Origin of the sequence: Streptomyces sp. NBC_00045 (assembly GCF_045041095.1) — a bacterium.
Lineage (GTDB): Bacteria > Actinomycetota > Actinomycetes > Streptomycetales > Streptomycetaceae > Streptomyces.
Map to the genome: position 1 here is coordinate 3,316,705 of NZ_CP108271.1, position 56,874 is coordinate 3,373,578.

Annotated in this window: 47 protein-coding genes and 1 tRNA gene (2 of these 48 cut by a window edge); 20 read left to right on the forward strand and 28 right to left on the reverse strand. The window is 72.4% G+C overall.

Annotation, left to right across the window (positions count from 1 at the left end):
- Nucleotides 1–2,881, reverse strand: the 5' portion of a protein-coding gene (locus tag OHA65_RS15495) for a glycosyltransferase (RefSeq protein WP_405762016.1). Its footprint begins 785 nt before the window's first position; 2,881 of the gene's 3,666 nt are visible here — the first part of the coding sequence; the start codon lies at nucleotides 2,879–2,881; its stop codon lies off the left edge, out of view.
- A 237-nt stretch (nucleotides 2,882–3,118) separates the two neighbouring features.
- Nucleotides 3,119–3,382 (reverse strand): WhiB family transcriptional regulator, encoded by a 264-nt coding sequence (locus OHA65_RS15500; RefSeq protein WP_003983763.1) that lies wholly within the window; start codon nucleotides 3,380–3,382, stop codon nucleotides 3,119–3,121.
- A 641-nt stretch (nucleotides 3,383–4,023) separates the two neighbouring features.
- Here OHA65_RS15500 and OHA65_RS15505 point away from each other — a divergent pair.
- The 3 genes from OHA65_RS15505 to OHA65_RS15515 are packed head-to-tail and all read left to right on the forward strand — an operon-like array spanning nucleotide 4,024 to nucleotide 6,822.
- Nucleotides 4,024–4,557 carry a cysteine dioxygenase family protein gene (locus OHA65_RS15505; protein ID WP_327283704.1) on the forward strand — a complete coding sequence of 178 codons (534 nt, stop codon included), beginning with the start codon at nucleotides 4,024–4,026 and terminating at the stop codon, nucleotides 4,555–4,557.
- Nucleotides 4,558–4,570: 13 nt separating this feature from the next.
- The gene (cofD, locus tag OHA65_RS15510; protein ID WP_327283705.1) at nucleotides 4,571–5,530 is read left to right on the forward strand and encodes a 2-phospho-L-lactate transferase; all 960 of its coding nucleotides are present in this window, start codon (nucleotides 4,571–4,573) and stop codon (nucleotides 5,528–5,530) included.
- Entirely contained in the window at nucleotides 5,527–6,822 is a 1,296-nt protein-coding gene (locus OHA65_RS15515; protein ID WP_327283706.1) for a coenzyme F420-0:L-glutamate ligase, read from the forward strand. Before cofD ends, OHA65_RS15515 begins: the two co-directional genes overlap by 4 nt.
- Before the next feature lie 40 nt (nucleotides 6,823–6,862).
- On the opposite strand, the gene OHA65_RS15520 is transcribed toward OHA65_RS15515, so the two are convergent.
- Nucleotides 6,863–7,894, reverse strand: a complete 1,032-nt coding sequence (locus OHA65_RS15520) for a DNA-3-methyladenine glycosylase 2 family protein (RefSeq protein ID WP_327283708.1) — start codon at nucleotides 7,892–7,894, stop codon at nucleotides 6,863–6,865.
- 190 nt (nucleotides 7,895–8,084) lie between these two features.
- Entirely contained in the window at nucleotides 8,085–9,509 is a 1,425-nt protein-coding gene (locus OHA65_RS15525) for a peptidoglycan recognition protein (protein WP_327283709.1), read from the reverse strand.
- 139 nt (nucleotides 9,510–9,648) lie between these two features.
- Between OHA65_RS15525 and OHA65_RS15530 the strand changes: the two genes are divergently transcribed.
- The 4 genes from OHA65_RS15530 (at nucleotide 9,649) to OHA65_RS15545 (ending at nucleotide 15,592) form a co-directional block, all read left to right on the forward strand.
- On the forward strand, nucleotides 9,649–10,401 hold the full coding sequence (locus tag OHA65_RS15530; protein WP_327283710.1) for a TIGR03089 family protein: 753 nt from the start codon (nucleotides 9,649–9,651) through the stop codon (nucleotides 10,399–10,401).
- A gap of 206 nt (nucleotides 10,402–10,607) precedes the next feature.
- Complete coding sequence (locus tag OHA65_RS15535) at nucleotides 10,608–11,816, forward strand: LCP family protein (RefSeq protein WP_327283711.1); 1,209 nt, start codon at nucleotides 10,608–10,610, stop codon at nucleotides 11,814–11,816.
- 224 nt (nucleotides 11,817–12,040) lie between these two features.
- Nucleotides 12,041–13,786 (forward strand): LCP family protein, encoded by a 1,746-nt coding sequence (locus OHA65_RS15540; protein WP_327283712.1) that lies wholly within the window; start codon nucleotides 12,041–12,043, stop codon nucleotides 13,784–13,786.
- Between the two features lie 150 nt (nucleotides 13,787–13,936).
- Nucleotides 13,937–15,592 (forward strand): LCP family protein, encoded by a 1,656-nt coding sequence (locus OHA65_RS15545; RefSeq protein WP_405763414.1) that lies wholly within the window; start codon nucleotides 13,937–13,939, stop codon nucleotides 15,590–15,592.
- 95 nt (nucleotides 15,593–15,687) lie between these two features.
- Here OHA65_RS15545 and OHA65_RS15550 read toward each other — a convergent pair whose 3' ends face one another.
- On the reverse strand, nucleotides 15,688–16,716 hold the full coding sequence (locus OHA65_RS15550) for a glycosyltransferase family 2 protein (RefSeq protein WP_327283714.1): 1,029 nt from the start codon (nucleotides 16,714–16,716) through the stop codon (nucleotides 15,688–15,690).
- Between the two features lie 282 nt (nucleotides 16,717–16,998).
- Here OHA65_RS15550 and OHA65_RS15555 point away from each other — a divergent pair, with 282 nt between their 5' ends.
- Complete coding sequence (locus tag OHA65_RS15555; protein WP_327285666.1) at nucleotides 16,999–18,387, forward strand: LCP family protein; 1,389 nt, start codon at nucleotides 16,999–17,001, stop codon at nucleotides 18,385–18,387.
- Nucleotides 18,388–18,417: 30 nt separating this feature from the next.
- Here OHA65_RS15555 and OHA65_RS15560 read toward each other — a convergent pair whose 3' ends face one another.
- A complete protein-coding gene (locus OHA65_RS15560) occupies nucleotides 18,418–18,969 on the reverse strand; it encodes an acyl-CoA thioesterase (RefSeq protein WP_327283715.1) in 552 nt (183 codons plus the stop codon).
- A gap of 106 nt (nucleotides 18,970–19,075) precedes the next feature.
- Here OHA65_RS15560 and OHA65_RS15565 point away from each other — a divergent pair, with 106 nt between their 5' ends.
- Entirely contained in the window at nucleotides 19,076–20,446 is a 1,371-nt protein-coding gene (locus OHA65_RS15565; protein WP_329313671.1) for an LCP family protein, read from the forward strand.
- A gap of 150 nt (nucleotides 20,447–20,596) precedes the next feature.
- On the opposite strand, the gene OHA65_RS15570 is transcribed toward OHA65_RS15565, so the two are convergent.
- Together OHA65_RS15570 and OHA65_RS15575 are read right to left on the reverse strand one after the other, a co-directional pair.
- A complete protein-coding gene (locus OHA65_RS15570; RefSeq protein WP_329316378.1) occupies nucleotides 20,597–21,679 on the reverse strand; it encodes an NDP-sugar synthase in 1,083 nt (360 codons plus the stop codon).
- A gap of 109 nt (nucleotides 21,680–21,788) precedes the next feature.
- Nucleotides 21,789–22,946, reverse strand: coding sequence for an acyl-CoA dehydrogenase family protein (locus OHA65_RS15575; RefSeq protein WP_054222331.1), 1,158 nt, complete (start codon nucleotides 22,944–22,946; stop codon nucleotides 21,789–21,791).
- Nucleotides 22,947–23,141: 195 nt separating this feature from the next.
- Between OHA65_RS15575 and OHA65_RS15580 the strand changes: the two genes are divergently transcribed.
- Nucleotides 23,142–24,485, forward strand: coding sequence for a UDP-glucose/GDP-mannose dehydrogenase family protein (locus OHA65_RS15580; RefSeq protein ID WP_327283717.1), 1,344 nt, complete (start codon nucleotides 23,142–23,144; stop codon nucleotides 24,483–24,485).
- Nucleotides 24,486–24,579: 94 nt separating this feature from the next.
- Here the strand turns inward: OHA65_RS15580 and OHA65_RS15585 are convergent, their stop codons facing one another.
- The 4 genes from OHA65_RS15585 to OHA65_RS15600 all read right to left on the reverse strand — a co-directional run bounded on the left by OHA65_RS15585 (nucleotide 24,580) and on the right by OHA65_RS15600 (nucleotide 28,693).
- Entirely contained in the window at nucleotides 24,580–25,701 is a 1,122-nt protein-coding gene (locus tag OHA65_RS15585) for a dipeptidase (RefSeq protein WP_327283718.1), read from the reverse strand.
- 144 nt (nucleotides 25,702–25,845) lie between these two features.
- A complete protein-coding gene (locus OHA65_RS15590; protein ID WP_327283719.1) occupies nucleotides 25,846–27,024 on the reverse strand; it encodes a dipeptidase in 1,179 nt (392 codons plus the stop codon).
- Complete coding sequence (gene purE, locus OHA65_RS15595) at nucleotides 27,021–27,557, reverse strand: 5-(carboxyamino)imidazole ribonucleotide mutase (protein WP_327283720.1); 537 nt, start codon at nucleotides 27,555–27,557, stop codon at nucleotides 27,021–27,023. Before purE ends, OHA65_RS15590 begins: the two co-directional genes overlap by 4 nt.
- Complete coding sequence (locus OHA65_RS15600) at nucleotides 27,554–28,693, reverse strand: 5-(carboxyamino)imidazole ribonucleotide synthase (protein ID WP_327283721.1); 1,140 nt, start codon at nucleotides 28,691–28,693, stop codon at nucleotides 27,554–27,556. Before OHA65_RS15600 ends, purE begins: the two co-directional genes overlap by 4 nt.
- Before the next feature lie 223 nt (nucleotides 28,694–28,916).
- Here OHA65_RS15600 and OHA65_RS15605 point away from each other — a divergent pair, with 223 nt between their 5' ends.
- The gene (locus OHA65_RS15605) at nucleotides 28,917–29,471 is read left to right on the forward strand and encodes a GtrA family protein (RefSeq protein ID WP_327283722.1); all 555 of its coding nucleotides are present in this window, start codon (nucleotides 28,917–28,919) and stop codon (nucleotides 29,469–29,471) included.
- 60 nt (nucleotides 29,472–29,531) lie between these two features.
- Here the strand turns inward: OHA65_RS15605 and OHA65_RS15610 are convergent, their stop codons facing one another.
- The gene (locus tag OHA65_RS15610) at nucleotides 29,532–30,797 is read right to left on the reverse strand and encodes an ATP-binding protein (protein ID WP_327283723.1); all 1,266 of its coding nucleotides are present in this window, start codon (nucleotides 30,795–30,797) and stop codon (nucleotides 29,532–29,534) included.
- A 15-nt stretch (nucleotides 30,798–30,812) separates the two neighbouring features.
- Nucleotides 30,813–31,490, reverse strand: a complete 678-nt coding sequence (locus OHA65_RS15615; protein ID WP_048479095.1) for a response regulator transcription factor — start codon at nucleotides 31,488–31,490, stop codon at nucleotides 30,813–30,815.
- 493 nt (nucleotides 31,491–31,983) lie between these two features.
- On the opposite strand from OHA65_RS15615, the gene OHA65_RS15620 reads away from it, so the two are divergent.
- Nucleotides 31,984–33,501: an oligopeptide:H+ symporter gene (locus OHA65_RS15620; RefSeq protein ID WP_327283724.1), complete on the forward strand. Its 1,518-nt coding sequence runs from the start codon at nucleotides 31,984–31,986 to the stop codon at nucleotides 33,499–33,501.
- A 66-nt stretch (nucleotides 33,502–33,567) separates the two neighbouring features.
- Here OHA65_RS15620 and OHA65_RS15625 read toward each other — a convergent pair whose 3' ends face one another.
- From OHA65_RS15625 to hutU, 8 genes are all read right to left on the reverse strand, one after another.
- Nucleotides 33,568–34,866, reverse strand: a complete 1,299-nt coding sequence (locus OHA65_RS15625) for a hypothetical protein (protein ID WP_329313673.1) — start codon at nucleotides 34,864–34,866, stop codon at nucleotides 33,568–33,570.
- On the reverse strand, nucleotides 34,863–36,008 hold the full coding sequence (locus tag OHA65_RS15630) for a hypothetical protein (RefSeq protein ID WP_371643731.1): 1,146 nt from the start codon (nucleotides 36,006–36,008) through the stop codon (nucleotides 34,863–34,865). The genes OHA65_RS15625 and OHA65_RS15630 overlap by 4 nt, the downstream gene beginning before the upstream one ends.
- Complete coding sequence (locus tag OHA65_RS15635) at nucleotides 36,005–37,024, reverse strand: hypothetical protein (RefSeq protein ID WP_329313675.1); 1,020 nt, start codon at nucleotides 37,022–37,024, stop codon at nucleotides 36,005–36,007. Before OHA65_RS15635 ends, OHA65_RS15630 begins: the two co-directional genes overlap by 4 nt.
- Nucleotides 37,025–37,041: 17 nt before the next feature.
- Nucleotides 37,042–37,704 carry an LPXTG cell wall anchor domain-containing protein gene (locus OHA65_RS15640; RefSeq protein ID WP_327283727.1) on the reverse strand — a complete coding sequence of 221 codons (663 nt, stop codon included), beginning with the start codon at nucleotides 37,702–37,704 and terminating at the stop codon, nucleotides 37,042–37,044.
- Nucleotides 37,705–37,861: 157 nt separating this feature from the next.
- Nucleotides 37,862–39,037 carry an imidazolonepropionase gene (hutI, locus tag OHA65_RS15645; RefSeq protein ID WP_328762968.1) on the reverse strand — a complete coding sequence of 392 codons (1,176 nt, stop codon included), beginning with the start codon at nucleotides 39,035–39,037 and terminating at the stop codon, nucleotides 37,862–37,864.
- 108 nt (nucleotides 39,038–39,145) lie between these two features.
- Entirely contained in the window at nucleotides 39,146–40,486 is a 1,341-nt protein-coding gene (locus tag OHA65_RS15650) for a formimidoylglutamate deiminase (protein ID WP_327283729.1), read from the reverse strand.
- Complete coding sequence (locus tag OHA65_RS15655; protein WP_327285669.1) at nucleotides 40,477–41,667, reverse strand: allantoate amidohydrolase; 1,191 nt, start codon at nucleotides 41,665–41,667, stop codon at nucleotides 40,477–40,479. The genes OHA65_RS15650 and OHA65_RS15655 overlap by 10 nt, the downstream gene beginning before the upstream one ends.
- Before the next feature lie 38 nt (nucleotides 41,668–41,705).
- Nucleotides 41,706–43,370, reverse strand: a complete 1,665-nt coding sequence (hutU, locus tag OHA65_RS15660) for a urocanate hydratase (RefSeq protein WP_327283730.1) — start codon at nucleotides 43,368–43,370, stop codon at nucleotides 41,706–41,708.
- A 104-nt stretch (nucleotides 43,371–43,474) separates the two neighbouring features.
- Between hutU and OHA65_RS15665 the strand changes: the two genes are divergently transcribed.
- Entirely contained in the window at nucleotides 43,475–44,839 is a 1,365-nt protein-coding gene (locus OHA65_RS15665; protein ID WP_328762969.1) for a diaminopimelate decarboxylase, read from the forward strand.
- 50 nt (nucleotides 44,840–44,889) lie between these two features.
- On the opposite strand, the gene OHA65_RS15670 is transcribed toward OHA65_RS15665, so the two are convergent.
- Complete coding sequence (locus OHA65_RS15670) at nucleotides 44,890–45,471, reverse strand: TetR family transcriptional regulator (protein WP_327283732.1); 582 nt, start codon at nucleotides 45,469–45,471, stop codon at nucleotides 44,890–44,892.
- Between the two features lie 106 nt (nucleotides 45,472–45,577).
- Here OHA65_RS15670 and OHA65_RS15675 point away from each other — a divergent pair, with 106 nt between their 5' ends.
- Entirely contained in the window at nucleotides 45,578–46,759 is a 1,182-nt protein-coding gene (locus OHA65_RS15675) for an FAD-dependent monooxygenase (RefSeq protein WP_327283733.1), read from the forward strand.
- 18 nt (nucleotides 46,760–46,777) lie between these two features.
- On the opposite strand, the gene OHA65_RS15680 is transcribed toward OHA65_RS15675, so the two are convergent.
- The gene (locus OHA65_RS15680; RefSeq protein WP_327283734.1) at nucleotides 46,778–47,620 is read right to left on the reverse strand and encodes a MurR/RpiR family transcriptional regulator; all 843 of its coding nucleotides are present in this window, start codon (nucleotides 47,618–47,620) and stop codon (nucleotides 46,778–46,780) included.
- Between the two features lie 224 nt (nucleotides 47,621–47,844).
- Here OHA65_RS15680 and OHA65_RS15685 point away from each other — a divergent pair, with 224 nt between their 5' ends.
- Complete coding sequence (locus OHA65_RS15685) at nucleotides 47,845–48,216, forward strand: hypothetical protein (protein WP_327283735.1); 372 nt, start codon at nucleotides 47,845–47,847, stop codon at nucleotides 48,214–48,216.
- 303 nt (nucleotides 48,217–48,519) lie between these two features.
- On the opposite strand, the gene OHA65_RS15690 is transcribed toward OHA65_RS15685, so the two are convergent.
- On the reverse strand, nucleotides 48,520–49,902 hold the full coding sequence (locus OHA65_RS15690; RefSeq protein ID WP_327285670.1) for a cystathionine beta-synthase: 1,383 nt from the start codon (nucleotides 49,900–49,902) through the stop codon (nucleotides 48,520–48,522).
- A 122-nt stretch (nucleotides 49,903–50,024) separates the two neighbouring features.
- Between OHA65_RS15690 and OHA65_RS15695 the strand changes: the two genes are divergently transcribed.
- From OHA65_RS15695 to OHA65_RS15705, 3 genes are all read left to right on the forward strand, one after another.
- Nucleotides 50,025–51,065 carry an SGNH/GDSL hydrolase family protein gene (locus OHA65_RS15695; RefSeq protein ID WP_328762970.1) on the forward strand — a complete coding sequence of 347 codons (1,041 nt, stop codon included), beginning with the start codon at nucleotides 50,025–50,027 and terminating at the stop codon, nucleotides 51,063–51,065.
- A 363-nt stretch (nucleotides 51,066–51,428) separates the two neighbouring features.
- Nucleotides 51,429–52,649, forward strand: a complete 1,221-nt coding sequence (locus OHA65_RS15700; protein ID WP_327283737.1) for an acetyl-CoA C-acetyltransferase — start codon at nucleotides 51,429–51,431, stop codon at nucleotides 52,647–52,649.
- 283 nt (nucleotides 52,650–52,932) lie between these two features.
- Nucleotides 52,933–53,742 carry a hypothetical protein gene (locus tag OHA65_RS15705; RefSeq protein ID WP_327285671.1) on the forward strand — a complete coding sequence of 270 codons (810 nt, stop codon included), beginning with the start codon at nucleotides 52,933–52,935 and terminating at the stop codon, nucleotides 53,740–53,742.
- On the opposite strand, the gene OHA65_RS15710 is transcribed toward OHA65_RS15705, so the two are convergent.
- Nucleotides 53,726–54,091, reverse strand: a complete 366-nt coding sequence (locus tag OHA65_RS15710) for a hypothetical protein (protein ID WP_327283738.1) — start codon at nucleotides 54,089–54,091, stop codon at nucleotides 53,726–53,728. The genes OHA65_RS15705 and OHA65_RS15710 overlap by 17 nt on opposite strands.
- Before the next feature lie 106 nt (nucleotides 54,092–54,197).
- Between OHA65_RS15710 and OHA65_RS15715 the strand changes: the two genes are divergently transcribed.
- Nucleotides 54,198–54,428, forward strand: a complete 231-nt coding sequence (locus tag OHA65_RS15715; protein ID WP_327283739.1) for a DUF4287 domain-containing protein — start codon at nucleotides 54,198–54,200, stop codon at nucleotides 54,426–54,428.
- A gap of 155 nt (nucleotides 54,429–54,583) precedes the next feature.
- Here the strand turns inward: OHA65_RS15715 and OHA65_RS15720 are convergent, their stop codons facing one another.
- Nucleotides 54,584–55,432: a Bax inhibitor-1/YccA family protein gene (locus OHA65_RS15720; RefSeq protein WP_327283740.1), complete on the reverse strand. Its 849-nt coding sequence runs from the start codon at nucleotides 55,430–55,432 to the stop codon at nucleotides 54,584–54,586.
- A 460-nt stretch (nucleotides 55,433–55,892) separates the two neighbouring features.
- Nucleotides 55,893–55,972 (reverse strand) — tRNA-Leu (locus tag OHA65_RS15725).
- A 462-nt stretch (nucleotides 55,973–56,434) separates the two neighbouring features.
- Here OHA65_RS15725 and OHA65_RS15730 point away from each other — a divergent pair.
- Nucleotides 56,435–56,874, forward strand: partial view of an ABC transporter ATP-binding protein gene (locus OHA65_RS15730; RefSeq protein ID WP_327285672.1) — the 5' portion only. Its footprint extends 325 nt past the window's final position; the window shows 440 of its 765 coding nt (coding positions 1–440); the start codon lies at nucleotides 56,435–56,437; its stop codon lies beyond the right edge, outside the window.

Genomic DNA, 56,874 nt, shown 5'->3' on the forward strand with positions numbered 1-56,874 from the left:
TGGGGGCCTCGCCGGGCTTGCCGGAGACGATGGTGGCGCGGGCGACCTGGCGGTCCACCCGCCACAGGGCGCTGCCGTCGAGCTGGCTGAGGCGGCTGAGGCCGGGGGTGGCGTCGAGGACCTTGCGCATCTGCTGCGGGGCCCGGTCGCGGACCAGGACGTAGCGGATGGCGAACCCGCTGAGCTGGTCGCTCTGGTCGGCGCCGGAGCCGGCGACGAGGCTGGAGACGACCTTGTCGAGCCGGGGGCTGCTGCCGGCCGCGGCTGCGGTCTCGGCGTCGCCGAGGCGTCCGCCGGAGCCGCGGACCAGGGTGTAGGAGACGGTGGCGGGCGAGGCGCCGCCGAGGACGAGGGTGCGGGCCTGGTCGCGGGTGCTGCTCTCCTCGGCGACGAAGGCGGGGACCTGGACCGGGTCGCGGCGTTCCAGGGGGCCGTCGGCGCCGCTGATCATCCAGCCGGCGGCGCCGAGCAGCGGTCCGGCGGCCGCCGCGAGCGCGATCAGCGCGGCGAGCGGCTGGCGCCAACCGAAGCTGCTGGCGGCGACGCGCTCCTTGGCGCCGTCGGCGCCGACGACTGCGGCGGCGAGCAGGGCCAGTCCGTAGACGAGGGTGGCGGGCCCGGCCCAGCCGGTGCGGTTGACGACGACGGCCAGCAGCAACGCGGCGAGGGCGGTGGCCCAGGCGGTGCGGACGGCGAACTGCCGCTCGGCGCGCAGCAGGGCGGCCACGGCGGCGAGGACGGTGCCGACGAGCAGCAGGCCACCGGCGGTGCGGGGGCCGCCAGGGCTGAAGCCGAGCAGGTCCAGGGCGGTGGCCGAGCCGGATCCGTACGGCAGTCCGGCTTCGTGCAAGAACCGGTCGGGATGCGTGAGCAGGCTCAGCGACCAGGGGGCGAGCACGACGAGCGGGACGGCGAGGGTGGCGAGCAGCCGCAAGCCGTACGTCTTCCACTCGGCGCGGTGCAGCACGAGGGCGGCGGTGCCGAGGACGGCGGCGAGCGGCCACACGACGGGGGTGAAGGCGACGGCCAGGCTCAGCAGGAGGGTGTACGTCCACACCGGGCGCCAGCCCGCCCGGTCGCCCTCGGCCACGCCGAACCCGAAGGCGGCGACGGCCGAGCGGGCGATGAGGGGGAGCAGGACGGCGAGGACGGCGGTGCCGAGGCGGCCGCCGGCGAGGGCGCCGGTGACGGCGGGCAGGAAGGCGTAGGCGACGGCGGCCCAGGCGCGCAGCAGCCGGGATTCGACCAGGGGTCGGGAGGCGAAGTAGGCGGTGAGCCCGGCGAGCGGGACCGAGCAGACCAGCAGCAGGGTCAGGGCGGCGCTGGTGGAGCCGAACAGCAGGGTGGCGAAGGCACCGAGTACGGCGAGGTAGGGGGGCGCCCCGACGGTGGAGCCGGTGGCGACGGGCTGCCAGTCGTGGGTGTAGCCGCGCCAGAGGTCGAGTCCGCTGTCGGGGGCGGGCAGCAGGGCGCCGCCCATGAGGGAGCCGCCGCCGAGCAGGGCGCGGCAGGCGATGACGGAGACGAGCAGGAGGAGGGCGAAGAGGACGGGCGCGGGGTTGCGGGCGATCCGCTTCAGGCGCGCGAACTGTTCGATCTCCAGGTAGTCGGCGTCGTCGCCGCCGGGGCCTGATTCGACGGCTCCGCCGTGTCGTCCGATGGTGGCCGTGTCGTGGTCGCGGTTTCCGCCGAAGTACCCGGCGAGCTGTTCGGCGTTGGCCCGCAGGCTCGCGCCGGGCGGCGGGAAGAGGGGGCGCAGTTCCTTGGCGGGGACGGCGGGGCGGCCGCGTCTGCGTCGGGCGCCGAGGATCCGGCCGGGGCGCAGCAGGGTGGCGAGGAGGCCGGTGATCTCGTCGACGGCCTGGCCGGGGGCCTTGCCGACGAGGTAGGCGAGGGTGCGCAGCACGGTGCCGACGAGGACGCGCAGCAGGACGTACGGCAGGGCGCGGCCGGAGCTGTTGACGAGGACGGTGTAGACGGCGCCGGCCTTGTCGACGCGGTGCGGGCTGGAGCTCGTCCGTCCGGCGCAGTCGACGGTGCGGCGCTCGCGGGCGGAGGCCTCGGCGTGGCGCAGGACGGCGTCGGGGGCGACGAGGACGGTGTGGCCGGCACTCTGGGCCCGCCAGCAGAGGTCGACGTCGTCGCGCATGAGGGGCAGACGGCGGTCGAAGCCGCCGAGGTCGTCGTACACGTCGCGGCGCACGAGCATGCCCGCGGTGGAGACGGAGAGGACGGGGCGGACCTGGTCGTGCTGGCCCTGGTCCTGTTCGCGGCGGTCGAGGCCGGTCCAGCGGCGGCCGCTGCGGGCGATGGTGACGCCGGCTTCGAGGAGCTGCTTCTTGTCGTACCAGCCGCGCAGCTTGGGGCCGATCACGGCGGCGTCGGGGTTCTCCTCGGCGACGCGCAGCAGTTCGGTGAGTGCGTCGGGCTCGGGGGCGCAGTCGTCGTGGAGAAGCCAGAGCCACTGGACGGGTTCGCCGTGGGGGAGTTCGGGCAGGTCGTAGGCGTCGTCGCGCCAGGTGCGGCTGACGGGGTCCCAGCCGCTGGGGCGCTTGAGGTACGGGAGGTCCTCGGGGCTCAGGGGTCCCACGGCGCGGGCGGCTTCGTCGACGGCGGCGCCGAAGCCGGTGCGGCGGGCGAGGTGCAGGACGCGGTCCTCGCCGAAGGCTTCGCCGAGCAGGCGTGCGGAGTCGTCGGCACTGCCGGTGTCGGCCGCGATGTGGCTCTGGGCGGGGCGTTCCTGGCCGAGGAGGCCGGCGAGCGTCTTGGGCAGCCAGCGAGCGCCGTCGTGGGCGACGAGGACCGCGGTGACGACGTGCCGGGGGAACTCGGGTGTGGCGGCAGCCTGGTAGGAGGCCGTCGACTGGCTGTGCAGGGACATCGCTCTACTGGCCCTCCGGCCTGGGGTTCCCCCCGGACGCGCGGTCCGGGGAGGGGGTCCGGGGGTGGTGTGCTCCCGGAGGCTGCTGGACAGCGCCCCACACTAACGGCTGGAAACACAGCGGTCCGCCTCCTGCGGGGAAGGTGCAGGAGGCGGACCGTTTGCTCTGCTCATTGCTCTGTCGTGCGCGTGGTGGTGCGGGTGGTGGTGCGCACCTGTGCGTGTTGCTCTGCGTACTCAGACCGCTGCTTTTTTCAGCCGTCGGCGCTCGCGCTCGGACAGGCCGCCCCAGATGCCGAATCGCTCGTCGTTGGCGAGTGCGTACTCAAGGCATTCGGAGCGGACTTCGCAGGCGAGGCAGACCTTCTTGGCCTCGCGGGTGGAGCCGCCCTTCTCGGGAAAGAAGGACTCGGGGTCGGTCTGGGCGCACAGAGCGCGCTCCTGCCATCCGAGCTCTTCGTCCGCCTCCTCGACCAGCAGTTCCTGAAACAGCTCGGTCATGTGCGCCCCTCGCTCTGTCTGTGCGTCCCCGTGGTGATGTCGTTACTCATCGCTACGTAACGACACGAGTGAAATTACAAGTGGGTGGCTCCAGCGCAGTCAAGCCGAGATCTGCTATTGGGCCCCTTATTCACTCTGCGGAACCAAGCGTATGCAGAAAGTGTTCATATCGCCAAAAATCGTGACACATGCATCTGACGCCACACTGCGCCCGTCTTCACCCGCAATCGACGCGACACCTTGGAAGGTGGTTGCAATCAAGCCAAAGAAGCGGCGCAGATCACATTTCGATCACGGGACGGCGATTCGGGTTTGGACGGAGCAAGTGCGTGTCGTGGAGCGCCACCTCCCCTACATCGGTTTGCACAAACCTTTCTCCCAGCGCAGCAACCGGATCAGATGAAACTTTTGCGGCAAACGAGGCATTGGGTTGACAGTCCGGCCTTCGACCCGGTCTCCTTGTCCCCATGTCAGTGACCTCGGCCGCCACCCGGACCCCCATTCGTGGGTTCCTGAGTGCTGCCCAGGTTCGCTGTTGCTGTTGCAGCTGTTGATGCCTTCGGAGCTTCGGCTCCCCTGAGCTCCGGCCACCCCCACAGCGACCGCCAGCACGACTGACATCCGTCGAGGACACCCCCACGATGAACAGCGCCCCCACCACCACCTCCGTCCCCACCCCCCTCGCCGTCGAGAGCGACCTCCAGATCGCCGGCGACATCCTCTCCGTCCAGCACCTCCTCCAGCCCGCCCGCGAACACCCGGTCACCGTCGCCGAGTTCGTCGGCCTGGCCCGCTCCATCGCCGCGAACCGCGCCGAATGGGAGCACCTGGTCGAGTACGACGCCACCACCCGGTGGTACCACCGGCTGCGCACCGGCCCCGGCTACGAGGTCTGGCTGCTCAGCTGGGTCCCCGGCCAGGGCAGCGGCCTGCACGACCACGGCGCCTCCTCCGGCGTCCTGACCGTCCTCGACGGCGAGCTCACCGAGCACGGCCCGCGCGGACCCCTCACCCTCGGCGCCGGCTCCCAGCGCGTCTTCGCCCCCGGCTACGCCCACGAGGTCGTCAACGACACCCTCGACGGAGCGGTCAGCCTGCACGTGTACTTCCCCGGCCTGACCGAGATGCCGATGCACAGCTGCTCCCCGGCCCAGCAGGAGCACGTACCCGCCTGACAGACTGCCGTGCATGCGCATTGTTGTTCTGGCCGGCGGCATCGGCGGCGCCCGTTTCCTCCGCGGACTCAAGTCGGCGGTTCCCGACGCGGACATCACGGTCATCGGCAACACCGGTGACGACATCCACCTGTTCGGGCTGAAGGTGTGCCCCGATCTGGACACGGTGATGTACACCCTCGGCGGTGGCATCAACGAGGACCAGGGCTGGGGCCGCACCGACGAGTCCTTCACCGTCAAGGAGGAGCTCGCGGCGTACGGGGTCGGACCCACCTGGTTCGGCCTCGGTGACCGCGACTTCGCGACCCACATCGTCCGTACGCAGATGCTCGGCGCGGGCTATCCGCTCAGCGCCGTCACCGAGGCCCTCTGCGACCGCTGGCAGCCCGGCGTCCGGCTCCTGCCCATGTCCGACGACCGCGTCGAGACCCACGTCGCCGTCACTGACCCCGACACCGGCGAACGCCGCGTCATCCACTTCCAGGAGTACTGGGTCCGCCTGCGCGCCTCCCTCGACGCCGAGGCGGTCGTACCCGTCGGCGCCGAACAGGCCAAGCCCGCTCCCGGCGTACTGGAGGCCATCGCGGCCGCCGACCTGATCGTCCTCCCGCCCTCCAACCCGGTCGTCTCCGTCGGCACCATCCTCGCCGTGCCCGGCATCCGCGAGGCCGTGGCCGCCGCCGCGGCTCCCGTCATCGGCCTCTCCCCCATCGTCGGGGGCGCGCCCGTGCGCGGGATGGCCGACAAGGTGCTGGCCGCCGTCGGCGTCGAAGCCACCGCGGCGGCCGTCGCACTGCACTACGGCGGCGAACTCCTCGACGGCTGGCTCGTGGACACCGCCGACGCGGACGCCGTCGCCGAGGTGGAGGCCGCCGGGATCGCCTGCCGCGCGGTACCGCTGATGATGACCGACGTGGCCGCCACCGCCGAGATGGCCCGCGCCGCACTGGCCCTCGCGGAGGCCTCCCGGTGAGCGCTCCCTCGTACGAGGTGCGCGCCGTCGCCGGGATCCCGGAGGTCCGCCCCGGCGACGACCTCGCCCGGCTGATCGCGGCGGCCGGACCCGGACTGCGCGACGGGGACGTCCTGCTGGTCACCTCGAAGATCGTCTCCAAGGCGGAGGGCCGGATCGTCCGCGCTGACTCCCGCGAGGACGCCATCGACGCGGAGACCGTACGTGTCGTCGCCCGTCGCGGCCCGCTGCGGATCGTCGAAAACCGACAGGGCCTCGTCATGGCGGCGGCCGGCGTCGACGCGTCCAACACCGAGCCGGGCACCGTACTGCTGCTGCCCGAGGACCCCGACGCGTCGGCCGCCGCGATCCGCGCCGGTCTGCGGGAACTGCTGTCCGTCGACGTCGGCGTCCTCGTGACCGACACCTTCGGGCGTCCCTGGCGCACCGGACTCACCGACGTGGCGATCGGCTCGGCCGGCGTACGGGTCCTGGACGACCTGCGCGGCGGCACCGACGCCCACGGCAACCCGCTGAGCGCGACGATAGTGGCCACGGCGGACGAGCTCGCCGCGGCCGGGGACCTGGTCAAGGGCAAGGCGGCGGGGCTCCCGGTCGCGGTCGTGCGCGGCCTGGGCCACGTGCTCGGCGAGGGTTCGACGGCGGCCGACCTGGTGCGCTCGCCGGCCGACGACATGTTCCGGCTGGGCACCTCGGAGGCAGTACGGGAAGCCGTGACGCAGCGCCGCACCGTACGGGCCTTCACCACGGAGCCGGTGGATCCCGGCGCGGTCCGCCGCGCGGTCGCCGCCGCGGTGACGGCCCCGGCGCCGCACCACACGACGCCGTGGCGGTTCGTCCTCCTGGAGTCCGCGACGGCCCGGGTGGAGCTGCTGGACGCGATGCGGGACGCCTGGGTCGAGGACCTGCGGCGCGACGGCAAGTCCGAGGAGTCCATCGCCCGGCGGATCCGGCGCGGGGACGTGCTGCGCCAGGCCCCGTACCTGGTCGTGCCGTGCATGGTCACGGACGGCGCGCACGACTACGGCCACGCCCGGCGCGATGCCGCCGAGCGCGAGATGTTCGTGGTCGCGACGGGCGCGGGCGTCCAGAACTTCCTGGTCGCACTGGCCGGGGAGCGGCTGGGCTCGGCGTGGGTGTCCTCGACGATGTTCTGCCGGGACGTCGTGCGCAAGGTCCTCGGGCTGCCCGAGAGCTGGGAGCCGATGGGGGCGGTGGCCGTGGGCCACGCCGCGGCGGCCCCGGCGCAGCGGCCCGCGCGGTCCGCGGAGGAGTTCATCGAGGTCCGCTAGGCCTTGCCCGGGGCGTCCTGCGGGCCGCGCCGGGACGGGGTCAGAGCCGGCCGATGTCCGTCTTGCGCATCCGCGGGGCGCGGCGGGGCGGGGCGTGGCCCGCGAGGAGGACCAGGCGAGCCGCGCGGTGGCGCTGGCCCGCGTACGGGGCGAGCAGTTCCAGCATCTCGGCGTCGTCGGCGTCCCGGTTCCCGGCGAGGGCGTAGCCGATGATGCCGGGCAGGTGCAGGTCGCCGGTGGTGACGGCGTCGGGGGCGCCGTTGCTGCGCTGGAGGGTTTCGGCGGAGGTCCAGGGGCCGATGCCGGGAACGGCCTCCAGCCGGGCGGCGGCCTGCGGGAGCTCCATCGCGGCGGCCTCCTCCAGTCGGTTCGCCACGCGCGCGCAGCGGACGATCGTGGCCGAGCGCTTGATGTCGACGCCGGCCTTGTGCCAGTCCCAGGACGGGATCAGCGCCCAGGTCCGGGCGTCGGGCACGACGTACAGGCCCGGCGGGCCGTTCTCGGGGCCGGGCGCGGGCTCCCCGTGCCAGGACACCAGCCTGCGCCAGGCGCGGTAGGCCTCGTCGGCGGTGACCTTCTGCTCCAGGACGGTCGGGATCAGGGACTCCAGGACCAGCCCGGTGCGGGTCAGCCGAAGGCCGGGGCGGCGGCGGTGGCTCGCGTGCACCAGGCGGTGACGGGGGACGAAGGCGGCGGGGTCGTCGCCGGAGCCGAGGAGGGCGGGCAGGCCGTCGAGCATCCACTCGGCGCCGGGGCCCCACGCTTCGGCGACGGCGGTCCCCGTGCCGGGGCGGAGGGCCACGCGGAGGGTGGCCGGGCCCTCGGGGGTGCGGCTGGTCCGCCACACGGAGCCGTCGGGGGTGGTGCGGAACGTGGGGTCGCCGGGGCCGCGTCGGAGCGGGCCGAGCGTGAGCCCGAGGTCGAGACCCCCCTCGGCCGTCCACTCCCGGGCCCGGGCGCCAGAGCCGGGGCCGACACCGGCACCGGGCTGTCGGGCCGGGCTGCCTGCGGGCACGGCGGTGCGGCCGCCGCGGACGGTGGTGCGGGTGAGGGGGTCGTAACGGCCGGCCATGCCATCGAGCGTAGCCCTGTGGGGCAGCCGCCCTGCCCTCCCCTGCCCTCCCCTCCCCTCCCCTCCCCTCCCTTGCCCGTTCCCCGGCTCCGCCCGGAGACGCAGGGTGCGGCTCCGCTGCCGGGGCCGGCCCCGGAGCTCCCCCGGGGGGGGTCCCAGCGCCTCGAACGCCGGTGGGCCCGGTCCTTCGTCAGGGGCGGCCCTGGAGTTTGGCAGAGGTGGTGCGGGTCGGGGGGAGTTGGCCGTAGAGCAGTTTGCCCGGGCACTCCGTCGCGAAGCCGTCCCGGTGCCCCGAGATCACGTTCAGCTTCACGTTCGTGCCCTTGGCGAACAGGTTCCCCCCGCCCGACTTCAGGGTGGTCTTCGCCCGCGGGTCCCTGTTGAACAGCCCCAGCTTCCACGCGGTGAGCTGGGCCACCGCCTTCACCGCGGCCGCGGGCGGGGCGGTGGTCGTGTAGGTGCCGATCACCGCGATGCCCATGCTGTCCGTGTTGAACCCCATGGTGTGTGCGCCGAGCACCGCCTTGGCGACTCCGCCCGCCCGGCCCTCGTACACCGTGCCGCACTTGTCGACGGCGAAGTTGTAGCCGATGTCGCGCCAGCCGCTGCTGACCACGTGATAGCGGTACAGGCTGCGCAGCACCGCCGGGGCGTCCTTGCAGGCGTAGTTGTTGCCGGAGGCGCTGTGGTGGACGAAGGCCGCCTTGACCGTGCTCGTGTAGACGAAGCCCGCTTCGCGCAGGGATTCATCGGCGCCCCAGCCCAGCCGTGTGACGATCCGCGGCCGCGGGCCGATGTAGGGGCGGGCGGCCGCGCTGAGGGAGCCTTCGCTGGCGAGGACCGCGTCGGCGGTGGAGTCCGCCTTGTTGAGTGCGCCGATCTCCTTCGCCCCGAGCGCGGCCAGCGGGACGTTGGCGGAGGAGGATTCAGCCGCCTCCATGGTCAGGCCCGGCAGGGCCACGACGTCGCCCTTGTCGTCGCCTTCCGGTTCGTCGCCCGTGCCCGATGCGCCGTTCTTGGCGTCGGCGACCGTGACCGGGTCGGTCGCGCCCGGGTCGACGAGTTCGATCCGCATGCCCGAGGGGAGCCCGGTCGCGGCGCGGGTGGCCGGGGCGCCGGGTTCCGCCTGGACCCGGACCTCGACGCCGTCGGAGTCGCCGACCCACAGGGGGGCGGTGCTGCCCCGGACCCGCCCGGAGCCGCTTTCGGTGGTGCCGAGGTCGGGGGCGTGTTCGCTGTTGCGGGTCTCGATGTCCTGCCAGGACGACCAGGTCCCGGTCCGTACCGCGCGGGTGCGGACCTGGACCCGGCCGAACAGCTGGGTGCTCGCGTCGTCCCAGACGACGCCGACCAGCGAGAACCTCTTGACCTCGCGCTGCGGTAGGCCCTGGGTCTCGGGCAGCCGCGGCGAGGTGCTCATGCCGGGGACGCCGGGGGACCTGTCGGCCGCGGGTCCCAGTGGGGCGAGCGGCAGCGACTGGGTGGACCCGGCTGGGGTCACGGGGGCGGCCGCGCCCAGGGCAGGCGCGGCCGCGGCCGGAGTGGAGAGCGCGAGCGGCAGGGCCAGGGCGGCAGCCGTCGCGACACCGATCGAGGAAGCAAGGAATCCACGCATGAAAGCGATGCTGAGCACAGTCACCGCCGAGCGCCATCGGAAAACTGACGGCCCGTCCGATCCGGTCCGCGCGTCGCCTCGTCCGTACGGAGGAGCCGGCGCCCCCGTACGGACGAGGGCCCCGCGTAGGCTGGGGCGGGTGAACGCCACTGACCGCACCCCTGCCGACCTGCTGCGATCCGCGCTCGCCGCCGATCCGGGCCGCCCGCTCGTCACCTTCTACGACGACGCCACCGGCGAACGCGTCGAATTGTCCGTCGCGACCTTCGCCAATTGGGTGGCCAAGACCGCCAACCTCCTCCAGGGCGATCTGGGTGCCGAGCCCGGCGACCGGCTGGCGCTGCTGCTGCCCGCGCACTGGCAGAGCGCCGTGTGGCTGCTCGCCTGCGACTCGGTCGGGGTCGTGGCCTCGGTGGGCGGGCACCCGGGCGACGCCGATCTCGTCGTCAGCGGGCCGGACTCGCTGGAGCGGGCCCTGGAGTGCGACGGGGAGCGCGTGGCTCTCGCGCTGCGGCCGCTGGGCGGACGGTTCCCACAGGCGCCGGCCGGGTTCGCGGACTACGCGGTCGAGGTGCCGGGGCAGGGCGACCGGTTCGCGCCCTTCGTCCCGGTGGAGGCCGAAGGGCCCGCGCTGATCGTCGGCGGCGAGGAGTTCTCGCACGTGGCCCTCGTGGCGCGCGCCCGCGAGGACGCGGCGAAGCTCGGCCTCGGCGAGGGGTCGCGCCTGCTGACCGGGCTGGGGTACGACACCTGGGAGGGGCTGTCCGCCGGGCTGTACGCCGCCCTGGCCGCGGGCGCCTCGGTGGTGCTGTGCCGGAACCTGGACCAGCTGTCTGCGCAGGCGCTGGCGCAGCGGACCGAGAGCGAGCGCGTCACCCACACCGCCGCCTGAGCCCAGGGCTGGACGCTGCCGCCCGCTCCGTCCCGTCTCGCCGCGGGGCGATTTGTCACCCGCACGGGTCTAGACAGGGCCCTGCCCCCATGCCACCCCGCCGGGTCCGGGGCACGATCGACAGAGGTCGTGCTTCCACCCGTACGGCCTGCAGGGTCACCGACGCAGCGGACGCAGCTCCGATGCGGTGAGGGGACGGAGCGCGAGTGAGGGACAGTGCAGGCATACCGGGCGGCACCGACGCGGCCGGAGGTTCCCCGGATCCTCCGCGCAGCCGCCGGCGCCGCCTGCTGCGCTGGATCGCGCTCGGCCTGGCCCTGCTCGTCCTGTGCGGGGCGGCCGTCGGCTGGTGGCTCTACCGCAAACTCGACGGGAACATCACGGAGGACACCTCCGCGGCAGCCGAGCTGGAGCGCTACGAGCGGGAGCGCCCCACGCACTCCGTGGGCGGTTCGCAGAACATCCTGCTGATCGGCTCAGACTCGCGCTCCGGCAAGGAGAACGCCCGGTACGGGCAGGACCGGGGCACCGAGCGCTCGGACACCGCGATCCTGCTGCACCTGCCCGCGGACCGCAGGAGCGCGACCGCGGTGTCGATACCCCGGGATCTGATGACGCAGATACCGGCCTGCCTGACGGAGGACGGCCGGCGGACCGCGGAGCGGCTCGCTCAGTTCAATTGGGCGTACCAGTGGGGCGGGGCCGCCTGCACGATCCGTACGGTGGAGAAGTTCACCGGAATTCGGATCGATCACCACATGGTGGTGGATTTCGGCGGGTTCAAGAAGATGGTCGACGCGGTCGGCGGGGTGGAGATCTGCCTCAAGCAGCCGATGAAGGACCCCGAGGCGAAGCTGAAGCTGCCGGCCGGCCGGCAGACCCTGCACGGGGAGCAGGCCCTCGGCTTCGTCCGGGCCCGCTACAGCCTGGGCAACGGGAGCGACACCGAACGGATGGAGCGCCAGCAGCAGTTCCTGGGTTCGCTGGTCAGGAAGGTGCAGAGCAACGGGGTGCTGCTGAACCCGGCCCGGCTGTACCCGCTGCTGGACGCGGCCACTTCGTCGGTGACCACGGACCCGGGGCTGGCCTCGCTGCGCGACCTGTACGAACTGGTCAGGGGCATCCGGGACATACCGACCGATCAGGTCAAGTTCCTCACGGTGCCGCGTCGCCCGTACGCCGCCGACCCGAACCGGGACGAACTCGTGCAGCCGGACGCAGCCCAACTGTTCGAGCAGCTGCGGACGGACCGTCTCGTGACGGTGGCCCCGCCGACGGCCGAAACCGAACAGGCCCCGCGGACGGCCCGCGCGGCCGAGGGCGGCGCCTCCACGGCCCCGCAGGGAACCGGATCCACCTCGACGCCCGTCCCCACCTTCACGGGGACCACGGCGGACACGGCCGATTGCCGGTAAAGCAATCCCAAAAGGCGGTGCCCGAACTGAAGGGCTTGGGCGGTTTGCCCTGTTATAAGGGGAGTGGAATTTGTCACCACCATGGTTTGCAGCTGACCAGGGCGGATAAGGTGAGCGATCCGGTGCCCCGGCCAGAAAAGAGGCCGTGCACCAGCAGCCGGATCGTTGACCGGGCGTCTTGGGGGAGGCGCGTCGCGAGGCACCGACGGAGGATTCGAGCAACCGTGGATGCGCAAAGCCGTGGGCGGGCAGACGAGATCGACCCCGCAGACCAGTGGGTGCTCAATCCCCGCACCGGCAACTACGAACTGCGACTGGACCGTTCCGCTGCGCAGCAGCAGCCCTCCGTCGCCGCACCCCGCAGACCGTCCTCGGCCCGCCGCGGAGCCCCCGGCGCCCCCGCGTCCCCCAAGGCCCCGTCACCAGCGGTCCCCGGGCCGCGGCGCGGCGAGGGTCCGCCCGGGCGGCGCGGCGGGCGTCCACGCAAGGGCGGCGGAGGCGGCGGCCGGCGCAAGAAGGCCCTGGTCATCACCGGCGGCACCCTCGCCTTCCTGCTGGTCGGCGGCTCGGTGGGCGCGTACCTCTACTACGACCACCTGAACAGCAACCTCAAGGTCACCGACGTCGGCGACGCGGGCACGGGCGGGTTCAAGAAGGACCAGCCCATCAACATCCTGGTCATCGGCACCGACAAGCGCAGCGGCGCGGGCAACGAGGGCTACGGGGACGCGGAGAGCGTCGGCCACGCCGACACCACGATCCTCTTCCACGTCTCCAAGGACCGCAGCAACGCGACCGCGCTGTCCATCCCGCGCGACCTGATCACCAACATCCCGGCCTGCCCGACGAAGCAGCCCGACGGTTCGACGAAGACCATCCCCGGCGAGAAGGGGACCCGGTTCAACATCAGCCTCGGCCAGGAGGGCCGCGACCCGGGCTGCACGATGCGCACGGTCAAGGAGCTCACCGGGATCACGGTCGACCACTTCATGATGGTCGACTTCAACGCGGTGAAGGTGCTGAGCACGGCGGTCGGCGGCGTCCCGGTCTGCCTCGCGAAGCCCGTGGACGACAAGGACTCCAAGCTGAAGCTGGACGCCGGCGAGCACCGGCTACAGGGCGAGCAGGCCCTGGCCTTCGTACGGACCCGGCACTCGTTCGGCAACCACGGCGACCTCGACCGGATCAAGACCCAGCAGCAGTTCCTGGGTTCGATGATGCGCGAGATGAAGTCGAAGGAGACACTGACCAGTCCGAAGAAGTTCTTCTCCCTCGCGGAGGCGGCCACCAAGTCGCTGAACGTGGACTCGGGCATAGGCTCCATCGACAAACTCACCAATCTGGCCGGTGAGTTGAAGGACATGAACCTGAAGAACATCACCTTCACCACGCTCCCGGTGCTCGACAACCCGGCCGAGCCCGAGGGCCAGAAGGCGACCGTCGTCATCGAGCACGGGTCGGCCGATCCGCTGCTGAAGATGATCCAGGGGGACGTCTCCCTGACGGAGGTCGAGAAGAAGGAGCAGGCGGCGAAGGACGCGGCGGACGCGGACGCCAAGAGCAAGGCGGACGCCCTGCTCCAGGGCAACCGCGCGCCGGCCGGCGACGTACGGGTGGACGTCTACAACGGCGGCGGCCCCGGCGGCTCCGCGTCCACCACCCTGACCTGGCTGCAGAACAGCAAGGGCGTGAACAAGGCCAGCAACCGGGGCAACGCGCCCGCCAAGGTCGACACGACCCAGCTGGAGTACGCGCCCAACCAGGCCGACCAGGCCCGGGCGCTGGCCGACATGATGGGGCTGCCGGCCACGGCACTGAAGATGGGCTCGGCGGACGCCGCGCCCAAGACCCCGATGAAGCTGACGCTCGGCGCCGACTTCAAGGGGGCGGGGATCTCGCTGACGGCGCCACAGAAGGCGCCGGATGACCTTCAGCGGGTCGAGGCCGACAAGGCGGTCTGCGCCAAGTAGGCCCGGTATGACGGAGCAGGACCGAGCAGTGCGAGCAGGCCGGACGGCCCGGTGGGCCGGGGCGGTGCGGCCGACGGCCGGCTCGTGCCGGTGAGACCGGCGCACCACGACACCAAGTGATCTTGAGGGGGACGTGTGAGGCACAGCAGCGTGCGGGGGGAGGGGGCGCCCACCCAGCCCGGCGGTGACATATCCGGCGGCGGATCCGGCGCGTCCGGCGCGGTCCCTCCACCACGGAACGGGTCCGGCAGCGGTGGCGGCGGCGGCTCGAAGCGGAGCGGTCGGCGGCGGGTGCTGCGTTGGGTGTCCTCCGTCCTGTCGTTCCTCATACTCGCGACGGCGGCGGGCGGCTACCTCTACTACCGCCACCTCAACGGCAGCATCAAGACGGACGTGCTGAACCTCGGCGAGAACAAGCTGGGCGGTTCCAAGCCCAACGCCTTCGGCCAGACCCCGCTGAACATCCTCCTCATCGGCTCCGACGCCCGTGACGACGCGGCCAACCAGGCACTCGGCGGGGCCAAGGACACCTTCGGCGGGCCGCCCCTCGCGGACGTGCAGATGCTGCTGCACCTGTCGGCGGACCGCAGCAACATGTCGGTCGTGTCGATGCCGCGCGACACGATGCTGATGATGCCGAAGTGCACCGAGCCCGGCGGCAAGGTCCACCAGGCCAGCAAGGGCCTCGTACAGACCAACGAGTCCCTGAGCCGGGGCGGACCGGGCTGCACGGTCGCCGCCTGGCAGGAGCTCACGCACATCCCGATCGACCACTTCATGATGATCGACTTCAAGGGCGTGGTGACGATGGCGGACGCCATCGGCGGCGTCCCGGTCTGCGTCCAGCAGAACGTGGAGTCGCGCACCAAGGAGGGCAAGGGCTCCGGCCTGAAGCTGCCCAAGGGCGAGAACGTCATCCAGGGCGAGCAGGCCCTGCAGTGGCTGCGCACGCGCTACGGCTTCGAGGACGGCACCGACCTCGGCCGCACCCACGCCCAGCACATGTACATGAACTCGATGGCCCGCGAGTTCCGCAAGAACGCCAAGCTGAGCAACCCCGTGAAGCTCAACAGCCTGGCGCAGGCGGCCATCAAGGCCATGGTCGTCGACCCCGGCCTGGACAAGATCGACAAGTTGTACGACCTCAGCGTGGAGCTCAAGAAGGTCCCCACCGGGCGGATCACGATGACCACCATGCCGTGGGTGTACAGCACCCGCGAGGAGGGCCGGGTCGAGCCCAAGCCGGGCGAGGCCGAGGACGTGTTCCGGATGGTCCGCGAGGACATCGCGCTCGACGGCAAGGGGTCCGGCAACCCGGCCGCCACCCCCTCGGGGCCGGCCGCCTCCGGCACCCCCGCCCCGTCCCAGCCGGCCGCCGACCCGGCCGCTCCCCCGGCGAAGATCCCGGTCACCGTGCGCAACGCGACCGGCGGCAAGGACGGCGCCCAGACCCGGGTCAAGGGCCGGGCCGACGAGGTGGCCGCCATCTTGACCGGCAAGGGCTTCACCAAGGCCTCGGCCACCACGCAGACCGCGGGCGAGGACACCACCGTGGTCCGCTTCTCCAGCTCGGACCAGGCGGGTGACGCGACGGCCGTGGCCACCGCGCTCGGCCTGCCGGCGAGCTCCGTGGAGAAGACCGACGACGTCACCGGGATCGTCCTGTTCGTCGGCAAGGACTGGCGGACCGGCAACGCGCCGACCCCGCCGCCGCCGGCCCCGACCAAGGCCCCCGACTCGGCCCGCCCGCTCAACGGCGACGACGACAAGGAGTGCATGGCGATCCAGCCGGGCTTCACCTGGTAGGACCCGTGCACGACCTCCGCGCGAAGGACGCGAAGGGGCCCGTGGCGCTGTCGGACCGACAGCGCCACGGGCCCCTTCGCGTGCAGGTCGCCCGCTCAGACCTCGCTGGCGAGGTCGCGGCGCACCGCCGGGCGGCGGCTCGCGATGACCTTGGCCGCGAGCGAGCGCGGGCTGGTCAGGAAGCCGAAGCCCCAGGACATGTGCATGGTGGCCATGGCCACCGGGATCTGCGCCCGCGCCTTGAGGGACAGGCCCTTGCCGGCCGGGACCGAGCCGACGGTGATCGCCGCGAGGTAGCCGGCCGGGACCACGAAGCCCCAAGGGCTGACGACCGAACCGACCACCACGCCCGCCGCGATCGCGCACAGGGCGGTCGGCGAGGCGAGGTAGCGCAGGTTGATCGAGCCCGAGTGGTAGCGGGCCACCACGTGCCGCCAGCGGCCGTAGTCCTTGTACTGCTTGGCGAGCGCCCGTACGGAGGGCCGCGGACGGTACTGGACCTTCAGCTCGGGCGAGAACCAGATGAGCCCGCCGGCCTCGCGGATGCGGAAGTTCAGCTCCCAGTCCTGGGCGCGGATGAACTCCTCGTTGTATCCGCCCGCCTGCTCAAGCGCCTCGCGGCGGAAGACACCCAAGTAGACCGTGTCGGCCGGGCCGGCCTTGCCTCCGGTGTGGAAGGCCGCGTTGCCGACGCCGAGCCGGGAGGTCATGGCCGCCGCGACGGCGTCCTCCCAGGCGTTCTCGCCCTCGGCGTGCATGATGCCGCCGACGTTCTGCGCACCGGTCTCCTCCAGGAGGCGGACCGCGGTGGCGATGTAGTTCGGCGAGAGCATGCCGTGGCCGTCGACGCGTACCACGATCGGGTGACGCGAGGCCTTGATGGCGGCGTTGAGAGCGGCCGGGGTGCGGCCGGAGGGGTTCGGAACGGTGACGACGCGGGGGTCCTCGCGTACGAGCTCGGCGGCGATCTCGTCGGTGCGGTCCTTGGACGGCCCCAGCGCGATCACCACCTCCATCTCACCGGCGTACTCCTGTCCGAGGATGTGACGGACGGAGTCACGCAGATGGCGCTCCTCGTTGAGCACCGGCATGATCACCGAGACTGCGGGCTGCTGGGCGGGCATGTGGTCCTTCAAGGTCGGGTATCGGTGTCACGTTACCGCGTACGAGGGAAACGGGTGCGCGCCGCATGATCGATAGGGACAGAGGCTGATCGTATGGGCCTACTGTTCTGACGATCTGCCTGATGTGTCTGGTTCGTTCCTATCGGCCCCACTGCCCCCGCGGAGGTGTCCCCCGTGCCCCAGCCGCACCGTCCCACCCGACCCGCCCGGCCCCCGCAGCCGCAGCGCGCGCGGCGGGGCGGTGGTCCGGCCCGGCGCCGGGGGGACCGACCCCGGTGGGGGGTGCGGCTGGCGGCCGGGCTGGCGGTGGCGGTGCTGGGCTCCGGGGCGATCGGTCACGCGGTGATGACCGGCCTGGACACCGGGATCGAGCGCGTGGACCCCTTCAGGGACATGAAGAACCGGCCGCAGGCGGGGCACGGGCTGAACTTCCTTCTGGTCGGCACCGACGGCCGCGACAAGATCACCTCCGAGGACAAGCGGGACTACCGCCTCGGCGGCGCCCCCTGCCACTGCACCGACACCGTCATGCTCGTCCACCTCTCCGCCGACCGGGAACGGGCCAGCGTGGTCAGCCTGCCCCGCGACAGCTACGCCGAGCTGCCCGCGCACCGCGACGAGTCCAGCGGCAACCAGCACGGGCCGCACCCCGTGAAGCTGAACGCGGCGTACGCGGAGGGCGGACCACAGTTGACCGTGCGGACCGTCGAGAACATGACCCGGGTGAAGATCGACCACTACCTGGAGGTCGACTTCACCAGCTTCATGAAGACGGTCGACGCGATGGGCGGCGTGGAGATCTGCACCGCCAAGGCCCTGCACGACCGCAACACCGGCCTGGACCTGCTGCCGGGCACCCACCGGCTCAGCGGCGGCCAGGCCCTCCAGTACGTGCGCTCGCGCCATGTCGACGGGGCCGCGGACCTCGGTCGGATGCAGCGCCAGCAGCGGTTCGTCGCGGCCCTGATCAAGCAGGCGACCGGCGGCGGGGTGCTGCTGAACCCCGTCAAGTTCAAGGAGGTCAGTTCCACGCTGCTGGGCTCGGTCCGGGCCGACCGGGGCTTCGGCTCGGAGCAGATGCTGGCCCTGGGCCAGGCCCTGCGCGATTTCACCCCGTCCTCCTCCGAGTTCGCCTCGGTGCCGATCGGGGACACCTCGTACCCCGTCAAGGGCATCGGCTCGACGGTGAAGTGGGACGGGCCGAAGGCCGAGCAGCTCTTCGAGGCGCTGCGCCAGGACCGGCCGCTGGCCCCCGCCGCGCCGGGGCAGCCCGCGCGCCGGCCGCAGCGGCAGCCCGCGGTCCCGGTGGACGTACCGCCGCAGCGGATCCGGGTGCGGGTGGAGAACGGCACCCGGATCGACGGGCTCGGCGGGCGGGTGGACTCGGCGCTGCGCGCCACCGGTTTCGACACCACCCGGGCCCCGGGCAACGGCGCGAGCCGCGACGTCAAGCGCACGGTGATCGCGTACGACCCGCGCTGGGACCGCTCCGCCCGTACGGTGTCGACCGCGCTGCCCGGCAGCGAACTGCGGGCGGTACCGGGCCAGGGGCGGACCGTGCTCGTGATCGCCGGCGCGGACTACCGCAAGGTGGTGCCGGTCCGGCCCGAGGACCCGCAACAGGGCCAGTTCGGGGTGGTCACCGGCGACCAGGTGATCTGCGCCGGGTGACCTGCGCGCCGCGACCTGCCGGGGCCGCGGTCAGTCGTCGTCGAACCCCTGGGCCGCGCGCTCCTCGCGCAGCGCCATGATCGCCCGGCGCCGGGCGAGCCGGTGGGTACGGCGGATCTGGGCCTCCTGGTTGCGGCGCCGGTCCTGGTCGGTCTCGGGGAGCACCGGCGGGACCGTGCGGGGCTTACCTTCGGCGTCGACGGCGGTGAAGACGAGGTAGGCGCTGCCGACCTGGGTGGCGGGGGTCGACTCGTTCCACCGCTCGGCCAGGACCCGTACGCCGATCTCCATGGAGGAGCGGCCGGTCCAGTTGCACTGGGCCTTGACGTGGACCAGGTCGCCCACGCGGACCGGTGCGAGGAAGGCCATCTCGTCCATGGACGCGGTGACCGCGGGGCCGCCCGAGTGCCGCCCGGCGACGGCGCCGGCCGCGTCGTCGACCAACTTCATGATCACGCCGCCGTGCACCGTGCCGAGGAGGTTGGTGTCATTGGCCGTCATGATGTGGCTGAGGGTGGTCCGCGAGGCCGAGATCGGCTTTCCCCGCAGGTCGCCGGCGGTAGCGTCCGGTATCTCTGTCATACGGCCACCTTAAAGCCGACACACAGGCATCAGGTGTGCAACAGCACCGGAACGAAGCGACGCCCGGACTGTCGGGCACCGTATCCGGCCAGGCATCCTAGGCGGCATGAGTGAGTGGCCCGAAGGGCGCAACGACAACGGCGACGACCTGTACGGACGCGGCAGCGCACGGGCGCAGCCGGAGGGTGCCCGGCGGATGCCGCACGTCCAGCGCCGGCAGCAGCGGCCGGTGCCGCCGCAGCAGCAACCGCAGCGACCGGCGCAGCCGCCGGCCCGGCCCGGGCAGCCGCCCGTGCACGGGGTACCGCCGCAGCAGGCCCCGAGCCACGACACGTACGGCGGGTACGACAGCGGCTACAACACCGGCCAGGTCTACGGACGGCCCCAGAGCAGCCCGGCCGGTCCGGGTGGCCCCGGCGACCCCGGGGGCCCGGGGGGTCCCGGCGGGCCGGGGCAGCCGCCGTCGGCGCGGCCGGGCCGCCCGGCCGGACCGGCTCCGGACTGGCGCAAGCGGATCAAGATCGGCTCCATCGTGCTCGTCACGGCGCTGCTGGCGACGACCATCGGCACGTACTTCTGGGCCGACTCCAAGGTGCGCCGCGAGGTCGACCTCGCCAAGGTCATCGAGCGCCCCAAGGAGGGCGACTGCACGACGTACCTGATCGTGGGCTCCGACAGCCGCGAGGGCATGTCCGACGAGGAGAAGAAGAAGCTCCACACGGGCTCGGCCGAGGGCAAGCGCACCGACTCGATGATGATCTTGGCGGCCTGCTCCAGCGGGAACACGATGATCTCGCTGCCGCGCGACTCGGACGTGGAGGTCCCGTCCTTCGTCGGCTCCGAGACCGGGAAGAAGTTCGCCGCCACGGGCAAGCACACCAAGCTGAACGCGACCTACGCGGACGACGGCCCCGAACTGCTGGTGCGCACCGTGGAGTACAACACGGGCCTGCGCATCGACCACTACGCGGAGATCGGCTTCGCCGGCTTCGCGAACATCGTGGACGCCCTCGGCGGTGTCGACATGAACATCGAGAAGGGCTTCAAGGACGAGAAGTCGGGCGCCGACTTCAAGGCCGGCGAGCAGACGCTCAACGGAAGTCAGGCGCTGGCCTTCGTCCGGACCCGGTACGCGTTCGCCGAGTCGGACCTGGCGCGCACGAAGAACCAGCAGAAGTTCCTGGCGACGCTGGCCAACCAGGCGGCCACGCCGGGCACGATCCTCAACCCGTTCAAGCTGTACCCGGTGCTGGGCGCGGGCCTGGACACGCTGATCGTGGACAAGGACATGTCCCTGTGGGACATGGGCGACATGTTCTTCGCCATGAAGGGCATCAGCGGCGGCGAGGGCGTGTCGATGAACATCCCGATCTCGGGTGAGCGCGGCGGCAACCTGCTCTGGGACAAGCCGAAGGTGCAGCAGCTCGTGAAGCAGATCCAGAACGACGAGAAGGTCACCGTCACCGGCAACCGGTGATCCGGCCCGGAGCCCGGAGCTCGTAGCCCGTAGTACGTAGTACGTAGTACGTAGTACGTAGTACGTAGTACGTAGTACGTAGTACGTAGTACGTAGTACGTAGTACGAGGATGCCGCCGGCCCCGTGGCCGGCGGCATCCTCGTACGGTGTCAGCGGTCGGAGGAGAAGCGGACCGCGGCGGAGGGCAGTTCGGCCCCGCACCACACCCGCGCGCCGGCGCGCAGTTCGTTGTCTGGGCCGACGACGGAGCCGTCACCGAGGACCGCGCCGTCGAGCACGGTCCGGCTGCCCACCGAGGCGCCGACGCCGATCAGGCTGGCGCGCACCTGGGTGTCCGGGCCGATGACCGCGTCGTCGAGCACGATGGAGCCGTCGATGACCGCGCCCGCACCGATCCGGGCTCCGGCGCCCACGACGGTGCCTCCGGAGAGCTTGGCTCCGGCCGCCACCTCGGCGCCCGGGAGCACCAGGGACTCGCCGCGCGGGCCCGGGACGGCCGGGGAGGACACGACTCCGCGGACGAGGTCGGCGGAGGCCTGGACGAAGGATTCGGGCTTGCCGAGGTCCAGCCAGTACGTGTTCTCGGTGACGCCGTGGAGCTTGGCCCCGGAGGCGAGCAGGCCGGGGAAGGTCTCGCGTTCGACGGAGACGGGGCGCCCGGCCGGGATCGAGTCGATCACGCTGCGGCGGAAGACGTAGCAGCCGGCGTTGATCTGGTCGGTGATGATCTCTTCGGGGGTCTGCGGCTTCTCGGTGAAGGCCAGCACCCGCCCCTCGGAGTCGGTGGGGACCAGGCCGAAGGCGCGCGGGTCGTCCACCCGCACCAGGTGCAGGGAGACGTCGGCTGCGGCCGCCTGGTGGGAGTCGACGAGGCCGGCGATGTCCAGGCCCGTGAGGATGTCGCCGTTGAAGACGAGGACGGAGGAGTCCGGTCCGCCGGTCAGCCGCCGGGCGGCGTTGCGGATGGCTCCGCCGGTGCCGAGCGGTTCGTCCTCTACGACGTACTCAAGGGAGACGCCGAAGGCGGAGCCGTCGCCGAAGTACGGCTCGAAGACCTCGGCGAGGTAGCAGGTGGCCATCACGATGTGCGTGACACCGGCGGCAGCAGCCCTGGCTATCTGGTGGGCGAGGAACGGAACACCGGCCGCGCGCACCATCGGCTTGGGGGTGTTGACCGTGACGGGGCGCAGTCGCGTCCCCTGCCCCCCGACCAGCAGGATGGCTTCCAAAATTGTTTCCCCCACCCGGTTCGGGAGTCCGAAGTCCAAAGTTAGCCCATCCGGGAGGCGGCACAGGCCGGAGGCGGCTCGATAGTGCTGCCGCCTCCGGCCGACGGGACCGCTACGGCAGGTTGCGCGCCATGACGATGCGCTGGACCTGGTTGGTGCCCTCGTAGATCTGGGTGATCTTCGCGTCGCGCATCATGCGCTCGACGGGGTAGTCACGGGTGTAGCCGTAGCCGCCGAGCAGCTGGACGGCGTCCGTGGTGACCTCCATGGCGATGTCGGATGCGAAGCACTTGGCCGCGGCGCCGAGGTACGTCAGGTCGGCGTCACCGCGCTCGGAGGCGGCGGCGGCCTGGTAGGTCAGCGCGCGGGCGGCCGAGACCTTCATGGCCATGTCCGCGAGCATGAACTGCACGCCCTGGAAGTCGCCGATCGGCTTGCCGAACTGCTTGCGCTCCTGGACGTAGCCCTTGGCGTAGTCCAGGGCGCCCTGCGCGATGCCGAGCGCCTGGGCGGCGATGGTGATGCGGGTGTGGTCGAGGGTCTTCATCGCGGTGGCGAAGCCGGTGCCCTCGGCGCCGATCATGCGGTCCGCGGGGATCCGCACGTTGTCGAGGTAGACCTCGCGGGTCGGGGAGCCCTTGATGCCGAGCTTCTTCTCCGGGGCGCCGAAGGAGACGCCCTCGTCGCCCTTCTCGACGACGAAGGCGCTGATGCCCTTCGAGCGCTTCTCCGGGTCGGTGACGGCCATGACCGTGTAGTACTCGGAGACGCCCGCGTTGGTGATCCAGCGCTTGACGCCGTTGAGGACCCAGAAGTCCCCGTCGCGCACGGCCCGGGTCTTCATGCCGGCGGCGTCCGAGCCCGCGTCGGGCTCGGAGAGGCAGTACGAGAACATGCCGTCGCCCTTGGCCAGCGGGCCGAGGTACTTCTTCTTGAGGTCCTCGGAGCCGGAGAGGATCACCGGGAGCGAGCCGAGCTTGTTCACGGCCGGGATCAGGGAGGAGGAGGCGCAGACGCGGGCCACCTCCTCGATCACGATCACGGTGGCGAGGGCGTCGGCGCCGGCGCCGCCGTAGGTCTCGGGGACGTGGACGGCGTGCAGGTCGTTGGCGACGAGCGCGTCGTGGGCCTCCTGCGGGAAGCGGGCCTCCTCGTCGACCGCGGCGGCGAACGGCAGGATCTTCGCCTCGGCGAGCGAGCGGACGGACTCTCGGAGCATGTCGTGCTCCTCGGCCGGGCGGTACAGGTCGAAGTCGGCAGAACCCGCCAAGACTCTCACTCCCCAAGTGTGCTGCGTGATGCTAACTACCGTTAAGTAACCCAAATCTTAGTGCTCGGCCGCCCAGCAGCGATATGTACGCAGTACGTGAGCTGCGTGACAGCCGTGTCTCCTGGGGAACGTCCCCCCGGACCGGCCCGACTATGCTCAGTGGCCGCAAACGGCCCCGCACCTCTGGAGCACCCAATGGCCCCCCTCAGGATCACTGTGATCGGCACCGGCTACCTCGGCGCCACGCACGCCGCGGCAATGGCGGAGCTGGGCTTCGAGGTGCTCGGGCTGGACGTGGTCCCGGAGAAGATCGAGATGCTGGCCGCGGGCCGGGTCCCGATGTACGAGCCCGGGCTGGAGGAACTCCTCGCCGCGCACGTCGCGGGCCTGCCCGGCTCCACCGGGCGGCTGCGCTTCACGCAGTCCTGGGAGGAGGTCGGCGCCTTCGGCGACGTCCACTTCGTCTGCGTGAACACCCCCCAGAAGCACGGCGAGTACGCCTGCGACATGTCGTACGTCGACTCCGCGATGGAGTCGCTGGCTCCGCACCTGACCCGGCCGGTCCTGGTCGTCGGCAAGTCCACCGTGCCGGTGGGCTCCGCCGAACGCCTCGCCGCGAAGCTGGCGGAGCTGTCGCCGGCCGGCGCGGACGTGGAGCTGGCGTGGAACCCGGAGTTCCTGCGGGAGGGCTTCGCCGTGCAGGACACCCTGCACCCCGACCGGATCGTGATCGGCGTCCAGGGCGACCGCGGCGAGAAGCTGCTGCGCGAGGTGTACGCGACGCCGATGGCGGAGGGCACCCCGCTGGTGGTGACCGACTTCCCGACGGCCGAGCTCGTCAAGACCGCCGCCAACTCCTTCCTCGCCACGAAGATCTCCTTCATCAACGCGATGGCGGAGGTCTGCGAGGCCGCCGGCGGCGACGTGGTCAAGCTGGCCGAGGCCATCGGGCACGACGAGCGGATCGGCTCGAAGTTCCTGCGCGCCGGGATCGGCTTCGGCGGCGGCTGCCTGCCCAAGGACATCCGGGCCTTCATGGCGCGCGCCGGCGAGCTGGGCGCGGACCAGGCGCTGACCTTCCTGCGCGAGGTCGACTCCATCAACATGCGCCGGCGCGGGCACATGGTCGAGCTCGCCCGCGAGGCCGTCGGCGGCTCCTTCCTCGGCAAGCGGGTCGCGGTGCTCGGCGCCACCTTCAAGCCGGACTCCGACGACGTCCGCGACTCCCCCGCGCTGAACGTAGCCGGACAGATCCACCTCCAGGGCGGCCAGGTCACCGTCTACGACCCGAAGGGCATGGACAACGCCCGCCGCGTCTTCCCGACGCTCGGCTACGCGGACTCCGCTCTGGAGGCGGCCCGCGGCGCGGAGGTCGTCCTGCACCTCACCGAATGGCGCGAGTTCCGCGACCTCGACCCGGTGGAGCTGGGCGCGGTCGTCACCGACCGCCTGATCCTGGACGGCCGCAACGCCCTCGACACCGACCGCTGGCGCTCGGCCGGCTGGACGTACCGGGCGATGGGCCGCCCCCGGGCCTGAGCCGCGCCACGGCCCGGGCCGTGGCTCCCGGCTCCCGGCTCCCGGCTCCCGGCTCCCGGCTCCCGGCTCCCGGCTCCCGGCTCCCGGCTCCGGGCTACACCGGTCTGCGGTGCTGGGCGGCGCGCGCCGTGAATTCCGCGTCGCGCAGCACCCGCTGGGCGTTCTCCCAGGTCAGCAGGGCCAGGTCGGTCTCCGTCCAGCCGCGCTCCAGCAGTTCCGCGATCAGCCGCGGATAGCCCGAGGGGTCCGTCAGACCCATCGGACGGGGAACGCCCGGTTCGGTGCCGAAGGTGGCGCCGAGGCCGACGCACTGCGGACCCGCCACGGTCCGTACGTGTTCCACGTGGTCGGCCACGGCGTGCAGCGAGTCCCCGGTCTGCTCCGCGTCGAAGGTGACCATCGCCAGGCCGTTCGACGCCCGCAGTGCCAGCAGCACGTCATCGGTCAGGTTCCCCGGATGCTGGTTCAGTGCCGCCGCCGCGGTGTGCGAGACGATGACCGGCGCCTTGGAGGCCCCGGCGAGCTGGCAGGCCACCTCCGGCGTGCAGCCGGTCAGGTCCACGAGCATCGCCAGCCGGTTCATCTCCTTGACCACCTCGTGGCCGAAGGGCGTCAGCTCTTCCCGGGCCCAGGGCGCCCCCGCGGGCGCGAGGATCCGTACGCCCAGTGCGTGGAACGCGCGCAGCGCACCCAGCGAGTCGGTCAGCGTACGGCCGGGAACGGGACCCAGGAACGAGGCGATCCGGCCCCGGTTGCGGGCGTCGGCCATGTCGTCCGCCGTCAGCGCGAGGGACAGGCTGTCGGGGTAGCGGTGGATCAGGGTCAGCGCCACGTCGATCTGTTCGAGGGTGTCGGACACCACCTGGTCCGCGGCCGCGGCCTCCTGCGGCAGCAGCAGCGACCAGAACTGGGCGCCGACCCCGCCGGCGCGCAGCCGCGGGATGTCGGTGTCGACACCGCTGTCCGGGGTGTCGATGTCGTGGTACGGACTCTGGCGCAGGGTCCAGACCAGGGTGTTGTGCCCGTCGGCGACGGGATGCACGGACAACAGCGCGACGGCCCGTTCCAGGGCGCTGCCCGCCACCGCGGCGGGCGCGTCCTCGGCTCCGGCGGAGCCGGGCCCCACGGGGATCATGGCCGCGGTGCCCGCGGTGTGGGCGGTGGGCGCCGTGGGCGCGGGGAAAGCGGCGTGCGGTTCATCCTGCAGGTCGGCCATGGCGTTCGGCTCCGGTCTCGGCGGCAGCAGGGAGAGGTGCTGCCACCGTGACACGCCGCACGGCCCGATCGCCCGGCGGATGTGGCGTTCGGGTTACCCCGCGGGTCACCCCGCCCACCGCATCCGCCGGGAAGGCCCCACCGGCTACAGCACCGCGTTGGACGGGCCGCGGGACGCCGAGAGCTCGCGCGCCACCGCTTCCGCGTCGCGCAGCGCCCGTACCGCGTTGGACCAGGTCAGCTTGGCCAGGTCGGCGCGCGACCAGCCGCGCGCGAGCAGCTCCGCGATCAGGTTCGGGTAGCCCGCCACGTCGTCCAGCCCGGCCGGGGTGAAGGCCGTGCCGTCGTAGTCCCCGCCGATGCCGATGTGGTCGACGCCGGCCACCTCGCGCATGTGGTCCAGGTGGTCGGCGACCGTGGCGGCCGTGGCCACCGGGCGCGGGCGCTCGGCCTCGAAGGCCCGGTGCAGGGCCATCGCCCCGGGCGTGGTGTCGAGGTGGTGGAAGCCGTGTGCGCGCAGGTTCTCGTCCGCCGCCCGGGTCCACTCGACCGCCGCCGGGAGGATGAACTTCGGTACGAACGTGGCCATGGCGACGCCGCCGTTGGCCGGCAGCAGCGCCAGCACGTCGTCCGGGATGTTGCGCGGGTGGTCGCAGATCGCCAGCGAGGACGAGTGCGAGAAGATCACCGGCGCGGCCGAGACGGCGAGCGCGTCCCGCATCGTCGTCGCGGCGACGTGCGAGAGGTCGACGAGCATGCCGATGCGGTTCATCTCGCGCACGACCTCGCGGCCGAAGTCGCTCAGGCCGCCGTGCCGGGGCTCGTCGGTCGCCGAGTCCGCCCAGTCGATCGTGTCGTTGTGCGTGAGCGTCATGTACCGCACGCCCAGCCGGTGCAGGGCGCGCAGCGTGGCGAGCGAGTTGTTGATGGAGTGGCCGCCCTCGGCGCCCATCAGCGAGGCGATCCGGCCGTCGGCGCGGGCCGCCTCCATGTCCTGCGCCGTCAGCGCCCGTACCAGGTCCGCCGGGTAACGGTCGATCAGCTGGGCGACGGCGTCGATCTGCTCCAGGGTGGCGCTGACCGCGGTGTCGCCCGCGTAGTCGGAGCGGACGTACACCGACCAGAACTGGGCGCCGACCCCGCCGGCGCGCAGCCGGGGGATGTCGGTGTGCAGCCGGCCGCTCTGGTCGGCCGCGATGTCACGCTGCGCCAAGTCGTAGCGGACCTGCTCGCGCAGCGCCCACGGCAGGTCGTTGTGCCCGTCGACGACCGGGTGCTCGGCGAGCAGCTCCCGCGCCTCGCCGAGGCGCTGCGCGGCGCTCACTTGCCGAACCCGAAGGACTCGGCGCCCGCGACCTTCGCCCGCAGCCGCTTGCCCTTCTCCGTGGCCTGGTCGTTCAGCTCCTGCTGGAAGTCCTTCATGCGGCCGAGCAGCTCGGGGTCGTGGGCGGCCAGCATCCGTACGGCCAGCAGCCCCGCGTTGCGCGCTCCGGCGACGGAAACGGTGGCGACGGGAACCCCTGCGGGCATCTGGACGATCGACAGCAGGGAGTCCATGCCGTCGAGGTACTTCAGCGGCACCGGGACGCCGATGACCGGCAGCGGGGTCACCGAGGCGAGCATGCCGGGAAGGTGGGCGGCGCCGCCGGCCCCGGCGATGATCGCCTTGAGACCGCGCTCGGCGGCCCGCTCCCCGTACGCGACCATCTCGCGCGGCATCCGGTGCGCGGACACCACGTCGACCTCGTAGGGGATCTCGAACTCGTCCAGGGCCTGGGCGGCGGCCTCCATGACGGGCCAGTCGGAGTCCGAGCCCATGACGATGCCGATGACGGGCCCTGCGGTGGAGGTGCTCATGCGGTGATCGTTCCCCTGAGGTAGCCGGCTGCGTGGCGTGCGCGTTCCAGCACATCGTCCAGGTCGTCGCCGTAGGTGTTGACGTGGCCGACCTTGCGGCCGTGTTTCACGTCCTTGCCGTACATGTGGATCTTGAGCTGCGGGTCGTGGGCCATGCAGTGCAGGTATGCCGCGTACATGTCGGGGTAGTCCCCGCCGAGCACGTTCGCCATGACCGTCCAGCGGGCCCGGGGGCGCGGGTCGCCCAGGGGGAGGTCCAGGACCGCGCGGACGTGGTTGGCGAACTGGGACGTGATCGCGCCGTCCTGGGTCCAGTGGCCGCTGTTGTGCGGGCGCATCGCCAGCTCGTTGACGAGGATCCGGCCGTCGGCGGTCTCGAACAGCTCCACGGCCAGGTGGCCGGTCACGCCGAGCTCCTTGGCGATGCGCAGGGCGAGCGCCTGGGCCTCGCCCGCCAGCTCCTCGGACAGGTCCGGGGCGGGGGCGATCACCGTGTCGCACACGCCGTCTACCTGGATGGACTCGACGACGGGGTAGGCCACGGCCTGGCCGTGCGGGGAGCGGACGATGTTGGCCGCGAGCTCGCGGACGAAGTCGACCTTCTCCTCCGCCAGGACCGGGACGCCCGCCTTGAACGGGGCCTCCGCGTCCTCGGGGATCCGGACGAACCACACGCCCTTGCCGTCGTAGCCGCCGCGGACGGTCTTGAGGATGATCGGGAAGCCGCCCACCTCGTCCGCGAACGCCGCCGCGTCCGCCGGATCGCTCACGATCCGGTGGCGGGGACTCGGGGCGCCGATCGCGTCGAGCTTCGCGCGCATCACCCCCTTGTCGGCGGCGTGCATCAACGCGTCGGGCCCCGGGCGGACGGGAACGCCGTCCGCTTCCAGGGCCCGCAGGTGCTCGATGGGCACGTGCTCGTGGTCGAAAGTGATCACATCGCAGCCGCGCGCGAAGGCGCGCAACGTCTCCAGATCGCGATAGTCGCCGATGACGACATCGCTCACGACCTGGGCCGCCGAGTCCTGTGGGGTGTCACTGAGGAGCTTGAATCTGATGCCGAGGGGGATACCCGCCTCGTGGGTCATGCGGGCGAGCTGTCCGCCGCCGACCATGCCGACTACCGGGAACGTCACCCCTCCAGAGTATCCGCCGGTATTCCGCCATCCGGACGTGGCCCTGGCACGTTTTGGTCGACTCGCCCCGTCGGGACCTCACCGTGTGCCGTGCGTCGCACGGTGTGAGAAGGCACAGACGGGCCCCTGGGACGACACTTAGCATGGGTGGGTTGACCGAAGGCGGCAGACGCCTCCACGGACGCCCCCGAGCGGGGCTGCGACGACAGGACTGATCCATCACATGAGCAGGCCGCAGCAGGTTTCCGCGCTCGAACGCGTACGCGGCCTCGCCCGCGAGGTCGCCAAGTTCGGGGCCGTCGGCGGCGTGGGCGTGCTCGTCAACCTGGGCGTCTTCAACCTGATCCGCCACACCACGGACCTCCAGGTCGTCCGGGCGAGCGTCATAGCCACCGTGGTGGCCATCATCACCAACTACATCGGCTTCCGGTACTTCACCTACCGGGACCGCGCCCGCTCCGGCAACTCCCGCGAGCTGCTGCTGTTCGTGGCCTTCAGCGTGATCGGTCTGGTGATCGAGAACGGCGTGCTGTACACCGCCACGTACGGGTTCGGCTGGGACGGCCCGGTCGCCAGCAACGTGTTCAAGTTCATCGGCATCGCCACGGCCACCGTGTTCCGCTTCTGGTCGTACCGGACCTGGGTCTTCAAGGCCCTGCCGGAACCGGCGACGGCCGCGGAACCGGCCCCGGCCCCGGCCTCCGTGGTCGGCTCGACGCCTGGTGGGGCCGGGACCGGCCCGAGCGCCGCCCGCGCCCCCGAGCCCGCCGGCAAGTAGCCCGCCGGCTAGTAACCCCACGGCGGCCCGGGCCCCGGGTGCCCGCTCAGCCGGGCCCGCTCAGCGGACCGTCTGCTCCGGCTCCGGCCGCTCCGGCGCGGTCCGGCTCAGGAACAGCGCGAACACCGCCGGCTGCGTCTGCAACAGCTCCAGGCGGCCCCCGTCTGCCTCCGCGAGGTCCCGGGCCACCGCCAGGCCGATCCCGGTCGAATTGCGGCCGCTGATCGCCCGCTCGAAGATCCGGTTGCCGAGGTCCGGCGGGACCCCCGGCCCCTCGTCCGTGACCTCCAGCACCGCCTGGTTCCCGATCACCCGGGTACGCAGCGCGACCGTGCCGCCACCGTGCATCAGCGCGTTCTCCACGAGGGTCGCCAGCACCTGCGAGACCGCGCCCGGCGTCCCGACGGCCCGCATGCCCGTCTTGCCGGAGCGCACGATGGCCCGGCCCGCGCTGCGGTACGCCGGCCGCCACTCCTCCACCTGCTGTTTGACGACCTCGTCCAGGTCGAAGGGGACCGCAGAGCCCGTCCGCGGGTCCCGCGAGTTCGTCAGCAGCCGCTCGACCACGTCCGTGAGCCGCTCCACCTGGGTCAGGGCGATGCTCGCCTCCTCCCGCACGGTCTCCAGGTCATCGGTGACCGTGATCTCCTCCAGCCGCATCGACAGCGCCGTGAGGGGGGTGCGCAGCTGGTGCGAGGCGTCCGCGGCCAGCCGCCGCTCGGCGGTGAGCATCCGACCGATCCGTTCCGCGCTGGAGTCCAGTACGTCCGCGACCCGGTCCAGCTCGGGGACCCCGTACCGCCTGTGCCGGGGGCGCGGGTCGCCGGATCCCAGCCGCTCGGCCGTCTCGGCCAGGTCGGTGAGCGGGGAGGCGAGCCGGTTGGCCTGCCGTACGGCGAGCAGGACGGCCGCCACGACGGCGAGCAGCGCCACCGCGCCGACCACGGCCAGGGTCCGCCCGACCTCCCGGGTCACCGTGGAGCGGGACTCCTCGACGACCACGGTCTCGCCCTGCTCGCCCTTGGCGGTGCCGCGGATGACGCTGTCGGGGATCCGGTCCCCGACCTCCACGGGCGGCTGTCCGGGGACCGTGATCCGGGCGTAGCCGCCCATGTCCAGCTGCTCGGCGAGGGCACGGGCGTCGATGGGTTTGTGTTCCAGGACGCTGGACTCGACGATGCCGACCAGGCGCAGCGCCTCGGACTCGATGCGGTCCTGGGCACTGCTGGTGATCGTCCGGGTCTCCACGATCACCAGGGAGACCCCGAAGACGGCGATGACGACGAGCACCACGGCGAGCGTGGAGTTGATCAGGCGGCGGCGCATGGCTCGGGAGGTCGCTCAGCTCTTCTCGAAGCGGAAGCCCACCCCGCGGACGGTGGCGATGTAGCGGGGGTTCGCGGCGTCGTCGCCGAGCTTCTTGCGCAGCCAGGAGATGTGCATGTCGAGGGTCTTGGTGGAGGACCACCACGTGGTGTCCCACACCTCGCGCATCAGCTGGTCGCGGGTGACGACCCGGCCGGCGTCGCGGACCAGGACCCGCAGCAGGTCGAACTCCTTGGCCGTGAGCTGGAGCTCCTCCTCGCCCATCCAGGCGCGGTGCGACTCGACGTCGATGCGTACGCCGTGGGTGGCGGGAGCCTGGGTGGCGTCGCCCGCGCCGCGCCGGAGCAGGGCCCGGACCCGGGCGAGCAGCTCGGCGAGGCGGAAGGGCTTGGTCACGTAGTCGTCGGCGCCGGCGTCCAGGCCGACGACCGTGTCGACCTCGTCCGCCCGGGCGGTGAGCACAAGAATGGGGAAGCCGTGGCCCTCGGCGCGCAGCCGGCGGGCGACTTCGAGGCCGTCCATGCCCGGCAGGCCCAGATCCAGGACGACGAGGTCGACGCCGCCCTGAAGTCCGGCGTCCAGGGCGGTGGGGCCGTCCTCCCGGACCTCGACCTCGTACCCCTCCCGGCGCAGGGCGCGGGCCAGGGGCTCCGAGATGGATGCGTCGTCCTCGGCGAGCAGTACACGCGTCATGTGGGTGATGGTAGTCCGCGGCGGGTGCGAGCAGGGTCGCGCCGGCACACCCCTGCCGATCTGGTCTTATGGCGGGGGGCGGCCTTCGAATGTGAAGAAACGGTTCCCGGCTCGCCTGTGATCCATGTCTCAAGTCCTTTCATATGCCGCAGTGTCGTGTCGTATGGTGGCGAGACGCCTGATGCACTACCTCTGAGACCTTTGCGCCGAAAAGCGAGCCGAAGGTCTCGATTCTGTCCGGATCGATCAGGGGGTCTTGACGACCTGCCTCATCGAGTTCGGTGACAGTGAATGACCTGTGGGCCGGGCCCTGCGCGCGAAGCTGCGCGTCGGGGCGTGGATCCCGGTTACGAATGTCCCCTGCCCCCCTCCTCGCCGGACGGGGGCAGACCCCTGGGCGTGGGGTGGGACACCGTCGCCGGTGCCGGCCACCCCCCACCCGGGCGCTGTTCCGCTCACGAAGCGAAGCGTCCCGAGCAAGCAAGGATCGACCATGGCTTCCAGCCTGACGAAGGGTTCGGCGGATCCGTCCACCGAGAAGACCTTCTTCGGCCACCCCCGTGGCCTGGCCACTCTGTTCATGACCGAGATGTGGGAGCGCTTCTCCTACTACGGCATGCGTGCACTCCTGGTGTACTACCTGGTCTCGGGCGGCGCCGACGCCGCGACGGGCAGCCAGGGTGGCGGTCTGGCCATGACCGCGGCCACGACCACGGCCATCTACTCCGTGTACGTCTCGATGGTCTACCTGATGGCCATGCCGGGCGGCTGGTTCGGTGACCGTGTCTGGGGCGCCCGCAAGACGGTCGCCATCGCCGGCTTCGTGATCATGGCCGGTCACCTGTCGCTGGCCGTTCCCGGCCAGGCGATGTTCTTCGTCGGTCTGATCCTCGTCGCGGCGGGTTCCGGTCTGCTGAAGGCCAACATCTCCACGATGGTCGGCCACCTGTACGACGGCCCGGACGACCCGCGCCGTGACGGTGGCTTCACCCTCTTCTACATCGGCATCAACCTCGGTGCCTTCGTGGCCCCGCTCGTCGTCGGCACCGTCGGCAAGGAGCACAACTGGCACCTGGGCTTCGCCCTCGCCGCGGTCGGCATGGGCCTGGGTCTGACCCAGTTCCTGCTCGGCACCAAGCACCTGAGCCCGAAGAGCAGCGTGGTCCCGAACCCGCTGACCCCGGAGGAGCGCAAGGCCGTCCTCACGAAGCTCGTGCTCGCGGTCCTGGGCATCGCCGTCTTCTACGGTGCCGTGGTCGCCCTCGGCGCCTACACCCTGAACTGGGCGCTCGTCCCGCTGACCCTGGCCGGCCTGTTCATCCCGATCGCCGTCCTGACGCGCATCAAGCGCGACAAGGACCTGTCGGGCGCCGAGCAGTCGAAGATGACCGCGTACATCTGGTTCTTCATCGCCGCCGCCGTCTTCTGGATGATCTACGACCAGGGTGGCTCCACCCTGTCCCTGTTCGCCGACGACAAGACCGCCGACACCGTCTTCGGCCTCGGCTTCTCGGCCACCTGGTACCAGTCGCTGAACCCGCTGTTCGTGATGGCGCTGGCCCCGGTCTTCGCCTGGCTGTGGGTGTGGCTGGCGCGCAAGAACCAGGAGCCGAACACCATCGTGAAGTTCGCGATGGGCCTGGTCCTGATCGGTGCCTCGTTCTTCGTCTTCATCATCCCGATGAACATGGCCGGCGACGGCACCAAGGTCTCCCCGATGTGGCTGGTCACGATCTACATGATCCAGACCATCGGTGAGCTGTGCGTCTCCCCGGTCGGCCTCTCCGTCACCACGAAGATGGCCCCGCAGAAGTACGCCTCCCAGATGATGGGTGTCTGGTTCCTCGCGGTGACCGCCGGTGACTGCATCACCAGCCTCCTGTCGATCGGCGGCGTCGACCTCAACGGCACCTGGGTGATCGCCTTCCAGGCGCTCGCCGCGGCCCTGGCCGGCTTCGCGGTCTACGCGTACCGCAAGCAGGTCCAGGTGCTCATGGGCGACGTGCACTGACGCACCCCCCGGCACGGAAGCGGCCCGGCACACCGAACGGTGTGCCGGGCCGCTTCCGTGTCCGGGCTAGCGCGTGCCGCGCAGGCGGCGCCACGGGGTGAAGGTGAAGACCGCGCCCCCGAGCAGGATCACCGTGCCCGCGACCAGGGCCAGGGCCTTGACGCCGCCCTCGTCCTCGGCGCCCGTCTCAGCGAGGCCGCCCGAGGCGGTGGTGGAGCCGGTGGTGGTGGAGCCGGTGGTGGCCGGCGAGCCGGAGCCGCCCTCCTGGGCGGTGGTGTCGAGCTCCAGCGAGACGCCGCTGCTGGCCGCCTTGCAGGGCACGTTGATCGGCGTGGCCCCCGGGGCCATCGTGACGTCGATCGTCAGCTGGTCCGGGCTCAGCGTGACCTTGCCGGTCTTGCCGGGCTTGTAGGTGCCCGTCATGTCGCTGAGGCTGACCGGAGCCTTGTCCGGGATCGGCTCGGCGTTGGCCGGGCCGGAGACCTTGACCGTCCCGCTGTCGGCGCCGCCGAGCTTGACGTTCATCGAGGGCTTGAGGGCCCCCGCCGGCAGGGCCATCGGGCTGGCCATCGCACCCTTGGCGGTCTTGACGGTCAGGTCGTAGCTGCCGCCGTTCTTCTTGGCGTTGATCGTGACCGGGGTCTTGATGCCGCCGGGGACGACCGGACCGCAGTCGAAGGCGACCTCGACGGGCTTCCCGGGGAAGTCGGTCTGACCGCCGCCGCCACCGCTGGTCGAACCGCCGCTCGTCGAACCGCCGCTGGTGGACCCGCCGCTCGTCGAACCGCCGCTGGTCGAGCCGCCGGTGGTCGAGCCGCCGGTGGAACCGCCGCCCTCGGTGACCTTGATGGTGGCCCCGACGCCGGCCGCCTCCTTCGGCGAGCAGTGCGTGACGAAGCCGCTGAAGTCGACGTCGTACTTGCCGGGCGTGATCGTGACGTCCCCGGCCTTGGTCAGCTTGACCTTGCCCTTCATGTCGGACATGACCATGGGGGCCTTCTTGGGGATGGGCGGGTTCTTGCGCTCGCCCTCCAGCTTCACCTCCGCGCTGAGCGCACCGCCGAGCTGCACGAAGCCGGTGGGCTTGACGGTGTCCTTGCCCAGGTCCATGAGGTCGGTGTTGTTCGAGGCCGGCTTGACGGTCTTCCAGACCACCTCGACCTCGTCGCCGACCTTCGCGGTGGCGGGCGCGGTGATCGAGACGGTGGTCGTGCCCTGGACGGGCCCGCCGCCGCCCGCCGGCGGGATGCACTCCACCTTGTACGAGACGTCGGCCGCCTGGGCGGGGCTCGCCGCCAGCAGGATGCCCGCGCCGCCGAACAGCAGCGCGACCGCGGCCGCACTCACCCTCCGTTGGGTCTTCACGAATGTCCCTTCGTTGTCGGACTGTTCTCAGACGGTGCGGACGCCTGTGGTGCGTGTGGTGTCGGTGGTACGTGTGGTGCTCTCGGCCCCGGCGCGCTGTCCGGGGTGAACCACGGCAGGACCGCCGTGGTGGTCTGGCGGGAGTCCGCCGCAGCCGTCGCCGCCGGCGTCCCGTACTGCGCGCCCGGTCCAGGGGCCTGCGCGCCCCGGTGGCGGCCCCCGGTCTGCGCCGCGGGCGGACGGACCTTGTCGACGACGGCCATGCCGATGCGGAAGACCGCGGCCGGGATCACCACCAGGAGCAGGCCCCAGAACAGCAGCACCCCGTACGGGCGGTCGACGCCCCAGGGCTGCGTGGCCACCACCGTGTCCCCGTACTTGAGCGAGACGGTGTAGTCCCCGTGGGCCCCCGCCGACAGGCTGACGTTCAGCCGGACCTCCGCCTTGCCGCCCGGCGGGATCGTGCCCTTCCAGCGGACCTCGTCCCACAGCGGCGCGAACACGCCGTGGGCGGTCCCGAGCTGGAAGACGGGGTCCTTGACCGGGGCCGAGCCGAGGTTGCCGACGGTGACCGTGAACTTCCGGCTGGGCGGGGCACCGAACCAGGTCAGCACCCCGTCCTCGCCTTCGAGCCGGACGCCGGTGAGCATGGCCAGGCGCGCCGTGCCGGACTCGGCCGGTAGCTCGGCCACCGGGTGGTCGGTGATCTTCAGCGGGACGGCGACGGTGGACTGGTCCCCGTTGACGGAGGTGACGTTGACGACGCAGGGGCAGGGCTTGGGCGGGGCCGCCACGGCCAGTCGGGCGGTGAAGCGTCCGTCGTCGCCGACCGAGACCGCGGCGCCGTCGGCGTTGGCGCAGCTGTTGGTGCCGCCGATCATGTTCTGTCCGCAGACCAGCAGCATCACCAGGGTCTTGGCCCGCCAGCCGGTGCCGGTGACGGTGATCTCGGTGCCCTTCGCGGCCTCCTGGAGCGAGAGCGCCACGGCGGCCTTGCCCTCGGCGCCGGGGGCCGCGACCGCCGGAGCCGGGAACAGCACCAGGGCGCACACCGCCAGCAAGGCCGCGACGAGGGCCCCGACCCTCCCCCCGACCTCTGGGCCGGTCGCTCCGCGGGGCGTTCCGCCGGCTTTGGCGCTCACCTGGATGCTCCCGTCAGCTCGTGTTCCGGTGCCCGGTTCCCCGCGGGTACGGGCTCTTCGTCCGCCGGCGGCCCACCGCGGGCCCGCCGGTTGCGTACGAGGAACAGCGCGGCCAGGGTGACCGCGCCGAGGCCGAGCAGCCCCGCGCCGGTCCGGCCCGCGATCCCCCAGGGCACGAACCGCGCCGAGGCGGTGGCGGTGGCCGGCGCCGCGCCGGGGGCGGTGACCGTGAGGGTGAGGGCGACGTCGTCGAGGACGGGGGCTCCGGGCCAGGGCTCGGTCAGCGACACCCGCTGGCCGGGCAGCAGTTCCACGGGCAGGGCCCGGGCGGTCCGGCCCGGGACCCCGCCGAAGAGTCCTTCGGCGCGCAGGGCCAGTTCGGGGGCGAGGGCCACGTTGCCCCGGTTGACCAGGGTGTACGCGACCACCGCGGCGGCGCCCTTGCCGCGTACGGAGACGTCCTCGACCGTGAGGGCGGCCAGCGTCGAGCCGCCGACGCGCAGGTGGACCCGTACGCCCGCCTCGCGGCCGTCCGCGGTGGCGACCACGGCGGCCGGGTGTTCGCCGGGGAGGGCGGCGGGCGGCAGGGTGACGGTGAAGGGGACCACGGCGCGGGTGCGGGGCGGGACCTTCACCGTGGCGGCGGCCCCGAAGCTGATCCAGGAGCCGGCGCCGCTCGCCGCGCCGTCCTGACGGGCCCCGGCCGCGGGCGCGGCGGGGCGCACGGCGAGGGCGCCGTCGGCGGTGTTGTAGGCGTCGGCGCCGCGCAGGGTGACGGTGCGTTCCCGGTCGGAGGTGTTGGTCAGGGCCAGCCGGTCCTCCAGGACGGTGCCGGCGGGGCCCGCGAGGTAGAAGTACGGGCGCGCCCGTGCGGCGCCGCCGGCGGCGGGCTCGGCGGTCCAGCCGGGCTCGTCCGCGGCGGGCGCGGGGACCGCTGCGGCCGCGGACAGCAAGAGTGCGGCGAGCAGCGCGGAACACAGGCGCCCCAGGGGGGTGCGGATGGGGAGCACGGGCATGGCCGGGGGCGCTCCGTTCAGGACCGGGCCCGCCGGCCGCGCCGGTTCAGCCAGAGCACGCCGGCGGCGCCGGTGAGCAGCACGGTGCCGCCGAGCGTGCCGAGGGCGAGGGCGGAATCGGTGGGGCCGGTCTGCGGGAGGGTGTCTTCCGTGGAGCCCCCGGACTGCGCGGCGGCGCTCACGTCGAGTTCCAGGGACGGCTTGGGGCTGTTGCCCGGGGTGCAGGTGGTGGTGGTCCCCAGCGCCTTGATGGTGAGGACGCCCGCGGTGAAGGTGACCTTGCCGCTCTTCTTGGGGGTGTAGGTGCCCGAGAGGTCGGTGATCTTGATGGGGGTGTTGGCGGGCACGGCCTCGGGGTTGGACGGTCCGGAGACCGGCACGGACGCCTTCTCCGCGCCGTCGGCCAGGATGACGGCGCTCGGGCTCATCGCGCCCTTGCCGAGTTCGACGGGGCTGGAGGAGACGCCCTTCTGGAAGGACATCGTCAGCTTGTACCCGTCGCCCTCCTTGACTGCCTTGATGTCGATGGGCGAGACCGCCGACTTGTCGCCGATGGGGGTCTTGCAGTCGTACGCGACGTCGACGACGTCGGCGTGGGCTGCGGGGGCGGCCAGCAGGACCGCCGTTCCGGCCAGCGCGGAGGCCAGCGCAAGCGCGGTGGAGCGTTTCCGGTCGGTCACCTTCGTCTTCCCCTCGGGCCACAAGTTACTGACGACACATCAGATTGGTGGCTCAAGGTACGCCCGGGGCCTTGAGGAGGGAAGACACGGGACGGGCCCGGATCCGCGGCCTGCCGGCCGCCCGGATCCGGGCCCGTGAGTGAGGGTCGGGAAGGGTTCAGGCTGCGCGGACACCCCGCTGCCAGACCGCGGAAACGAGCGGGACACCGGGACGGTAAGCCAGGTGGACGTGGCTCGGCGCCTCCAGGAGCGCCAGGTCGGCGCGGGCCCCGGGGGTCACGACACCCACGTCGGTGCGGCGCAGCGCGCGGGCCCCGCCGGCGGTGGCCGACCAGAGCGCCTCGTCCGGCGTCATCCGCATGTCCCGCACGGCGAGCGCGATGCAGAACGGCATGGAACTCGTGTACGAGGAGCCCGGGTTGCAGTCGGTGGACAGCGCGACGGTGGCACCCGCGTCGATGAGGCGGCGGGCGTCGGGCCACTGGGCGCGGGTGGAGAACTCGGCGCCGGGCAGCAGCGTGGCGACGGTGGTGTCCGCGGCCTGGGCGAGGGCGTCGACGTCGGCGTCGGTGAGGTGGGTGCAGTGGTCGGCGGAGGCGGCCTGCAGTTCCACGGCGAGCTGCACGCCGGGGCCGTAGGACAGCTGGTTGGCGTGGACGCGCGGGATCAGCCCGGCGGCGGCGCCGGCGGTGAGGATCGCGCGGGCCTGGTCGCCGTCGAAGGCGCCCTTCTCGCAGAACACGTCCACCCAACGGGCGTACGGGGCGCAGACCCTCAGCATCTCGCCGGTGACGAGGTCGACGTAGCCCGCCGGGTCCTCGGTGTAGTCGGGGGAGACGATGTGCGCGCCGAGGTAGGTGACCTCCTCGGTGTGCGCGGCGGCGATGCGCAGGGCGCGGGCCTCGTCCTCGACCGTGAGGCCGTAGCCGGACTTGGTCTCGAAGGTGGTGGTGCCCTGGCGGCGGGCCTCCTCCAGGTGGCGCAGCAGGTTGGCTTCGAGGGCGGCGTCCGAGGCGGCGCGGGTGGCGGCGACGGTGGTGCGGATGCCGCCCGCGGAGTAGCTGTGGCCGGACATCCGGGCGTTGAACTCGGCGGTGCGGTCGCCGGCGAAGACGAGGTGGCTGTGGCTGTCGACGAAGCCGGGGATCAGCGCGCGGCCCCGGGCATCGAACGCCTCGTCCGCGGCCGGGGCCTTGGCGGCGGGGCCGACCCAGGTGATGCGGTCGCCGTCGATGACGACCGCCGCGTCCTGGATGAGGCCGAGGGGGCCGTCGCCGAGGGCGGGGTCGTTGGTGACGAGGCTGCCGATGTGGGTGATGACGGTGGTGGTCACGGGTTCCTCTCTGTTCCTGGGGCTCCGCCCCAGACCCCGCGCCTCAAACGCCCGGGCCTGGGCCCCGGTTTCGGGAAGGGGCGGGGTGGGGTGGGGGAAGGAACTGCGTCAGCCGCGGACGGCTGCGATCGAGTCGGCCAGGGCTGCGGCGACGTCCCCGACCAGGGTGTGGGCGCCGTCGCGGACCACGTGGCGCCCACCGACCACCGTGTGGCGCACGTCGGCGGCCGAGGCCGCGAAGACGGCCGTCTCGGCGCCGAGCCGAGGGAGCGGCCCGGCCGTCCGGACCGAGTCGAGCGCGAGGGTGGTGAAGTCGGCGAGCGCGCCCGCCTCCAGCCGGCCCGCGTCCGGCCGACCGAGGGCCTCGTGGCCCCCGCCGGTCGCCGCGGTCAGCAGCGCGTTCGCCGTCCAGTGGCCCCTGGTGCGGCTGCTCAGGCGCTCGTTGAGCTCCATCGCGCGGGCCTCCTCCAGCAGGTCGATCACCGCGTGGCTGTCGCTGCCGAGGGACAGCGGGCTGCCCGCGTGCTGGAGCCGCCCGGCCGGGCCGATGCCGTCCGCCAGGTCGCGCTCGGTGGTGGGGCACATGCACGTACCCGTGGTGGTGCCGCCGAGGAGCGCGATGTCCTCATCGGTGAGGTGCGTGTTGTGGACGCCGGTGGTGCGCGGCCCGAGCACCCCGTGGTCGGCCAGGAGCTGCGTCGGGGTGCGGCCGTGCGCGGCCTGGCAGGCCTCGTTCTCGGCGGTCTGCTCGGAGAGGTGGACGTGCAGGGGGGCCTGCCGCTCCTCGGCCCAGCGGGCGACGGTGGCCAGCTGGCCGGCCGGTACGGCGCGCACGGAGTGGATCGCCGCCCCGATCAGGGCGTGCTCGCGGGGCTTGAGGGCCGAGACGCGTTCGGCCCAGGCGTCGGCCGTCCCGTCGGAGAACCGCAGCTGGTGCGGTTCGGGGGCCGCGCCGAAGCCGGACGAGAGGTACGCGGTGTCGAGGAGGGTGATCCGGATGCCCGCCGCGGCGGCCGCCTCGATCAGCGCCTCGCCCATGGCGTTGGGGTCGGCGTACGGGGCGCCGCCGGGGGCGTGGTGGACGTAGTGGAACTCGCCGACGTTGGTGATGCCGGCCAGCGCCATCTCCGCGTACACCGCGCGGGCGAGCGCGAAGTACGTGTCGGGGGTGAGGTTCTGGGCGACCCGGTACATGACCTCGCGCCAGGTCCAGAAGGTGCCCGAGCCGACCTGGACCACCGAGCGCAGGGCCCGGTGGAAGGCGTGGCTGTGGGCGTTGGCCAGGCCCGGGACGGTCAGCCCGCGCAGCACCTCGGCGCCCGGCGGCGGGGTCTCGACCCCGGTGCGCAGGGCGCCGATCCGTCCGTCGGCGGTGACCTCAAGGACCAGGCCCGGCTCGACGTGGGTGCCGAGCCAGGCGTGCTCCAACCAGTACCTCGTCAGCGGCATGCCAGGCCTTCCAGTACGTCGGCGAGGGCGAGCACTCCGGCCACGCAGTCGTCCTCGGGGGCGAACTCCCGCGGGGAGTGGGAGACACCGGTGGGGTTCCGTACGAACAGCATCGCGGTCGGGACGGCGGCGGAGAGGATTCCGGCGTCGTGTCCCGCCCCGGTGCCGAGGACGGGGACGGCCCCGCCGAGGATCCGGTTCATCTCGTCGCGCAGGGCGTGCTCGAACTCGACGACCGGGGTGAAGGACTCCCGGACGACGGCCAGGTCGATGCCGTCCTGGTCGGCGCGCTCGCGGGCGGCCTTCTCGATCGCGGTGACGACCGTGTCGAGGGTGTCCTGGTCGGCGGCGCGGGAGTCGAGCCAGCCGCGTACGAGGGACGGGATGGCGTTGACGCCGTTCGGCTCGACGGCGATCTTGCCGAACGTCGCGACGGCGCCGGCGAGGGCGGCCTCGGTCCGGGCGGCCAGGACGGTCGCCGCGTACGTGAGCATCGGGTCGCGCCGGTCCACCAGGCGGGTGGTGCCGGCGTGGTTGGCCTCGCCGCGGAAGTCGAACCGCCAGCGGCCGTGCGGCCAGATCGCGGACGCGATGCCGACGGAGTCGCCGGACAGGTCCAGGGCCCGGCCCTGCTCGACGTGCAGCTCGACGAAGGCGCCGATGCGTGCGAGGCGCTCGGGGTCGGCCCCGATGGCCTGCGGGTCGTACCCGGCGGCCTCCATGGCCTGGGGCAGGCTGATCCCGTCGGCGTCGCGGAGCTCGTACGCCTTCTCCTTGGTCAGCTGCCCGGCGGCGAGCCGGGAGCCGACGCAGGCGAGCCCGAACCGGGCCCCTTCCTCATCACCGAAGTTGGTGATGGCCAGGGGCCTGGAGAACTCCGCGCCCCTCCTGCGGAGTTCGTCCAGCGCCGCGAAGGAGGACACCACGCCGAGGGGACCGTCGAAGGCGCCGCCGTCGGGCACGGAGTCCAGGTGGGAGCCGGTGACGACCGCGTCACCGGCGAGGGGGTCGCCGAGCCAGGCCCACTGGTTGCCGTTGCGGTCGGTCTCGTAGGCGAGGCCGCGGGCCTGCGCCTGCTCCTGGAACCAGCTCCGGCAGTCGGCGTCGGCGCCGGTCCACGCGTAGCGTCGGTACCCGCCGGACTCGGCGTTGCGGCCGATGGGCCGCAGCTCGTCCCACATGGTGTGGAACGAGGCTGCGGCCGCCGGGACGTCCTTGCTCACGCCGAGTCGCCTTCGCGCATGGGGACGCGGACACCGCGCTCGTCCGCGACCGACTCGGCGATGTCGTAGCCCGCGTCGACGTGGCGGATGACGCCCATGCCCGGGTCGTTGGTCAGGACGCGGCGGATCTTCTCGCCCGCGAGCTTCGTGCCGTCGGCGACGGTGACCTGGCCGGCGTGGATCGAGCGGCCCATGCCGACGCCGCCGCCGTGGTGGATGGACACCCAGGAGGCGCCGGAGGCCACGTTCACCATGGCGTTGAGCAGGGGCCAGTCGGCGATCGCGTCGGAGCCGTCGAGCATCGCCTCGGTCTCGCGGTACGGGGAAGCCACCGAACCGCAGTCGAGGTGGTCTCGGCCGATGGCCAACGGAGCGGCCAGCGTGCCGTCGGCCACCATCTCGTTGAAGCGCTCGCCGGCCTTGTCGCGCTCGCCGTAGCCGAGCCAGCAGATGCGCGCCGGCAGGCCCTGGAAGTGGACGCGCTCGCCGGCCATCTTGATCCAGCGGTGCAGCGACTCGTTCTCCGGGAAGAGCTCCAGCATCGCCTTGTCGGTCTTCGCGATGTCCGAGGCCTCGCCGGACAGGGCCGCCCAGCGGAAGGGGCCCTTGCCCTCGCAGAACAGCGGGCGGATGTACGCCGGGACGAAGCCGGGGAAGGCGAACGCGCGGTCGTAGCCGGCCAGCTGGGCCTCGCCGCGGATGGAGTTGCCGTAGTCGAAGACCTCGGAGCCCGCGTCCATGAAGCCGACCATGGCCTCGACGTGCTTCGCCATCGACTCGCGGGCCCGCGTGGTGAAGCCCGCCGGGTCCTTGGCCGCGTACGCCGCCATGTCGTCGAAGTCGACGCCCACCGGCAGGTACGCCAGCGGGTCGTGCGCCGACGTCTGGTCGGTGACGATGTCGATCGGGGCGCCTTCCGCGAGCATCTGCGGGAGGAGCTCGGCCGCGTTGCCGAGCAGGCCGATGGACAGCGGTTTGCGGGCGTCGCGCGCCTCGACGGCCAGCTGGAGGGCGTGGGCGAGGCTGTCGGCCTTCACGTCCAGGTAGCGGTGCTCGATGCGGCGCTCGATGGCACGCGGGTCGACGTCGATGCAGATCGCGACGCCGTCGTTCATCGTCACGGCCAGCGGCTGGGCGCCGCCCATGCCGCCGAGGCCGGCGGTCAGGGTGATGGTGCCCGCGAGGGTGCCGTTGAACTTCTTCGCCGCGACGGCCGCGAAGGTCTCGTACGTGCCCTGGAGGATGCCCTGGGTGCCGATGTAGATCCAGGAGCCGGCCGTCATCTGGCCGTACATGGTCAGGCCGAGGTGCTCCAGACGGCGGAACTCCTCCCAGTTGGCCCAGTCGCCGACGAGGTTGGAGTTGGCGAGCAGCACGCGCGGCGCCCACTCGTGGGTCTGCATCACGCCGACCGGGCGGCCGGACTGGACGAGCATCGTCTCGTCCTGCTTGAGGGTCTGCAGGGTGCGGACCATCGCGTCGAACGAGCGCCAGTCGCGCGCGGCCTTGCCGGTGCCGCCGTACACGACGAGCTTGTCGGGGTGCTCGGCGACCTCGGGGTCGAGGTTGTTCTGGAGCATGCGGAGGGCGGCTTCCTGCTGCCATCCCAGGGTGCTGAGCTCGATGCCTCGCGCAGCGCGTACGGGGCGGGGTCCTGACATGGCGTTGCCTCCTCCGATGTTGGTCAATCCATTCACATCCTGACCGGCTGAATAGATTCAGTCAACAGCTGCGGGCCGACCCGTCGGGTGATTGGCTGGCGGACATGGCTGTCGAGACGCACACGGCGACGGGCGCGGCGGACGCCGCGGCCCGCCGGGACCTGGCCGTACGGGCCGCCGTCGAGCAGGGCCTGGTGGGTGGGGAGGAGGGCGCGCAGCCGCTGGTCTGCCTGCTGGACGTCGCCGGGATCCGGTCCTCCGCCGCCGCTCTGACCAGCGCCTTCGCGGCCGCACTGGCGCCGGGCACGCCCGTGCTGCACGCCTTCGCGGTGAAGGCCTGCCCGCTCGTGCCGGTGCTGCGGCTCCTCGCGGAGTGCGGCCTCGGCTGCGAGGCCGCGGGCCCCGGAGAGCTGGAGCTGGCCCGCGCGGCCGGCGTCGAACCGCAGCGGACCGTCCTGGACTCCCCCGCCAAGACCGTGGCCGAACTGCGCGGGGCATTGGCCCTCGGGATCGCCGTCAACGCCGACAGCCGACAGGAACTGGAACGCCTGGACGGGCTCGTCGCCGCAGCCCCCACCACGTCCCCCATCGGGATCCGGATCAACCCGCAGACGGGCGCCGGCGCCATCGACGCCCTGTCCACCGCCACCGCGACCTCGAAGTTCGGGATCGCGCTGCGCGATCCCGGAGCGCGCGCATGGATCGTACGGGCCTTCCTGGAGCGGCCGTGGCTGACGCGGCTGCACATCCACTCGGGCTCCCAGGGCGTACCGCTGTCCCTGATCGCGGAAGGCGTGCGGGAGCTGTACGCCCTGGCCGAGGAGATCAACGCGGCGGCCGGGCGCCGCCAGGTCGACACCCTCGACATCGGCGGGGGCCTGCCGGTGAACTTCGCGTCGGACGCCCAGGCCCCGGCGTACGCGGAGTACGTGGCTGCCCTCCGGGAGGCCGTCCCGGCCCTGTTCCGCGGCCGCTACGGCCTGGTGACGGAGTTCGGCCGGTCCCTGCTGGCCAAGCACGGGCTGGTGCTCTCCCGCGTCGAGTACACGAAGACCACCGGGGGCCGTCCGATCGCGCTCACCCACGCAGGGGTCCAGCTGGCGACCCGTACGGTGTACGCGCCGGCGGCGTGGCCGCTGCGGATCCTGCCGTACGACGCGAAGGGCACCCCGAAGACGGGCCCGCCCGTCGCCCAGGACATCGCGGGCCCGGCGTGCTTCGCGGGCGACCTGCTGGCCACGGCCCGGGAGCTGCCGGAACTGGCCCCGGGCGACCTGATCGCGGTCCCGGACACGGGCGCGTACTTCTTCACGGCCCACTACGGCTACAACAGCCTGCCCCGCCCGGCGGTCCACGGCTTCACGACGACCCCGTCGGGCACGGTCCGCTTCGCCCCGGCCCGCCCTGCCCAGTCGCTGCCGGAGCTGGCCTCGGAGTCCGGGGCCGCCTTCCGCGACGCCCTGCTCTGACCCCGGCCGGGGCCGCGGCGGGCCCAGCAGCCGAAGTCGGCGGTCCGGGCTCAGTCCGGGTCGGACAAGGTGGCCGCCAGGGCCGGGGTGAGGCCGGCGACGACGGCCTCCGGGGTCAGGGAGGTCACCGCGGGCAGGCGCAGCAGATAGCGGGTCAGTCCCAGCCCCAGCAGCTGCGCCGCGACCAGCCCGGCCACCCGCGCGGCCCGCGCCGGGCCGACCACGGCCGCCAGCGCCGGAGCGACCTGCGCCGCGAACACCTCCCGCATCCGCTCCGCCGCCCGCTCGTTCGTCACCGCCGATCGCAGCAGCACCAGCAGTGCGTCGTCCGCCGGGTCGCCCTCCCACCGGTCCAGGAAGTGCCGCACGAGCGCGCCGGGCAGCTCCTCGGCCGGCACCTCCGTGAAGTCCGGCAGCCGCAGGTCCACCGCCAACGCCGCCTCGAAGAGCTTCTCCTTGCTCCCGAAGTACCGCATCACCATCGACGGGTCGATCTCCGCGTCCGCCGCGACGCCGCGGATCGTCGTCCGTTCGTACCCCTGCGCCGCGAACCGCTCCCGCGCCGCCCGCAGGATCGCCGCCCTGGTCTGCGCGCCCTGCGGCCTCTGCGCACCCTGCGCACTCCGTGTCATGCCAACAAATGTAGGCCAACAACCGTTGACATGCCATCGCCTCCAGGCGCACGCTAATGCCAACAGTTGTTGGCCAACGCTTGTTGGCTCACCCGAGGAGGACCCCATGACCGCCGTGTCCGCGTCGCCGCTCCCCTCCCGGACCCGCGTCGCCGTCGTCGGCGCCGGCCCCACCGGCCTCGCCCTCGCCGTGACGCTCGCCGGAGCCGGCGTCGACTTCGTGCTCCTCGACCGCCAAGCCGAGGGCGCCAACACCTCCCGCGCCGCCGTCGTCCACGCCCGCACCCTGGAGGTCCTCGACGAGCTCGACCCGTCCGGCGCGCTCTCCGCCGAGCTGGTCGCCCGCGGCCTCCCCGTCAGCCGGTTCCGCATCCGTGACGGCGCCCGCCTGCTGGCCTGCGTCCCGTTCGACGGCTTGCGCACGGCCCACCCGTACGCGCTGATGGTCCCCCAGTACGAGACCGAGGCGGTCCTCCTGGCCCGCCTGCGCGCCCTCGGCGGCGACGTCCACCGCCCGTACGAGGTCACCGGCATCACCCAGGACCCGGACGGAGCCACCCTCACGACCGCCACCGGCGAGACGCTGCGCGCGGACCACGTCGTCGGCGCCGACGGCATGCACAGCACGGTCCGCGGGGCGGCCGGGATCGGCTTCACGGGGAGCGCCTACGAGGAGTCCTTCGTCCTCGCCGACGTGACCATGGACTGGGCCCCCGGCCCCCAGGAGGTCTCGCTCGCCTTCGGCACGGCCGGACTGACCGTCGTGGCCCCGCTGCCGGGCGGCTCCGACGCGCCCGGCGGGACCGCCAGCCGCTACCGCGTGGTCGCCACCGTCGCCGAGGCCCCCGCCGAACCGGACCTCGCCTTCGTGCAGGGCCTGCTGGACGAGCGCGCCCCGGGCCGGGCCCGCCTCCACACGCTCGTCTGGGCGTCCCGGTTCCGGGTCCACCACCGGGTCGCCGACCGCTACCGCGCCGGCCGGCTGCTGCTCGCCGGGGACGCCGCCCACGTGCACAGCCCCGCCGGCGGCCAGGGCATGAACACCGGGATCCAGGACGGGTACGCGCTCGGCCGCGCGCTCGCCGAAGGCGACCCCGACGCCTACGAGGCCGCACGCCGCCCCGTCGCCCTGCACGTGGTGGCCCTCACCGACCGGATGACGCGGATCGCCACCACCGGCAACCCGGTCCTGCGCGCCGTGCGCAACACCGCGTTGCCCCTGCTCACCCGCGTCCCCGCCCTGCGCAACCGCCTCGCCACCGAGCTGGCCGAGCTCGACTACCGCTGAGCGGCCCCCGGCCGGCCGCTACTCCACGAACAGCCCGCGCGCCGCGGCCCGCGCGTCGAACGCCTCCAGCCGCGCCTGCGCGTCCGGCAGCGCGTCCGCCATCGCCTCCAGCAGCACCCGCCCCAACAGCATCGGCGCGCACGCCGTGTCGAAGGCCAGGCCGGTGCCCACGGGCGCCGGGATCAGCAGGTCGGAGGAGCGGGCCACCGGGGCGAAGGCCGAGTCGGCGACCGTCACCACCTGCAGCCCGGCCTGCCGTGCGTGGTCCAGGGCCTCCGTCACCTCCCGGGGGTGGCGCGGCAGCGCGAAGCACAGCAGCGCCGAGGCCCCGGCGGCGGCGGCCGCGTCGATCCGGTCGGCGAGCATCGAGCCGCCCTCGTCGAGCAGCCGTACGTCCGGGTGCACCTTCGCGGCGAAGTACGCGAACCCGCGCGCCTGCGAGGACGCCGCCCGCAGCCCCAGCACGGGAAGCGGCCTGGATCCGGCGAGCACCCGGCCCGCCTCCTCGACCGGGGAGGGGTCGGCGAGCATGGCCGACAGCTGCCGCAGGTTCTCGATCTCGCCCTGGACGGCCTGCTGGTACTCGTTGTACGCGTCCTCCCGCGCGGCCGCGGCGCGCTCGGCGGGAGCCACCTCGCGCAAGTGCCGGCGCAGTGCCGGATACCCGTCGAAGCCGAGCGCCACCGCGAAACGGGTCACCGAGGGCTGGCTCACCCCGGCCAGCTCGGCGAGCTCCACGCTCGACAGGAACGGCACGTCCGCCGCCCCGCGCACCATGCAGTGGGCGATGCGCCGCTGGGTGGGCGTCAGCCGGTGCCCCTCGAACAGCTTCTGCAGCCGCGCTGCCGGGCTGTCGCTCATCCCGACCCCTCCGTCCCCATGGTTATTCAGTCACGGAGCACTTTGCATGCGGTTATGCAGCACGGCAAGCGGCGGACCGTTCCGCGAGACGGGCGGCGGGCCGGAAACCGGTGCGAACACGGGCGAACACCAGCGGAACACGGGCGGATGCGGGTGCGGGCGCGCAGGCGGATACGGGGGCTGCCCCCAGTGCCGGGACCGGCTCCCGTTCCTACGCTGGGCGCATGGAGCCCCAGGAGCTGAAGAAGGAACTCGACGCGACGTTGCACGCCCGGCGCGAGCTGGGGCCGGACTACGAGACCGCACTCGTGGATTCCTTCGTGGAGAAGGTCGACACCCAGGTCCGGCGGCGGCTGGCCGAGGAACGCCTGGCCACCGCCCGCGGCGGCCGGGGCGGCGGGCCGTCGCCGCTGGAGGGCGGCTTCGGCGAACGCTTCGGCTTCGCCATCGTCACGCTGGTCCTGGCGATCCCGCTGTCGGCCATCGGCGCCGCGCAGGCGGGTTTCAAGGGACTGCTGGTCGCCTGGGCGGGCGTCCTCGGCGTGAACTTCGTCCACGCGACGAAGCGCCCGCGCCCCCGCGACGCGGCCGAATAGGCCGCCGAAAGCTGTGTGCGGGGACCGCCGCACCCTCGGGTGTGCGAGGGGCGGGACGACGGCGGTCCCCGCGAGGGACACGGGCCGGGTCAGGGCCGGCCGCGTCCAGGGCGTTCGCGCGTTCCGGGAGCCGCTCCGGAAGTACGCCAACGCCGTTCGGTGGTGCCGGCCGGGGCGTTCGTGCGCCCCTGCCGACAACCACCACTGTGCCGGAGCCGTGTTAAGCCGGTGCTGCCACCACATGACGGGCCCGTACCTTTTGCGCGACGGGCCGACACGGTGTCAGCACGGATCCGGCAACGACTACTTCGCGCCCTTGGCGAGGAACGCCAGCAGGTCCTGACGGCTCACCACGCCGGTCGGCTTGCCCTCGACCAGCACGATCGCCGCGTCCGCCTCGCCCAGCACGGCCATCAGCTCGGAGACCGGCTCGCCCGAGCCGACCTGCGGCAGCGGGCGGCTCATGTGCTTCTCCAGCGGGTCGGACAGCGAGGCCTGCTTCGCGAACAGGGCCGCCAGCAGCTCCTTCTCCACGACCGAGCCGATGACCTCGGCGGCCATCACGTCCGGGTGGCCGGCGCCGGGCTTGACGATCGGCATCTGCGAGACGCCGTACTCGCGCAGCACCTCGATGGCCTCGCCCACGGTCTCCTCGGGGTGCATGTGGACCAGGGACGGCATGGCGCCCTCCTTGTCCGCGAGCACGTCACCGATGCGCGCCGCCGGGCCCGCCTCCTCAAGGAAGCCGTGACCGGCCATCCACTCGTCGCTGAAGATCTTGCTGAGGTAGCCGCGGCCGCTGTCCGGCAGCAGGACGACGACCACGTCGTCCGGGCCGAGGCCCTCGGCGGCCTTCAGCGCCGCGACGACCGCCATGCCGCAGGAGCCGCCGACGAGGAGGCCCTCCTCCTTGGCGAGGCGACGGGTCATCTGGAAGGAGTCCTTGTCGGACACCGCGATGATCTCGTCCGTGACGTTCGGGTCATAGGCGGTCGGCCAGAAGTCCTCGCCGACGCCCTCGACCAGGTACGGGCGGCCCGAGCCGCCGGAGTAGACCGAGCCCTCGGGGTCGGCGCCGATGACCTTGACCTTGCCGCCGGACACCTCCTTCAGGTAGTTGCCGGTGCCCGAAATGGTGCCGCCCGTGCCGACGCCGGCGACGAAGTGGGTGATCTTCCCGTCCGTCTGCTCCCACAGCTCGGGACCGGTGGTCTCGTAGTGCGAACGGGGGTTGTTCGGGTTGCTGTACTGGTCGGGCTTCCAGGCGCCGGGCTCGCGCGCGAGGCGGTCGGACACGTTGTAGTACGAGTCCGGGTGCTCGGGGTCGACGGCGGTCGGGCAGACCACGACCTCGGCGCCGTACGCGCGCATCACGTTGATCTTGTCCATGGACACCTTGTCAGGGCAGACGAAGATGCACTTGTAGCCCTTCTGCTGGGCCACGATGGCGAGTCCTACGCCGGTATTGCCGCTGGTCGGCTCCACGATGGTGCCGCCGGGCTTGAGGGCACCGCTCTGCTCGGCGGCTTCGATCATCCGGACGGCGATCCGGTCCTTCACGGATCCGCCGGGATTGAAGTACTCGACCTTCGCAAGGACGGTGGCCTGCAGGCCTTCGGTCACACGGTTGAGCTTCACCAGCGGGGTGTTGCCGACGAGGCTGATCATCGAGTCGTGGAATTGCACCATGTTCTCCAAGGAGGGGACTCCACGGGTTCTCCGGGAGGTCCGGCCAGACTATGCGGAAAGGGATTGACTGACCGGCACTACGGGGCAGGTAGGTCAACGAGGCCAGGCAGGGAAGCGAGGTGGCGCGAGGGGTGTCCAGAGCGAGGACGGCCCGCCGGATCGCGGCGGGCGCGGCGTACGGCGGAGGCGGGCTCGGGCTGGTCGGGGTCGCCGCCGTGGGACTGGTGCTGGCGGAGGTCCAGTTCGCGAAGCGGACGGTGGGCACCGGGCTCGGGGCCCCGCCGCGGGCCGACGGGCTGTACGGGAGCGAGTTCGCCGGGCCGCCGGGCCCCGGACCCGGCCCGCTGAGGCTCGGCATGATGGGCGACTCCACGGCCGCCGGGCTCGGCGTGCGCCGGGCCAGGCAGACCCCGGCGGCGCTGCTGGCCTCGGGGCTGGCGGCGGTGGCCGAGCGGCCGGTGGAACTGCGCAACGTGGCCCTCTCCGGGGCCATGTCCGACGACCTCGACCGGCAGGCCGGGCTGCTCCTGGACGGGGCGCTGCCCCCGCCGGACGTGTGCGTGATCATGATCGGCGCGAACGACGTGACGCGGCGGATGCCGCCGACGCAGTCGGTCCGCCACCTCACCTCGGCCGTACGCCGGCTGCGGCTCGCGGGCACCGAGGTGGTGGTCGGGACCTGCCCCGACCTGGGCACCATCGAGCCCGTGTACCAGCCGCTGCGGTGGCTGGCCCGCCGCGTCTCGCGCCAGCTGGCCGCCGCCCAGACCATAGGGGTCGTCGCGCTGGGCGCCCGTACGGTCTCCATGGGGGACCTGCTCGGCCCCGAATTCGCCGCCAACCCGCGCGAGATGTTCGGCCCGGACTCGTACCACCCCTCGGCGGAGGGTTACGCGACCGCCGCCATGGCCGTGCTGCCGACCCTGTGCGCGGTGCTGTCGCTGTGGCCGGAGTCCGACCGGCTGGAGGTGGCACGGCACGAGGACATGCTTCCGGTGGCCAAGGCCGCGTCGGCCGCCGCCGGGCAGGCGGGCACCGAGGTCACCCCGGCCCGCGGGCCGTGGGCCCTGCTGAAGCACCGACGCCGCCGCCGCGTCCCGGCCGAGGACCTGTCCTCGGACCCCGACTCCGTCCCGGGCCCCCAGGTGGCGGGCACCTAGCCCCGGGGCCGCCCGCACCCGGGCTCCGGGTCCGCAGCCCCCGGCGGCCCGATCCCAGCCCCGCCGGCACGGGGCGCGGGCCGGGCGGGCGCCGCCGCGCCGGGCGGTCCCCTCCCCGCCCAGCCACCGTTCCCCTGGCTCTGCCCGGACCCGGTCGGGCGGGGCCCGGATGCCGACGGAGCCCCGCACCCGGTGCGACGGGCCGCCGCGCCGGGCGGGTCCGGGAACAGCAGGCCCGGAGGAGGCGTTCCACCCGCGGAGCGACCGGCATCACACACCCAAGGCGGTGACCTCGACCGTACGGGCCGGTAACTTCGCTTGCGGTCCCGCAACGAGCCGCAACTCACCCCCCTTGGAGCCCCGATGCCCGAAGCCGTCATCGTTTCCACTGCCCGCTCCCCCATCGGGCGCGCCGGCAAGGGGTCCCTCAAGGACGTCCGTCCGGACGACCTGACCGCGACGATCATCCAGGCCGCCCTCGCCAAGGTCCCCGAGCTGGACCCGCGCCAGATCGACGACCTGATGCTCGGCTGCGGCCTCCCCGGCGGCGAGCAGGGCCACAACCTGGCCCGCATCGTGGCCGTACAGATGGGCATGGACTACCTGCCCGGCACGACGATCACCCGTTACTGCTCCTCCTCGCTCCAGACCTCCCGCATGGCGCTGCACGCCATCAAGGCCGGCGAGGGCGACGTCTTCATCTCCGCGGGCGTCGAGACGGTGTCCCGGTTCATGAAGGGCTCCTCGGACGGCCTGCCGGACACGCACAACCCGCTCTTCGCCGACGCGGAGGCCCGTACGGCCGCCGTCGCGCAGAGCGAGGGCTCTTCCTGGCACGACCCGCGCGAGGACGGCCTGGTCCCGGACGCCTACATCTCGATGGGGCAGACCGCGGAGAACCTGGCCCGGCTCAAGGGCGTGACCCGTCAGGACATGGACGAGTTCGGCGTGCGCTCCCAGAACCTGGCCGAGGAGGCCATCAAGAACGGCTTCTGGGCCCGCGAGATCACCCCGGTCACCACCCCGGACGGCACGGTCGTCTCCACCGACGACGGCCCGCGCGCCGGTGTCACCCTGGAGGGCGTCCAGGGCCTCAAGCCCGTCTTCCGCCCCGACGGCCTGGTCACGGCCGGCAACTGCTGCCCGCTCAACGACGGCGCCGCCGCGCTGGTCATCATGAGCGACACGAAGGCGCGGGAGCTGGGTCTGACCCCGCTGGCCCGGATCGTCTCCACCGGTGTCACCGGCCTCTCCCCCGAGATCATGGGCCTGGGCCCGGTCGAGGCGTCGAAGCAGGCCCTGAAGCGGGCGGGCCTGACCGTCGGCGACATCGACCTGTTCGAGATCAACGAGGCCTTCGCGGCGCAGGTCATCCCGTCGTACCGGGACCTGGAGATTCCGCTGGAGAAGCTGAACGTCAACGGCGGCGCCATCGCCGTCGGTCACCCGTTCGGGATGACCGGTGCCCGCCTCACCGGCACGCTGATCAACAGCCTCCAGTTCCACGACAAGCAGTTCGGCCTGGAAACGATGTGCGTGGGCGGCGGCCAGGGCATGGCCATGGTCATCGAGCGGCTGAGCTGAGCCGGAGCGGAGGCGCCGCAAGGGATCCGCTTGATCCCTTGCGGCGTACTGACACCGATTCCAATCCCGTCGCGGCCGACCTGTGACCGAATCTCCCCCAGGATGTGACCTTTGTCCTGGGGGTTTGGCATTTCCCCAGGTCAGGGCAGGTTCACACCGCCCCCGTGTGACGAAAGCCCTGTCCAATTCGTGACGTAATGCACTGCACGCCATTCCCAGGTCGGGACACTCTGATGTAGGAAGTCGGGGGATCGAATCAATCGGGAGTTAGTCAGTGAGCGCCATGTCTCTTGCCCTGCTGCTGACCACGGCCGCCGCCGCGGCCGTGGGCGCTGCTGCGCTGCACGCCGTACACGGCCTGCGCAAGCAGGTGACGGCCCTCCGCGGTGAGCTGGCTTCGCCGGCCAACCCCCGCGGTGCGACCGTCCCGCACGCCCGCAGCGCCGTGCATTCCCCCGCCGCCGAGATACGAGCCGCCGTGGCCGAGGCCCTGGCCGAGGAGCGCGAGCGCGAGCTCGCCGAGGCGCGGGCCTTCTGGGCCGCGCAGGAGGCCCGTGACGCCGCCGACGCGCCCTCGCTGCTGGGTGGCCTGCCCGGGCTGGGTGAGGACGGTCCTGCCGTCTTCCTGCCCCGCCAGGCGGACCTGGTGGGCCTGGAGCCGCTGCTCGGCGACGAGGCCGTCGACGACTACCCCGAGGATTCGGCCGAGCTGGCCGCCGCGCGCCGGCGCCACCCCTCGCACCCCGACTTCGTGCCGGCCCAGGCCTCGGCTCCCGGCGCGGACCACGAGCGCACGGTCTCCCGTCTGGAGGAGCTCGCGGAGGCCCGTACGGCCCTCGCGGACGTCCGCCCGGGCCCGCTAGGCACGCTCGACGTGTACGTCTTCACCGACGGCACCACGCTGTGCATGACCCCGGGCCACCGGGAGACGGCGGAGCGCCTCGCGGAGGCGCTGCGCTCGGGCACCGCGCCGGTGCTGCTGGGCGGCTCGGGCATTTCGGGCGCCTATGCGCTGACCTTCTCCTGCGGTGACGCCCAGGACCCCGAGAACAACGTCTACATCCTCGCGGACCGCGTCATCGCGTCGCTCTGACCTGCGCCTGCTCCACCAGCCGCACGGCCTCGTCCAGCACCTCGGACGGGGCCTTCGCGGTTTCCCGGGGGCTTTCGGCGGGTGCGGCGCGCAGCGCCTCGGCGAGGTCGGTTCCGGCCACCGCCAGCTGGTCCCCGACGACGAAGACGCCCGCGTCGGGCATGTCCCGCGCCGGAGCCGCCCCCGCGCCCTGCTGCGCCGCCTCCAGCGCCTGGGCGCGTACGGAGAGTTCCCTGGCCAGCTCCAGCGCCTGGGCGGCGGCCCCCTGTTGGAGGCGGCTCTGCGGCATGGCCCGCAGCCGGTCGGCGAAACGTTCCACGGCGGCGGTCAACGGCGAAGTATCAAGCACCCGGCCGACCTTACGCGCCGTCGCGGCACCATTGCCAACGGGCGAACTCTCCGGCACGGTGGCGTGAAGAGAACAGCACAGCACGGCGATACCTCCGGAGGCGCCCATGTCCGTAGAGTTCTCCGAGCAGACCCACCGGAACATGATCGACAGAATCCCCCTGACCACCGGTCGTGAAGTCTCCGACTGGCTCCGCACCGTGGACGCCGGCCCCTCCCTCGTCCGGTTCGAGGAGAAGGTCAGCTGGCTGCGCGGGGCGCACGAGCTCTCGTACGGCCAGGCCAAGGCGATCATCCACGAGTACGACCTGCGCAGGGCGGCCCGCAAGTTCGGTTGAGCCCTCCCCGTTCCGACCCCTCGATCCCGACCGGTCCCCGATCCCTGCTCCCGACCCCGTACCCCCTCCGAGACGCGGGAAGGCCCCGCGAGCGGTGAGCTCGCGGGGCCTTCCCCTTGCCGTGCACAGGCGCCGGCAGTGGCCGGCCGGTACGACTAGTCGTCGCCGGAGAGGATCTGGAACAGGCGCAGCAGCTCCAGGTAGATCCACACCAGCGTCATGGTGAGGCCGAAGGCCGCCAGCCAGGCTTCGTCGCGCGGGGCGCCGTACGCGATGCCGTCCTCGACCTGCTTGAAGTCCAGGGCGAGGAAGCAGGCGCCGAGGATGACGCCGATGATGCCGAACAGGATGCCGAGGCCACCGCTGCGGAAGCCGAGGCCGTCACCGCCCGCGAAGAGCGAGAACAGCAGGTTCGTGACCATGAGCAGCATGAAGCCCATGGCGGCCGCCATCACGAAGCCGTAGAAGCGGCGGGTGACGCGGATCCAGCGCATCTTGTACGCGAAGAGCACCGAGGCGAACACGCACATCGTGCCGAGCACGGCCTGGATGACGACTCCGGCGCCCAGGTAGGTGCTGGTGGCCGAGCTGATGACGCCGAGGAAGAAGCCCTCGAAGGCCGCGTAGCCCAGGATGAGCGCCGGGGAGGCCTTGCGCTTGAAGGTCTGGACGAGCCCGAGGACCATCGCGACGAGCGCGGCGCCGATGGCGATGCCGTACGACTTGTTGACGTTCGCCGGGTCGACCGGCAGGGCGATCCACGCGATCGTCGCCGTGAGGATGACCGTGCCGAGCGTCATGGCCGTACGGCTCACGACGTCGTCCATGGTCATGACGCCGGCGCGCGCGGGCGCCTGCGGCATGCCGGTGGTCACGTCGGTGGCGTAAGGATTCGTCGCGTACGGGTTGGTCCCGGCCTGCTGGTGCTGCGCGTCAAAGTTCGCGTAGCCCCCGCTGTCGCGGCTGAACCCCCGTCGCGAGAAGACCGGGTTACTGCTCCTCATCTCACTCCTCCATGGCCACCGTGCGCAGCCTTGCGACAAGAGTAATGCGTTAGCAAAAATCTGACCCTACTGCTCAGGGAGGATCTTTGCCCAGCACCCGGGCAGGTTCCGCACCCCGCGCCGGACCGCCCCGGACCGGCCGGGCGGGACCGCACCGGGGCCCCCGGCCGGACGCATCCGAGCCTTTGCGCGGCTCCCTCAAGAGATCTTCGCGTAGAAGCGCCGAGAATCCACTGAATTCCACGCGGGCAAAGACCTCCGCCAATTGGGCGTCCCCGCCCCCGCAACAGACGTGCTGTCATTTCCGCCCGCACCCCGGCGACACCCGCCCACGCACTCCGGTTCGACCCGACCCCGCCGGTTCGAGCGCACGTTCGCCACCGGCCCGGAAACAGGACGGCGGGGGTGCCCTTGGGGGCGCCCCCGCCGTACCTCGCGCGGTGTGGACAGAGCGCTGTCGTGCCCGGAGCCGGACTCGAACCGGCACGGCCTAGGCCAGCGAGGTTTAAGCTCGCCGTGTCTGCATTCCACCATCCGGGCAGGGCGTATCGGCTCCCGTACGAAAAGCACTGAACGCTGCGCCGAGCCTATCCGGATCATCGAGGTCCACACTGGGCCGTCTATCCGATGTTGTCTGATTTTATTGGCGCTTGAGGGTGCGTCAGGCCCGAGAACACACGGTGGGCCCGTTACGGGCCGCGATCGTCCCCGATGCGGGATTGACGGGATTTCGATGGCTCGCGCCACCCCCGCCCGCCACCCTCGCGCCACCCCGGGCCACCCCGCGCCCTTCGGCCCGCCTCCGCGGCGTCCCCGAGTGCAGCCCGACCCTCCGTCATACCAGAGGAGGAGGCGGCCCGCCCCGCGATCAGACTCCAGTGGGCCAGGGAACGGGCACCTCGGCTGATCCCCGGCGCGCTGGGCGCGGTGAGGATGGAAGGGTCCCGCCGATCCGCAGACCGCACCCGGTCCGCAGCCCGAGGAGTCGCTCCCGTGACCACCATGAACTACGCCCCGCACACCACCCAGGCCGTGGCCGCCCGGGCCACCGGCCTCTCCAAGGTGTACGGCCAGGGCGAGACCCAGGTGGTCGCCCTGGACAACGTCTCCGTGGACTTCGGCCAGGGCCAGTTCACCGCGATCATGGGCCCCTCGGGTTCCGGCAAGTCCACCCTGATGCACTGCGTGGCCGGTCTGGACACCTTCTCCGCCGGTTCCGTCCGCATCGGCGAGACCGAGCTCGGCACCCTGAAGGACAAGCAGCTGACCCAGCTGCGCCGGGACAAGATCGGATTCATCTTCCAGGCGTTCAACCTGTTGCCGACCCTGACGGCGCTGGAGAACATCACCCTGCCGATGGACATCGCGGGCCGCAAGCCCGACCAGCAGTGGCTGGACACGGTGGTCGACATGGTCGGGCTCTCCGGCCGCCTCTCGCACCG

Bases quoted from the DNA above. Each gene is read 5' to 3' on its own strand.
- OHA65_RS15500 (WP_003983763.1), bottom strand. From the start codon at position 3,382: ATGACCGAGCTGTTTCAGGAACTGCTGGTCGAGGAGGCGGACGAAGAG.
- OHA65_RS15505 (WP_327283704.1), top strand. From the start codon at position 4,024: ATGAACAGCGCCCCCACCACCACCTCCGTCCCCACCCCCCTCGCCGTC.
- cofD (WP_327283705.1), top strand. From the start codon at position 4,571: ATGCGCATTGTTGTTCTGGCCGGCGGCATCGGCGGCGCCCGTTTCCTC.
- OHA65_RS15520 (WP_327283708.1), bottom strand. From the start codon at position 7,894: ATGGCCGGCCGTTACGACCCCCTCACCCGCACCACCGTCCGCGGCGGC.
- OHA65_RS15525 (WP_327283709.1), bottom strand. From the start codon at position 9,509: ATGCGTGGATTCCTTGCTTCCTCGATCGGTGTCGCGACGGCTGCCGCC.
- OHA65_RS15550 (WP_327283714.1), bottom strand. From the start codon at position 16,716: ATGCCCGCCCAGCAGCCCGCAGTCTCGGTGATCATGCCGGTGCTCAAC.
- OHA65_RS15560 (WP_327283715.1), bottom strand. From the start codon at position 18,969: ATGACAGAGATACCGGACGCTACCGCCGGCGACCTGCGGGGAAAGCCG.
- OHA65_RS15565 (WP_329313671.1), top strand. From the start codon at position 19,076: ATGAGTGAGTGGCCCGAAGGGCGCAACGACAACGGCGACGACCTGTAC.
- OHA65_RS15580 (WP_327283717.1), top strand. From the start codon at position 23,142: ATGGCCCCCCTCAGGATCACTGTGATCGGCACCGGCTACCTCGGCGCC.
- OHA65_RS15585 (WP_327283718.1), bottom strand. From the start codon at position 25,701: ATGGCCGACCTGCAGGATGAACCGCACGCCGCTTTCCCCGCGCCCACG.
- purE (WP_327283720.1), bottom strand. From the start codon at position 27,557: ATGAGCACCTCCACCGCAGGGCCCGTCATCGGCATCGTCATGGGCTCG.
- OHA65_RS15605 (WP_327283722.1), top strand. From the start codon at position 28,917: ATGAGCAGGCCGCAGCAGGTTTCCGCGCTCGAACGCGTACGCGGCCTC.
- OHA65_RS15610 (WP_327283723.1), bottom strand. From the start codon at position 30,797: ATGCGCCGCCGCCTGATCAACTCCACGCTCGCCGTGGTGCTCGTCGTC.
- OHA65_RS15615 (WP_048479095.1), bottom strand. From the start codon at position 31,490: ATGACGCGTGTACTGCTCGCCGAGGACGACGCATCCATCTCGGAGCCC.
- OHA65_RS15620 (WP_327283724.1), top strand. From the start codon at position 31,984: ATGGCTTCCAGCCTGACGAAGGGTTCGGCGGATCCGTCCACCGAGAAG.
- OHA65_RS15635 (WP_329313675.1), bottom strand. From the start codon at position 37,024: ATGCCCGTGCTCCCCATCCGCACCCCCCTGGGGCGCCTGTGTTCCGCG.
- OHA65_RS15650 (WP_327283729.1), bottom strand. From the start codon at position 40,486: ATGCCGCTGACGAGGTACTGGTTGGAGCACGCCTGGCTCGGCACCCAC.
- OHA65_RS15655 (WP_327285669.1), bottom strand. From the start codon at position 41,667: ATGTGGGACGAGCTGCGGCCCATCGGCCGCAACGCCGAGTCCGGCGGG.
- hutU (WP_327283730.1), bottom strand. From the start codon at position 43,370: ATGTCAGGACCCCGCCCCGTACGCGCTGCGCGAGGCATCGAGCTCAGC.
- OHA65_RS15665 (WP_328762969.1), top strand. From the start codon at position 43,475: ATGGCTGTCGAGACGCACACGGCGACGGGCGCGGCGGACGCCGCGGCC.
- OHA65_RS15670 (WP_327283732.1), bottom strand. From the start codon at position 45,471: ATGACACGGAGTGCGCAGGGTGCGCAGAGGCCGCAGGGCGCGCAGACC.
- OHA65_RS15675 (WP_327283733.1), top strand. From the start codon at position 45,578: ATGACCGCCGTGTCCGCGTCGCCGCTCCCCTCCCGGACCCGCGTCGCC.
- OHA65_RS15680 (WP_327283734.1), bottom strand. From the start codon at position 47,620: ATGAGCGACAGCCCGGCAGCGCGGCTGCAGAAGCTGTTCGAGGGGCAC.
- OHA65_RS15685 (WP_327283735.1), top strand. From the start codon at position 47,845: ATGGAGCCCCAGGAGCTGAAGAAGGAACTCGACGCGACGTTGCACGCC.
- OHA65_RS15700 (WP_327283737.1), top strand. From the start codon at position 51,429: ATGCCCGAAGCCGTCATCGTTTCCACTGCCCGCTCCCCCATCGGGCGC.
- OHA65_RS15705 (WP_327285671.1), top strand. From the start codon at position 52,933: ATGTCTCTTGCCCTGCTGCTGACCACGGCCGCCGCCGCGGCCGTGGGC.
- OHA65_RS15715 (WP_327283739.1), top strand. From the start codon at position 54,198: ATGTCCGTAGAGTTCTCCGAGCAGACCCACCGGAACATGATCGACAGA.
- OHA65_RS15720 (WP_327283740.1), bottom strand. From the start codon at position 55,432: ATGAGGAGCAGTAACCCGGTCTTCTCGCGACGGGGGTTCAGCCGCGAC.